A 40,748-nucleotide genomic window follows, 5' to 3' on the forward strand; every position below is an offset into this window, starting at 1 on the left:
AAGAAGCACTTGGGGATGTGGTTCGCTAGATATATACGTCCCGCCGCATTAAACGGCGGGACTTTTTATTACTTCAGCGATCCAGATAGGAACTGCTGCAAACGAGCGCTCTTAGGATTGCCAAACAGCTCTTCTGGCGTCCCTTCTTCTTCGATTAAGCCCTGATGCAGGAAAATCACATGATTTGACACGTGACGCGCAAAGTCCATCTCATGCGTGACCACCACCATGGTTTTCCCCTCTTCGGCAAGCTTTTGCATAATACGCAGCACTTCACCCACCAACTCCGGATCTAGCGCAGAAGTTGGTTCATCAAACAGCAGTACCTCCGGTTCCATAGCAAGCGCACGAGCGATTGATACACGCTGCTGCTGGCCACCGGAAAGATGCACTGGATATTTAACCTGCTGACGTTCATCAATTCCCACTTTCTCCAGGTATTTAATTGCACGTTCTTTTGCTTCCAGTTTGCTCAAACCAAGCACCTGAATCGGTGCTTCCATGACGTTTTCCAGAACCGTCATGTGGCTCCACAAGTTAAAGTGCTGGAACACCATCGTCAGGCGAGTACGCAGCAAACGAAGCTGATTTTTATCGGCAACTTTTAGTTGCCCGTCAGTATCGCGCACAAGGTTAATGTTCTGATTATTGACGACAATCGTCCCTTCACTCGGTTTTTCAAGGAAGTTAATGCAGCGCAAAAACGTACTTTTCCCGGAACCCGATGAACCAATAATGCTTATCACATCGCCAGCATTGGCCTGTAAAGAAACGCCTTTAAGCACTTCATGTTGCCCGTAGCGCTTATGCAGGTCGGTAACGCTTAATTTTTTATCAGTCATGATTGAACACTCAATGTGTTGAGCTTGGTTTAACATGCTGCAACCAGCGTTGCTCAGCCTTGCGGAACAATCTAATCAGCACATAAGAAATACACAGGTACAACACCGCAGCGATACCGAAGGCGGTAAATGGCTGGTAGGTTGCGGAGTTGATATCACGGGCGATCTTCAGCAGATCCGGCACCGTGGCGGTAAACGCCAGCGCTGTGGAGTGCAGCATCAAAATGACTTCATTGCTGTACGCAGGCAGTGCAATTCGCAACGCCGAAGGCAAAATAATGCAACGGTACATTTTGAATGACGAGAAACCATAGGCACGGCCCGCTTCAATCTCACCATGCGGCACCGAACGAATCGCCCCAGCAAAGATTTCAGTGGTATAGGCGCAGGTATTTAGTGTCAAAGCCAGAACAGTACAGTTCAAACCGCTGCGGAAAAACTCGTTCAGCAGAACGGTGCCTTTTACCACTTCCAGCGTGTACATGCCGGAATAGAACACCAGCAACTGCACATAGAGCGGAGTACCACGGAAAATGTAGGTGAAAAGCCAGATTGGGAAGGCGATAAACTTGTTGCTCGATACGCGACCAATGGCCAGAAACAGCGCCAGAATCCCGCCCATCACCACCGAGGAAATCAACAGCCACAGCGTGATGGCAACCCCGGTGAAGCGGTAACCGTCAGTCCACAGCAGCGCTTTCCAGTATTCCTGAATAATTTCGATCATAGGTCTGCCCTCTTCACGCCAACAGAGTAACGGCGTTCAAGCCAGAGCAATACGCCATTCGATACCGTAGTAAAGAACAGGTAAATGATCCCAGCCACAATCGCAAAGTAGAACGGCTGCCAGGTGCTTTTTCCCGCCAGCTGCGTGGCTTTAACCACATCTTCCAACCCTAACAAAGACACCAGTGCGGTGGCTTTTAAAATAACCTGCCAGTTGTTACCAATGCCTGGTAACGCGTAGCGCATCATTGCCGGGAAGATAATACGGCGGAAAGTTTGCGAACCGGTAAAACCAAAAGCGGTTGCCGCCTCAATATGCCCAGTTGGCACGGCCATAAAAGCACCGCGGAAAGTTTCGGTAAAATAGGCACCGTAGATAAAACCGAGCGTAATGATACCAGCCACCATTGGGTCGATATCAAACTGCGCTGCACCAATAGAATCGGTTAACACATTGAGCGCCATTTGCAGGCCGTAGAAAATCAGCAGCATCAGCACCAGATCCGGCACGCCACGAATCAGCGTGGTGTAACCTTCAAATAATATGGCTAGCGGACGGTTTTTGGATAACTTAGCACCGGCTCCAGCCAGGCCAATAATAACGGCGAGGATAACGGAGCTTAGCGCCAGTTCCAGCGTGACGATCGCCCCTTTAAATATGACTTCTGAAAAACCGTACAGCATGGTGCGTATCCTGTCGTCAGTGTTTGCACAAACTTAACCTGCCCGCTAAGGGCAGGTTTAACCACTGGTGACTTTTAACCACCGTATACATTGAAATCGAAGTATTTCTTCGCAAGTTTCTCGTAGGTTCCGTCTTTACGCATTTCGGTAAACGCTTTGTTCAGCGCTTCACGTAATTCGTTATCGTCTTTGCGCAGACCCATACCAGTGCCTACACCAAACAATTTGTCGTCTTTAACTGATGGGCCACCGAACTGGTAATCCTTACCCACTGGCTGTTTCAGGAAGCCTTCGCTGGCTGCCACTTCGTCCTGGAATGCGGCGTCAATACGGCCAGCAGTCAGGTCGGCGTAGATGGAGTCCTGGCCCTGGTAGGAAACAATTTCGATGCCTTTAGGCGCCCAGTGCTCATTACCATAGGTTTCTTGCGTAGTGCCTTGCAGCACACCGACACGTTTCCCTTTCAGAGACTGAAGGGTTGGCTGAATTGGGGAACCTTTCGCGACCACTAAACGGGAATCAGCCGCGTACAGTTTGTCGGTGAAGGCAATTTCTTGCTGGCGTTTTTCGGTGATGGAAAGTGACGACATAATTGCGTCGATTTTTTTCGCTTTCAACGAGGGGATCAGCGCATCCAGTGGGTTTTCCACGAAGGTACAGTTAGTTTCGATGCGTTTGCAGAGTTCTTTAGCTAAATCGATATCAAAACCGACTAATTCCCCTTGAGCATTCTTGGACTCAAACGGTGCATAAGTTGGATCAGTACCAATACGTAAATTCTTAGGGATAGCGGCGAAAGCTGTGGAAACACTGGAAAATGCCAGTACCAAAGAAAGAGCGATGACCTGCTTGTTCATAATTATCCTCGAATAGACTGTTTTTATACGCGATTGCTTTTTAACCGGATAAAACTGCAGTTTCCATGCCAGTTTATGCATACCTTTGGAACGTTTTTTCTGTACATTGACGCGCCAGGATTGCACGTCACGATTACCTAAAAAACACCATGCACCAAAGAGATGCAGCCAACACACCATTTTAGTGCATTAGCAACTTTCTGCACCAAATAGATGCAGAAGGCTTTGACTAGATTGCAATTCTATTCAGCCCGGTTGAACCGGAGCATAACCGGGCTACAGACTACGGGATAAACTTATTCACCGTAAACATTAAAATCGAAGTACTTCTTAGCAAATTTGTCGTAAGTACCGTCTTTACGCATATCTGCCAGCGCTTTATCAAACGCCTCTTTCAGCTCAACGTCATCTTTTCTCAAGCCAATACCGGTGCCATCACCAAAGTACTGCTTGTTTTTCACAGATGGGCCAGCAAACGCATAGCCTTTACCGGCAGGCAGTTTGAGGAACCCTTCGCTTGCAGCAGTTTCATCCTGGAATGCTGCATCCAAACGGCCAGCTGCAAGGTCTGAATAGATCAGATCCTGGTTGGCATAAGCCACCACATCAATGCCTTTGGTGCGCCATTCGGCATTGGCGAATGATTCCTGCGTAGAACCTTGCAACACACCGATGTGCTTACCTTTAAGGGATTCAATCGTTGGTTGAATCGCAGAACCTTTTACCGCGATTAAGCGGGAATCAGCAGCGTACAGTTTGTCTGAGAAAGCAATTTCTTGTTGGCGCTTTTCGGTAATTGAAAGTGAAGAGATAATGCCGTCGATTTTTTTCGCTTTCAAAGACGGGATCAACGCATCAAAGTCACTGCCGACCCACGTGCATTTAGTATGAATGCGTTTACACAGCTCATTGCCGAGATCAATATCGAAACCAACAAAATCCCCTTTTGCATCTTTAGAAGAAAACGGCGCATATGTCGTGTCCGTACCAAGACGAATACTCTGCGGAAGTGCTGCGAAGACGCTTGCTGTGGTACTCAAGCCGAGCAGTAATGACAGAGCGAGAACTTGCTTTTTCATACATAACCCTCAGGTTTACGGATCTTATTATGTGTAATGTCGTGTTGTGTTTGTTTTGTGTTGCAATGCAGAGTTGCAGTTCTCATGCCACTTTTCCTGCGTGAAAGAAAGTGTGTGGATTCATGTTAAAAAAAAGTTACAACTCTGTCGCAGAATTGAAAGATAGCAGGTCTGGCCTGAGGGAAAAGCATTAACGGTGGAAAATAGCGGATAAATGTTCTGGAAGTGATCGAGGTTACAAAATCGCCCCATAATGAGGCGAAAGGTTTTGTGATGCACCACACTAGCTCAGTGCTTATGCCCCATTCCAGCGGGTGAACAAGTCTTGCGGGAGCTCAATATCAAACTGATCGAGCACCCGGTTCACCGTCTGGTCGATGATATCCTGCACGCTTGTCGGGCGATGATAAAACGCAGGCATAGGTGGCATTATCACCGCACCCAGTTCAGCCGCCTGAGTCATCAAACGTAAATGACCAAGATGTAGCGGCGTCTCACGCACGCACAGAACCAAAGGGCGACGTTCTTTAAGCACCACATCTGCCGCACGGGTTAGCAACCCATCGGTATAGCTGTGAACAATGCCAGAAAGGGTTTTGATCGAGCAGGGTAATATCACCATGCCGTGCGTCTTAAAAGAGCCTGAGGAAAGAGTGGCGGCAATATCACGAGCATCATGAACCACATTAGCCAGTGCCTGTACTTCACGCAGGGAAAAATCGGTTTCTAACGCAAGGGTCTGTCGGGCAGCATTACTTAAGATGAGATGGGTTTCGATATCCGGTAATTGTTGCAGCACCTGAAGCAGTCGCACACCGTAAGTTGCGCCACTGGCACCTGAAATTCCAACAATTAACCGTTTCATATTTTACGCACGCCCAAAGAGTTTATCTGGGCTGACTTTGCCGCAAGATGGGCAGGGATGCAAGGAGAGATCCCTCATCCCAGCCCTTTCCCCATAGGGGCGTGACTAGCCCCCTCCTTCAAGGAGAGGGTTAGGATGAGTATGCTTTTACCCTTCGTTGTGCATCTCTAAGTTTTCCACTTCGTTTTGACGCTGTATGGCTTGCGAATCGTCATTACGCAGTGACTCAAGATACTCAAGGTATTCGTGATCTACATCTTTGGTGACGTATATTCCATTGAACACGGAGCACTCAAACTGAGTGATGTCTGGGTTCTCAATGCGAACGGCTTCAATCAGATCGTCCAGATTCTGGAAGATCAAAGCGTCGGCGCCGATTAACTGGCGGATCTCGTCAACTTCACGACCATGAGCAATCAGTTCGTTTGCGCTTGGCATATCTATGCCATACACGTTCGGGAATCGAATTTCTGGTGCCGCTGACGCGAGGTAAACTTTTTTCGCACCGGCTTCACGCGCCATTTCGATAATCTGCTCAGAAGTCGTACCGCGCACGATGGAGTCATCCACCAGCAGTACGTTCTTATCGCGGAACTCAGCGCGGTTAGCGTTAAGTTTGCGACGCACAGACTTACGACGCAGCTGTTGGCCTGGCATGATGAAGGTACGGCCAACGTAGCGGTTTTTCACAAACCCCTGACGGTACGGTTTGTCGAGAATACGGGCGATTTCCAACGCGATATCACAGGAAGTCTCAGGAATCGGGATAACCACGTCGATGTCCAAATCTTCCCATTCACGGGCAATTTTCTCACCGAGCTTTTTACCCATCTCAACGCGGGCGCTGTAGACGGAAATTTTGTCGATGAAAGAGTCCGGACGCGCAAAGTAGACGTATTCGAACAGACAAGGATTGCTGGTTGGGTTGTCAGCACACTGGCGCGTGAACAACTGGCCTTTTTCGGTGATGTACACCGCTTCGCCCGGTGCGATATCACGCAGGAATTCGAATCCCAGCGTATCAAGCGCCACGCTTTCAGATGCCACCATGTACTCGGTGCGATCGTCGCCTAAATCACGTTTGCCCATCACGAGCGGACGGATGCCGTTCGGGTCGCGGAAGGCGACCATACCATGGCCGATAATCATCGCAACACAGGCGTAAGCACCGCGGATCTGGCGGTTAGTCGCAGCAATGGCAGCAAAAATATTATCGGCTTCCAGCGGATAGTTACGAAAGTTATCTAGCTCACTGGCAAAGATATTGAGCAAGATTTCAGAATCGGAAGTGGTGTTAATGTGACGACGCTTTTCTTCGAACAGCTTTTGGCGCAGTTCATGCGCGTTAGTCAGGTTACCATTGTGTGCAAGGGTAATGCCGTACGGAGAGTTAACATAGAAAGGCTGAGCTTCAGAAGCGCTGGAGCTGCCAGCTGTAGGGTAACGTACATGGCCGATGCCCATGTTTCCCTGCAAGCGTTGCATGTGAATCGCACCAAATACATCGCTCACCAGACCATTGGCTTTACGCAGACGAAAACAATTTAAGGCATCAATGGTAACGATGCCAGCGGCATCCTGCCCACGATGCTGAAGCACCGTTAACGCGTCATAGATAGACTGGTTTACCGGCATAAAACCGGCGATCCCGACAATACCGCACATGTTGTCTTTTCCTCATTAAGCCATAACCCCCGCGCTATGGCCGGGGCAAGAAACTTGACGAGCTTTGCAGATAGTCAAAGAACCATCTGATGATGAAACTGAATTGCGGGATAAGCTGCGACTTTTGCCAGTCGTCACTCTTAGAAAAACCAGTAAACGTATCAAGAAAGAACAGAATGGCGGCGACGATCAGCGCTCCACGTAAAGCACCGAAACAAATCCCCAACACCCTGTCTGTACCCGACAGGCCGGTTTTCTCAACCAGCGCGCTAATCACATAATTGACTATCGCCCCGACAATGAGTGTCGCGATAAATAATATCGCGATAGCTATTCCATTACGTACCAGTTCGTCTTCAAAGCCTGTGAACCAGACTGACAGGTAAGTGTAGTAATGACTGGCGACAAAGAAAGCACAGCCCCAGGTTACCAGCGATAACGCTTCACGCACAAACCCACGAATAACACTAATCAGAGCCGAAAAGCCGATGACCGCAATAATGGCGTAATCTATCCAGACCATGAACAAATCTCACGACAAATCGCCCTGACGTCCAGTTCGGGGCGCATTCTAACAGAAAAAGAAAACGTTTGCGTAGGGATTTCCCTCCCTCGCGAAAATAAATAATGGCGTTGAAAAAATGCTCAACGCCATTAAAAATTTGCCCTTTGCTTGCCGATTTACACGACAAAACGCAGCGGTGTATACCCGCTATCGCGCCGTATAATTCATCACTACGCCGTTCAGCCCAGAAAGCGAATTCAGTTCGCTAAGCGAAGACTTAAGCTTGTCTTTAGATGCATCCGGCCCTACCAGAATACGGGTGATTTTCCCCTGCACTGGTGTTGACGGTGACGTGTAAACACGGAACCCTGCACCGCGCAGTTTACCAACTATTTCATTTACTTTGTCGGCATTTTTCAACGCACCGAGTTGCACAACATAAGCTTGCCCGGTCGGTGCTTTCTCTGCGGTTTCTTGCTTAGCGGGTTCAGGCGGTTCTTCGTTCATCATTGCCAGGCGTTCTGCAGTTTGAGCAACCTCAGCTTTACTCTGCGGTTTTTCGGCCGGCTTAGGCTTTGGTTTTTCAACCACTGGCTTCGCCTTCGGTTGTTCGCGCGCAACAGGAACTTCATCAATACCTGCACCGCTTTCTCCCGGTAGCGATGCTATATCCAGCCCAGGTGCTGCCGCAGTACCCGCCCTCACTTCTTCAGCAGCCCCTTCCGGTGGCTGCGAAGGCAAAGCTTGAGTCGCAGCAGGCAACATATCCGGCTCATCGGTATCACCCGGTTTTGGAACCAAAGGAATGGCTGCAAACTCATCCTGATAATGCTTTTTCTGACCATCAAGAAGCCCTGGCAGGATAATGACCCCCAGCGCGACCAGAATGATGGTTCCGACTAATCGATTTTGAAACTTACTCGCCACCTGCTTTCTCCGCGTCCAGCGCTTCCATTACGTGGGCTACTGTATGAAATGAACCACACACCAGCACGGTATCATTCACTGTTGCTGCTTTCATTGCAGCATACCAGGCTTGCGCCACATTGCCGTAGATTTCACCCTGGCCCAGATGTTCAATCAGTTGTTCAGCAGTTGCACCGCGCGACCCTTCAAGAGGAGCACAATACCAGCTATCAACCTGATGCGACAAACATGCCAGCGTACCAGCGATGTCTTTGTCATGCAGCATACCGATTACCGCCAGCACTCGCCCGCGTTTTGGTAGCTCAGAGAGTCGCCCGGCAAGATAAGCCGCAGCATGGGGATTATGCGCCACATCGAGTATAACCAACGGTTCCTGTGAGATAACCTGAAAACGCCCCGGTAAAGTCGCCTCTTTAATCCCTTGAAGAATAGCGTCACTGCTGACATCTAGCTTGCTTGCGCGTAAAGCGGCAAGTGCGGTTGCTGCGTTCGGCTGTGGCACCAACGGTAACGGTAACCCGTTCAGTTCGCCCTGAGCGTCTTTAAAGCGCCAGCTTGTCTCACCGACCTGATAAGACCAGTCGACATCACGACATAGCAGTTGGGCCCCTTTTTCAGCCGCAACCTCAGCGATAGTCAGCGGCATATCTGGCTCACCAACAACCGCTGGTTTACCACCACGGAACACACCTGCTTTTTCGCGCCCGATACTCTCACGGTCTGGACCTAACCAGTCAGTGTGATCAAGCGCGATGCTGGTAACGACAGCCACATCGGCATCGACAATATTCGTCGCGTCCAGTCGCCCACCCAGCCCCACTTCAAGGATGACTACATCCACCGCAAGTTGTTTAAACAACAGCAATGCCGACAACGTGCTGTATTCAAAATAGGTCAGCGATATCTCGCCACGCGCGGCTTCAATCTGAGCAAACGCAGCCGTATGGTACGCCTCGTCCAGCTCTTCGTTTTGCACGCGCACACGCTCGGTGTAACGCACCAGATGCGGTGAACTGTAAACACCCACGCTGTAACCCGCTGCCATCAACACCATTTCCAGTGTGCGACAAGTTGTGCCTTTGCCGTTTGTTCCCGCGACAGTAAACACTGTCGGTGCAGGTTTGAGCACATCAAGCGTGGCGGCAACTTTTTTCACCCGATCAAGGCCAAGCTCGATGGTTTTAGAGTGGAGGTTTTCCAGATAACAAAGCCACGTGGCCAGGGGCGACGTGGCTTGGGGAATTTGAGTTTTTTCCATGATGCCCGCTCTATCTACGGTTCAAGAAAAAGGGCAGAACCTGTTCGGCCTGCCCTTGTTAACTATCAGGCCTCTTGACCTTCTTCCGGTGCTGCCGGAACCACAATCGGTTCACGCGGCGCTTCCGGATTCGGTGCTGGCTGATTTGTCAGTTTTGCCAGAACGCTTGCCAGTTTCAGGCGCATTTCTGGGCGGCGAACGATCATGTCGATCGCCCCTTTTTCGATCAAGAACTCACTGCGCTGGAATCCCGGCGGCAGTTTTTCACGAACGGTTTGTTCGATAACACGTGGGCCTGCAAAACCGATCAGGGCTTTTGGCTCAGCAATGTTCAGATCGCCAAGCATTGCGAAGCTTGCTGAAACGCCACCCATAGTTGGGTCAGTCAGAACCGAAATATACGGTAGACCACGCTCCTGCATTTTTGCCAGCGCAGCACTGGTTTTCGCCATTTGCATCAGCGACATCAGCGCTTCTTGCATACGTGCGCCACCAGAAGCGGAGAAACAGATCATCGGACAGCTATCTTCCAAAGCCTGCTCTACGGCGCGAACAAAACGTGCGCCAACAACAGAACCCATAGAGCCGCCCATAAAAGCAAACTCAAATGCAACAGCCACAACTGGCATGTTATAGAGCGTACCTTTCATTACCACCAGCGCGTCTTTCTCACCGGTTTCTTTCTGGGCTGTTGCCAGACGATCTTTGTATTTTTTAGAGTCTTTAAACTTGAGAAGATCTTTTGGCTCAAGCTCACTACCCAACTCAAACATTGAGCCTTCATCTAACAGGCTATGCAAACGATCACGTGCGGACATGCGCATGTGGTGATCGCATTTTGGGCAGACTTCGAGATTGCGTTCCAGTTCGGCGCGGTACAAAACCTGGCCACAGCTGTCGCACTTCGTCCACACCCCTTCAGGGATACTCGCCTTACGGGTAGGGGTAATATTGCTCTTATTGAGAATTCGTTCAATCCAGCTCATTGATGACCTTTCTGCTTGAACCTGGTCGATGCCAGTTTTTCTGTGGCGGTGTGACCTGCCCCAGACCATAAATGGTGCTCATTAAAACATAACGGCCCGCGACTTTGGATAAAAAAGTGGTCGAACCGCGCGATGGAGTTACTTTTGCAGGCGTTTGGCTGCACGTTTGTGGCGGATAATCTCAACCACACCAGGCAATACCGACAGCACGATAATCGCCACAATCAGTAATTTCAGGTTTTCCTGCACGATAGGTAAATCGCCGAACAGGTAACCTGCGTAGGTAAACAACAACACCCACAGCAGCGCACCGGCAACGTTGTACATCGCAAAATGGCGATAAGACATGTGCCCCATCCCTGCGACAAACGGTGCGAAGGTTCGCACAATCGGTACGAAGCGCGCGAGGATAATCGTTTTTCCGCCATGACGCTCGTAAAAAGCGTGTGTTTTATCAAGATAACTGCGACGGAAGATTTTTGAATTCGGGTTACTGAACAGCTTTTCGCCGAATAACCGCCCAATAGTGTAGTTTACTGCATCACCAACAATGGCAGCAATGACCATCAAAATCACCATGGTGTGGACGTTCAGATCGTTGGTCGGCAGTGCCGCCAGCGCGCCTGCAACAAACAATAATGAATCACCCGGCAGGAACGGTGTAACCACCAGACCTGTTTCGCAAAACAAAATCAAAAACAGAATGGCATAAACCCAGACACCATACTGCGCGACCAACTCCGCCAAATGCACATCAATGTGCAAAATAAAATCAATAATAAAACGGATAAATTCCATAGTGTTCTACCTGTCTCGGCTGGCGTCAGTCTGCCAAAAAAAGTGGCCCCAATGGGGGTTTCGGTAACGCAAAATGTTCCGGGTAATCAACAGACACTAAGTACAAGCCTTCTGCTTTACCGGTCGCGGCGGCAAGCTTGCGGTTTTTCGCCGCCAACAATTCTGCCATCCAGTTTTCTGTCTGATTACCACAGCCTATCTCCATCAGACTGCCAACAATATTACGCACCATGTGATGCACAAATGCGTTAGCTTTGATATCCACCACCACATAGGCACCGTAGCGCGTGACGTTGATGTGCATCAGGTTACGCCATGGCGTGCGCGACTGGCATTGCACTGCGCGGAACGAGGTAAAATCATTCTCGCCCAGCAGGCATTGCGCAGCACGATGCATGCGATCGGCATCCAATGGGTGATAAAAATGTGTCACCCCTTGAGACATTACCGCAGGACGCAGGCGCTGGTTATAAATGACATAACGGTAGCGTCGCGCCGTCGCACTAAAGCGGGCGTGGAAATCATCTGGCACATTTTTAACCCAACGCACCGCAATGTCGCCAGGTAAATTCGCATTTACACCTAATGTCCACGCAGCATCTTTGCGCTGCACACGTGTTTCAAAATGCACAACCTGGCCTGTAGCATGAACGCCTGCGTCGGTACGTCCAGCGCAGAATACGATGATCGGCTCGTCGGCCACCTTAGAGAGCGCCTTTTCAAGCTTTTCCTGCACGCTGCGCACTTCATTCTGGCGTTGCCAGCCATAATATTTGCTGCCGTCGTATTCAATGCCGAGTGCAATCTTGTGGAGCGGGCTTGTATTGTGTATTGAGATATCAGGCAACTCGTCGGACATTAGTACATATACTCCTGCACTAATTTTTCAGCGGTTTTCACAGCCATCAGCGCGCCACCAAAACGGACATTATCTGCAACCGACCAGAATTGAATCTGCTCTGGCATACCGTAATCGTTACGGATACAACCAATGGAAAGATGTGCGCTGCCGGAAGCGTCGGAAACCTGAGTCGGGTATTCACCTTCTTCAGACAGCTCGATATCTTCAAATTGACCAAATGCATCACGTGCTTCTTCAGCAGCCAACGGGCGCATGGCTTCAAAGCTAACCATTTGTGCATGGCCGTAAAACACCGGAGCCTGAACCAGGCTTGCAGAAATCATTACACCTTCATCCTGCAACACTTTGCGCACTTCGTTCACCAGCCGACGTTCAGCCGGAATGCTGCCTTCAGCATCTGGTACTAACGGCAGCATGTTAAAGGCCAGTTGGCGACCGAACAGATCGGTTTCTTCGATTGGCAAACCATTAAGCAAGCGAGCACTCTGCCCAGCCAGTGCGTCTACCGCGCTTTTCCCACGGCCAGAAGCTGCCAATAAATTGGTGACCTGGATACGCGACAAACCGCCTTGTTCGATAAGAGGTTTCAGCGCAGTTAGCAACTGGCTGGTCAGGCTGTCGGCAACGGCAACCAGGTTGCGATTGCGGTATTCGCCCAGCACAAAAGGGTTCACGTCAGGCACGACCAACGGCACATCGTGTTCCATCGCAAACAGGCCACTGGAATCAATAACCAGACAACCTGCGTTGGTCGCTTCTTCCGCGAAGCGTGCAGACGCTTCCGGGCCCGCCACGAAGAACGCGAGCTGAACCTGAGTCCAGTCAAATGATTCAGCATCCTGAACCATCACGGTTTTGCCTTCATAACGGATATTTTCGCCGGCGCTGTCACTGCGAGCCAATGCATACAATTCACCAACCGGGAACTGGCGTTCGGCAAGCAGTTCAATCACAGCTGCGCCTACGGCACCCGTGGCACCTAAAACGGCAATATTCCAGCCTTCAGACATGTTGGTTTACTCCAGACTTAAAATAGCACTATCTCCCAGGCTGTATGCCGGGGAGACGAGAAGGATTGTTTGTTTTAACGCACTGCGTGATAGGTGGCGCCAAAGCCTAATTTTTGTAACATGGCTGCCGCAGCTCCATCATCACACTGGATATACAGCGATGACCATTCACGACGTTCCTGATAATTTTTGCGTAACTTGTCAAACTCACCAGGAATACCCGCCACTTTACGCAGCGGTGAATCATCGCGGCGCACATCATACACCAGATGAACCAGTCTTTTGAGTGTCGCCTGATCCAAGGGACCATGTAGCGTAATGCGGCCAAACTCTGGCGCAGGAAGCAATGTATCTAACGAAACTTGCTGGCGCTTGCCAATAAACTCGCTAAAAGCTTCAAAGACTTGCGTGGTACCGCGTGCTTTACCTTCCAGCGTATAGCCCGCGATATGAGCTGTGCCGATATCGACTTTATCCAGCAACGCGACATTAAGCTCTGGTTCTGGCTCCCAGACATCCAGCACGACACTAAGATCCTGGCCGTTTTCCAGGCATTTCAGCAATGCGGTATTATCGACGACCGGGCCACGGCAGGCGTTAATCAGAATCGTACCTGGCCTGAGGCTTGAAATGAGCTTTTCATCGGCAAGGTGCAAAGATTTATACGGGCCATCTTTAAAGAGCGGCGTATGGAAAGTCAGCACATCCGCTTCGCGAACAACTTGCTCCAGTGAAACGAAATCACCTCCGTCACCGCGATCGGCTCGAGGAGGGTCGCACAGTAATGTACGAACGCCGAAAGCTTCCAGACGCGCCTGTAAACGAGAACCGACGTTGCCCACACCGACGATACCTACGGTGCGGTCAGTGAGCTGGAAACCGTCACGTTCGGCTAACATTAATAGAGAGGAAAAGACGTACTCAACAACCGCAATGGCGTTACAACCAGGGGCTGCTGAAAAAGCGATGCCCGCTCGTTCAAGGTAGTGCTCGTCAACGTGGTCAGTACCCGCCGTTGCCGTGCCCACAAATTTGATGCCTTTGCCGTCAAGCAAATCAGCGTTCACTTTGGTGACCGAGCGCACCATTAATGCTTCAGCATCAGCCAGTTCGGATACCGGAATTGGGCGCCCAGGAACGGCGGTCACATCGCCAAGGCGACTAAACAATTCACGTGCATAGGGCATATTTTCGTCAACGAGGATTTTCACGTTAGCTACCTGTTCGGTTAATCGTCGAGAATAAGCCTGATAGTGTGCCATAATCTGGCGTCCTGGCATACTTGAGCCGGGGATCGACAAAGGATTTATGACTATGCAACCCATTCAGGGGACGGCTGCACGTCCTCCGGGGGAACCGCCCTCCACAACGTCCGCGGCAAGTGAATTTCCGCTTTCCACTCAGCAACGTACCGTACTGGAACGTTTGATAACGCGTATTGTTGCGCTTAGTCAGCAACAAAGTGCTGAAGTGTGGGCGGGGCTAAAACATGACCTCGGGCTAAAAGGTGAAACACCTTTATTGTCGCGTCACTTCCCTGCGGCTGAACAAAATCTTAATCAGCGTCTTAGCAATGCCCAAACGACGCATGCTACGCGCCAGGTTGTGCAGCAGCTTAGTGAGCTTTTGCCGCAGGGCAATAATCGCCAGGCCGTTAGCGATTATATTCGCCAGGAGTTTGGTCAGACAGCACTGAGCCAACTCACGCCGCAGCAATTAAAAAGCGTGCTCACGTTATTACAAAATAACCAGTTGGCGATTCCGCAGCCGCAGCAACGCCCGGCAACCGATCGCCCTCTGTTACCCGCTGAACATAATTCATTAAACAAACAGGTAGCAAAACTCACTGCCGCTACTGGCGAGTCCAGCAAGTTAATCTGGCAATCAATGCTTGAGCTTTCGGGCGTGAAAACAGGTGAGTTGATTCCGGCAAAACACTTCACGTTGCTGACCACCTGGCTACAAGCACGCCAAACGCTGAGCCAACAGAACACACCAACACTACATACCATTCAGGCTGCGCTAAAACAGCCACTGGAACCCGCTGAGTGGAAAGAGATGACAGATTATTCGCAGCAGCGTTTTCAGGCCACACCGCAGACACTACTCACCACCGCGCAGGTGCAGGATATTTTGAACCAGGTGTTTTTAAAGCGTGCAGAACGTCTGCCCTCAACACTTGAAGTACAAAATATTCAGCCAATCGCCAGCCCTATTTGGGCACCATTTATCGAACCGCTGAAGATAGTTAGCGCGCGTCCGGGAATGGCACTTATAGCGCTGATTGTGGTGATGATTTTGTTGTGGGTGGTGTTATAGCAAGTTGCCACCTCGAACAGGGTGGCAACTGAATACCTATGGCAATCCCAACCATGGTGTTGCTATAAAAAAAAACGGGGTGCACAAGGCACCCCGTTCATATCATCGCTGCTAGCAATTAAGCGGTAACTTTACGCATCACCAAAGTGGCGTTAGTCCCACCGAAACCGAAGCTGTTAGACATAACAGTATTCAGTTCGCGCTCGACAGTTTCAGTCACGATGTTCAGGCCTTCAGCCTGCTCATCCAGCTGTTCAATGTTAATGCTTGGCGCGATAAAACCATGCTCCAGCATCAGCAGAGAGTAGATAGCTTCCTGAACGCCTGCGGCACCCAGAGAGTGACCCGTCATTGCTTTGGTTGCTGACATTGCTGGTGAGTTATTGCCGAATACTTCCTTGATAGCGCCCAGTTCTTTCACATCGCCAACCGGCGTTGAAGTCCCGTGGGTATTCAAATAATCAATCGGAGTATCAACACCATGCATTGCCATCTTCATGCAACGCACGGCACCTTCACCTGATGGGGCAACCATGTCTGCGCCATCGGACGTCGCGCCGTAGCCAACGATTTCAGCGTAGATGTGTGCGCCACGAGCCAGAGCGTGCTCCAGTTCTTCAACCACAACCATACCGCCGCCGCCTGCGATAACGAAACCATCACGGTTTGCATCATAAGTACGGGACGCTTTAGAAGGGTCTTCGTTGTACTTGGTAGACAGTGCGCCCATTGCATCGAACTCACAGGCCATTTCCCAGCACAGCTCTTCGCCGCCACCTGCAAAAACGATATCCTGCTTGCCCAGTTGAATCTGCTCAACAGCGTTACCGATACAGTGCGCAGAAGTCGCACATGCGGAGCTGATGGAGTAGTTCACACCGTGAATTTTGAACGGAGTAGCGAGACAGGCGGAAACACCAGAGCCCATCGCTTTCGTTACTACGTAAGGACCAACCGCTTTCAGGCCACGTGGGCTACGCATTGCGTCAGCACCAAACACCTGGAAACGTGGGGAGCCGCCGCCGGAACCGGCAATCAGGCCAACACGCGGGTTGCTCTGATACTGTTCATTGCTAAGACCTGCGTCCTGAATAGCCTGTTCCATTGACAGGTAAGCATAGATGGATGCATCGCTCATGAAACGCACAATTTTGCGATCGATGAGACCGGTGGTGTCCAGCTTGACGTTACCCCATACGTGGCTACGCATGCCAGAGTCTTTCAACTCTTGAGAGAAGGTGATCCCTGAGCGTCCTTCACGCAGAGATGCCAGGACTTCCTGCTGGTTATTACCTATGCTGGAAACAATGCCCAGGCCAGTAATCACTGCACGTTTCATTCAATACCTCTTCCACTGCACTATTTGGTAGGATTTCGAATGGCACAATAGCGTACAGTTGTACGCTGAACAAGTCCGATCAGCCAAATTGGTCTGAAATTTGCGCCGCTTCGTACACATCGTTACTATCGTTTCACTGCCTGCCAGACGAGTAACTTACGTGAAACATACCCCAATACAATCTGCCAACTTAGGCTTTAACGAAGAGGGTACACCTGTATCCCGAGAGTTCGACGATGTGTACTTCTCTAATGATAATGGACTGGAGGAAACTCGTTATGTCTTTCTCGGAGGAAATCGTCTGTTAGAGCGCTTCGCCACCCACGATCGTTCGCTCTTTATCGTCGGTGAAAGCGGATTTGGCACCGGACTTAACTTCCTGACTTTATGGCAGGCTTTTGATAATTTTTGCACAAAACACCCACTTGCCACACTCCAGCGGCTGCATTTTATCAGTTTTGAAAAATTCCCACTGACTGCTTCAGATTTACACGCCGCACATGCTCACTGGCCAGAACTGGCAGCTTTTGCATTGCAATTACAGCAACAATGGCCGCTTCCTATTGCGGGTTGCCACCGCCTTTTGCTGGCAGATGGGCGCGTCACTCTCGATCTTTGGTTCGGGGATATTAACGAACTGATTCCGCAATTAGATGACACCTTAAATAATCATGTCGATGCCTGGTTCCTTGATGGTTTCGCACCCTCAAAAAATCCAGATATGTGGACGCAGCAACTGTTTAACGCGATGGCAAAACTGGCACGTGCAGGCGGCACTCTGTCGACGTTTACCTCCGCCGGGTTTGTGCGCCGTGGGCTAATTGATGCAGGTTTCACCATGACCAAAAGCAAAGGCTTTGGTCGCAAGCGGGAAATGCTGACAGGTGTGATGGAACGTGCGGTGGAAACCCCACATCGCACACCGTGGTACGCACGCCTTGCAGCGCAAGAACCGGAAGTCGCAATCATAGGTGGCGGTGTTGCTAGCGCCCTGCTCTCACTCGCTTTGCTGCGCCGTGGTTGGCAAGTAACGTTATATTGCGAGGACAAGGCCCCAGCACATGGCGCTTCCGGTAATCGCCAGGGTGCGCTTTATCCGTTGCTCAATACTCACGATGCAGCACTGACGAACTTTTTCAGCGCAGCATTTACCTTTGCTCGTCGCTTGTACGATTCATTATCCGTCGAGTTTGACCATGACTGGTGTGGCGTCACACAACTTGGTTGGGATGAAAAGAGCCAACATAAAATCGAGCAAATGCTGAGTCTGGAATTCCCCACGTTACTTGCTCATGCCGTTGATGCAAAAACTGCGGCAAGACTTTGCGGCGTAGAAACAGGGCATGGTGGTGCAACCTACCCGCTCGGTGGCTGGCTGTGTCCAGCACAACTGACCGCAGGCGCGTTAGCTTTGGCAGAAGATATGGGGCTAAAAACGCATTATGGTTATTGCGTTGAGTCGCTAACTCAAACCGAGGATATGTGGCAATTGTCATTTGCAGAACACGCCTCGCAACAACATGCGGTTGTAGTGTTAGCCAACGGCCACAAAATCAGTAAATTCTCGCAAACCCAAAAATTGCCGTTTTCTGCAGTTGGCGGCCAGGTCAGCCATATCCCTACAACTCCGACGCTTTCCGCATTACGCCAGGTGCTGTGTTACGACGGCTATCTGACGCCGCAGAATCCAAAAAATCAGCAGCATTGTATCGGTGCAAGTTACCATCGAGGCGTTGAGGATATGCGCTTTAACGATGAAGATCAGCAGTATAATCGCCAGCGCTTGCTTAACTGCCTACCGAAAGTGCAATGGCCGCACGAAGTCGATACAACTGCTGGTGACGCCCGATGTGGAGTGCGCTGTGCGACACGAGACCATATGCCAATTATTGGGAACGTCCCTCGTTACGATGCCACACTTGAAGCTTATGCGACGCTAGTAGAAAGCCACGATAACGCCGAAACTGCACCGGTTTATCCGAATCTGTTTATTCTGGCGGCGTTAGGCTCAAGAGGTTTGTGCAGCGCACCACTGGCAGCAGAGATTCTTGCAGCGCAGATGAGCGACGAGCCCATTCCAATGGATGCTGACACGCTCGCAGCACTGAATCCGAATCGATTCTGGGTGAGAAAATTGCTGAAAGGGAAAGAAGTTAAGTAATCATGTCGGATGTCGCTTACGCTAGTCCGACCTACGGCTTTTAGCTTTTGTCGGTGGATAAACATAAGCGATATCCACCACAACAGCAGGTTAGTTAAACTTCGCCTGCTGGTACAAGTTGTCCCACATTTCCAGCACTAAAGACTGGTCTCGCGGTGAAAGCTCACCGGCCTGAATCGCTTTTTCCAGGCTGCCTGATACAGCACCATGTAGTGCTTCTGGAGTGTGGTCTTCGCCGTGTTCCAGATCCGCCACTGCAAGTGTCAGGTGGCCGCGCAGATAACCGCTGGCAAACAGCTCGTCATCACTGGCAGTTTCAACCATCCCATCAATTAGCGCCAGAATGCGTGTTTCAAATTCCGCGATCATCGTACTTCCTCTTCTTTTTGCAGGTAATTAGTTTAAATCTTCCGGCCACGGAAAATGCTCCGCAGCCAGCGACGGGGTTTTGTAGTATTCCCGTAGCGCTTCAATCAGTTTTGCCGTACGCGGCGGAATACCTTCTTGCAGGTAAACCATCACCTGAGCATGCACGCGGCGTTGGAAGGCGATTCTGTCTGGGTCAACATTCCCGCTCAGGTTGTCGCAGCTGACATTGAACGGGAAGTTCGCAGCCACACACAGTAACCACTCCTGTGCCTGCGGCTTGACTTCCACATCTTCGAATTTACTTTGTGTTTCGGCATCGCGCCCGTCCGGGCAATACCAATAACCGAAATCTACCAGTTCACGGCGAGCTTTACCCGCAATAAGCCAGTGGGAAATCTCATGCATTCCGCTGGCGTAATATCCATGGGCAAACACCACGCGGTGGTAAAGAGTTTCCTCATCTGCTGGAAGATAGATCGGTTCGTCGTCGCCTTTAATCAGACGTGTATTAAAATCGTCTTTAAAGCAGTTATCGAAAATGTCGATAAGTTCCTGATAATGGTGGTCTGTCGTTGTTGTCATCATTGCTGTTGTCATCTTAAGCTACCCCCAACCAATGGAGGATCTCCGGTCCGTGGCTATCAAATAAGAGTTTGGCACTCATCACCGCCGAAACAATCACAATCATCGGGCGGATTAGTTTTTGCCCTTTACTCAGCACAAGGCGCGATCCCATGCGAGCGCCTAAAAATTGCCCGGCCATCATCACAAAACCTGTTCCCCATATCACTTTCCCGCCAATGATAAACAACAACAAGCCACCCAGGTTGGACGTCGCGTTTAATACTTTGGCATGAGCAGTCGATTTGGCGAGGTTAAAGCCGCATAGCGTAACAAACGCCAGCGCGTAGAAAGAGCCAGCACCCGGCCCAAAGAAACCATCATAGAAACCGACACAACCACCAGCAATCAAAGCAAATGGCAGCCCGTATAAACGGCGCTGTCTGTCTTCTTCACCAAGCTTAGGCATCAGTAAAAAATAGAGGCCGATACCAATTACCAACACTGGTAAGATTTGTCGTAGCACGTCTGATTTCACATGCTGAACCAGCAATGCACCAGTTGTTGAGCCGATAAAGGTCATCAGAATATTGAGTTTCTGATCTTTCAGGCTTACCACTTTGCGGCGAATAAAATAAATTGAGGCCGAAACTGAGCCGCCACACGCCTGAAGTTTGTTAGTCGCCAACGCTTGAGCGGGTGACATACCGGTTGATAACAAAACGGGAATGGTTAACAAACCACCGCCACCCGCCAACGCATCAATAAACCCCGCTAGCAAAGCGACAAAAAACAGCGCCACCAGCATCAGGGGAGAAACCATAAACCATTCCATTAACTTATCCGTTAGAGAACGTGCTCATCCAGCAAAGCCTGACAAGAGGCCGGTATTGGGGGGGGTGTTTTCTTTTTCGGTGCGCGCTCACCAGGTGCTGGCGGCGCAAACCAGCTTTGCAATTCTGCTCCACAACCATCGCCAGGCGGTGGTAATGGTTGATCTTCACACTCAAGGCTATCGGCCGGGCAACGCAGGCGAACGTGCATATGTGCGCGATGTTGGAACCACGGACGAACTTTGCGTAACCAGTCACGATCAGCACCCGCATCTAGACAAAGCTGCTGTTTGATGGCTGGGTTGACGAAAATGCGCGTCACGTCGTTATCTTTTGCAGCCAGCTTTATCAGGCTGCTGATTTCTGGCTGCCATAACTGCGCCACCACATGCTTATTATCACTGGCGACTAAATCCAGCGCCTGTGGCTTGAGCAGTTGTGCTGGCGTCCAGCGGGCTTTAGGAAGCTGCAAAAAGATATCAACATCCAGACCGCTTTGGTGGCTGGCATGTCCTGAGCTAAAGCGCCCACCCGCAGCCATTCCCATATCACCAATCAGCAACGTACCCAGGCCAAGTTGCGCCGACTGGTTGCTTAAGCGTTGGATAAAACTTACTAGATCTGGATGCCCGAAATAGCGACGTTGGTCCTGACGCATCACCTGATAGCGAGGATCATTGAGCGGCAACTCGTGGGCACCAACGATACAACCGTTAGCGAAAGCACCAATAGATTGCGAGCTTCCCGCAATCGGATGACTAATTTTCTGCCACGGCGTGGCCGCAAAAGTAGCAGTACTGGCAAGCAATGCCAGCAGCCCCACGAGTGTTTTTTTCATCGCATTACCAGCGCGGTAGTGTGGTGGTCACGTCAGCGTTTTGAGCACGCTGACGCAGCATGTGGTCCATCAGTACAATTGCCAGCATTGCTTCGGCAATGGGTACAGCCCGAATACCGACGCAAGGGTCATGGCGGCCACGCGTTACCATCTCAACTTCTTCGCCTTCGCGGTTGATGGTACGGCCAGGAACCATAATGCTGGAAGTTGGCTTCAGCGCCATATTTGCCACAATCTGCTGGCCACTGCTGATTCCACCAAGAATGCCGCCCGCATGGTTGCTCTGGAAACCTTCTTTGGTGATTTCATCACGGTTCTGGCTACCACGCAGGTTAACCACACCGAAACCATCACCGATTTCCACGCCTTTCACCGCGTTGATGCTCATCAGCGCGTGGGCAATATCCGCATCTAAACGATCAAATACGGGCTCACCAAGGCCCGGTGGCACGTTATCCGCCACAACGGTAACTTTCGCACCAATAGAATCGCCGTCTTTTTTCAGTGCACGCATCAACTCATCGAGCGTTTCGATTTTGTCCGGATCCGGGCAGAAGAATGGGTTTTGTTCAACTTGATCCCAGTCTTTGATTTCAAGAGGGACATCGCCCATCTGCGTCAGGCAACCACGAATAATAATGCCGTATTTATGCGCCAGATATTTTTTAGCAATCGCACCTGCGGCAACGCGCATGGCAGTTTCACGTGCGGAAGAACGGCCACCGCCACGGTAATCGCGCAGGCCGTATTTTTGTTCATAGGTATAATCAGCGTGCCCTGGGCGGAAAACGTCTTTGATGGCACTGTAGTCTTGCGAGCGCTGATCAGTATTTTCGATTAGCAAACCAATGCTGGTTCCAGTGGTGAGACCTTCGAAGACACCGGAAAGGATCTTCACTTGATCGGGCTCACGACGTTGCGTGGTATAGCGGGAAGTACCCGGGCGGCGGCGGTCGAGATCGTGTTGTAAATCAGCTTCTGTCAGCGGAATGCCTGGCGGCACACCATCGACGATACAACCCAACGCCACACCGTGGGATTCACCAAAAGTCGTTACGCGAAATACTTGTCCAATTGAGTTTCCTGCCATCTTCTGTCACGGCTCCTTACCGTTGTCATTTTTCGTTGTGTTGTGAACAAAAGAAGACGGGCCGTAAGGCCCGCCTGCACAAATTAATCTTTGTAAATGCTGAAATGTTCACGCGCGTCAATTAACTGCGATTTAGTCAGCATAAACACACCGTCACCGCCGTTGTCGAACTCAAGCCAGGTGAACGGCACATCAGGATATTGCTCCATCAGATGTACCATGCTGTTCCCGACTTCACAAATCAGGATGCCGCCATCGGCGAGGTAATCCGGGGCACATGCCAGAATGCGGCGCGCCAGTTTCAGACCATCGCTACCGGCAGCTAAACCTAATTCTGGTTCAAAGCGGAACTCACCAGGCAGGTCGGACATATCTTCCGCATCCACATACGGTGGATTAGTCACGATAATGTCGTACTGCACTTTTGGCAGTTCGCGGAACAAGTCAGAGCAAATTGGCGTGACCTGGTTTTCCAGACCATGCTCGGCGATGTTTTGCTCGGCAACTGCCAGAGCATCAAGAGAAATATCAACCGCATCCACTTCTGCATTATGGAATTCATAAGCACAGGCAATGGCAATACAACCGCTACCGGTACACATATCAAGAATATGCTGCGGTTCATGGTCAAAAAGACCCGCGAAACGGTTGGTGATCAGTTCACCAATCGGAGAACGCGGCACCAGCACACGTTCATCCACATAAAATTCGTGGCCGCAGAACCAGGCTTTGTTGGTCAGGTAAGCGACTGGGATGCGTTCATTAACGCGGCGAATCACACGTTCAACGATACGATGGCGTTCGCTTGGGGTCAGACGCGCAGTGCGCATGTCTTCAGGAATATCCAACGGCAGATAGAGGCTTGGAAGCACTAACTGAACGGCTTCGTCCCACGGGTTATCGGTGCCGTGGCCATACCAGATGTTGGCGGCGCTGAATCGACTGACTGCCCAGCGCAGCATATCCTGAATGGTGTGCAGTTCATTTACTGCCTCATCGACGAAAATTTTATCCACGTTGCCCTCCGCAGGCCGTTCACGCTATTTCAATAATCGATTAGTTTGCCATGAAGGCCGCGACAAATCAGCATTCAATCACCGCCACAGACGGGAAAATTGCGTTTTATTTAGTGATGGATGGCAAAGCAGGTAAACTGGCGGCAAAACAGATGAGACGAGAAATAGATGAAAAAGAAGACTCCGCTCAGCGCTGATGATCAGAACCTTTTCCGTGATTTGATGAGCGGCACAAAAAAATTGGCTCAGGACACCATTGTTCATCGCCCGATGCGTAAGAAAATTCAGGCAGTTCCGGTGAAGCGGCTATTGCAGGAACAAGCTGATGCCAGCCATTATTTTTCTGACGAATTCCAACCGCGACTCGCAACGGAAGGCCCTACGCGTTATGTGCGTGAAGACGTCAGCCATTTTGAACTCAAGAAAATTCGCCGCGGTGATTATTCACCTGAATTATTTCTCGATTTGCATGGCCTGACACAGCTGCAAGCGAAACAGGAATTAGGTGCGCTGATCGCAGCCTGCCGTCGTGAACATGTATTTTGTGCCTGCGTCATGCATGGGCACGGCAAACATGTGTTGAAGCAGCAAACACCGCTGTGGTTAGCACAACATCCTCACGTAATGGCATTTCATCAAGCACCAAAAGAATATGGCGGTGATGCAGCTTTACTGGTGTTGATTGAAATCGAAGAGTGGCTTCCGCCGGAATTACCGTAATATCTGAGTTGCCTGATGCCCTCACCCCCAACTCTCTCCCACAAGGAGAGAGAAAATGCTCGGCCCCCACAAACAGTAAGAGCCGCATTTCGCGGCTCTTTTGTTCATGCTTACGGCTTTCAGATAGCTTTAGCGACTTTCAGATTGCACGGACTCATCTGCCAGTTGAACACGCCTTTCCCGGTTTCGGGATCCAGTGTGACATTAGCAATTGCCGAAGTACTGAACATCGGCGGTGTCTCTTCAGGGCAAAGTTCAGACACCAGGTAACCGACTAACGGCAGGTGAGAAATCACCAGCGCCGATTCGACCCCTTCATTAGCCAGGGCTTGCAAATAGCAGCCCACCAGACCCACATCACCGCACGGGGTTAATTCCGGCAGAATGTCTTCTTTACCTGGAAGAGGCAGTGATTCCCGCACAACATCCAGGGTTTGCTCGGCTCGCAGGTAAGGGCTCACCAGAACTCGTTCGATATCCACCATTTGGCCTTTCAACCAAGTCGCCATTACTCGGGATTCATCACAACCACACTGAGTAAGTGGACGTACCGAGTCGCTGGCAGCATCGAGTGCTGCGTCGCCGTGACGCATGATAAAAACTTGCATATTGCACCGCTTTTGTTAACCAGGAATGCTTGAATTCCCCTAAGACTTGAAAGGGGTAATTCAGCAGCCGGGCATTGTGCCTTATCCGTACATCGAATGAAACGCTGTTTTTTACCTCAATGGTGCAAGTATAGTCAATCACTGTTTACTAAATGACCGACCAGCATCCATTCACCGAGTCATAAACTCATGTTTCTTTGACTACAGTTTCATCTCCGGGGTTCACTTCCCCCAGAAATTTCGTTGCTCTTCCACCATTTGTAAAAGTCTGTCGCAGGGAGCAAAACGCTCTCCGTACTGACTCGCCAGGCGTTGCAATTGCGCGACAACTTCACCCGCTCCCCGTGAATCCATATAACGGAACGGACCACCAAGGAACGGTGGAAAACCAATACCGAACACGCCACCGATGTCACCATCACGAGCACTGCGAACAACACCTTCATCAAGACAGCGAGCTGCCTCATTGAGCATCATCATCACGCAGCGTTGTGCGATTTCATTTTCTGCCAGTTGCCCTTTTGGCGCAACGCCCAGCAGGGTATAGATTGCCGGGTCAACCTGCTTTTTGCTTCTACTCCCTTTGTTCGAATAAAGATAGAAACCTCGCCCATTTTTTCTACCTTTGCGATCGTCATTCAATATTGCTGCAATACTCTGCGGTGAAGCAAAACGATCGCCATAAGCATGCTGAAGTATAGGACTAATTTTAGTCCCCACATCGATTCCCACCTCATCCAAAAGTTGGATTGGACCGACAGGAAAACCAAACGCCACCAGCGCATTATCAATTTTATCGACAGGTTCCCCTTCCACCAGGCAACGCATCGCTTCGTTAACGTAAGGAGCCAGAATACGGTTGACGTAGAACCCGGCACTGTCACCGACCACAATCGGTGTTTTGCCCTGTTTTTTAGCCAGGGCAACAGTTGTGGAAATAGTTTCCGCACTGGTACCCTCATGCGGGATAACTTCGACCAACGGCATTTTATCTACTGGGCTAAAGTAGTGCAGGCCAATAACCTGCTCTGGTCGTGCGGCGTTTGCTGCAATATCAGCAATCGGCAACGACGAGGTGTTAGAAGCAAAAATCGTATGCAGTGCTGCGTTTTGTTCAATTTCTGCAACCATTTTTTGCTTGAGTGCGAGATCTTCAAAAACTGCTTCCACAACGATGTCACGACTATGAAAACCATGGTAATCAGTGCCACCGGAAATACGTGCCATTTCGCGCTGGCGTTCGGCGGCTTTCATATGCCGACGACGCACTTTTTTATCCAGCAAATCCCAGCTGTATTTCAGCGCATGATTAATACCGTCGTTATTAATATCTTTGATTCGTACAGGCAATTTTCCTTTCGTGGCGGTAACAAACGCAATTCCTCCGCCCATTAATCCACCGCCCAGAATACCTACCGCGCTTATCGGGCGAGGTTGTGCATCTGCGCCATTTTCTTTTTTAAGCTCGGTACTGGCAAAAAATAACCCGCGCAAAGCCGCTGATTCCGGAGTCATCACCAACTCGCCAAACGCTTTCGCTTCTGCCTCGTAACCGCTAAAGCTCCCCTGCCCCACGCCAATCTTGATAACGTCAATAATGCGCTGTGTGGCGGGATAATTACCGTGAGTTTTTTGCTCGGTTTTCTTGCTAACAATACTGAACAATAATGTACGGCCCAGCGGCCCTGCCAGAACGCGTTCACGAACAGGTAAAGCACGGCCTCTCGGGCGACCTTTTGTTACCTGTTCAACGGCTGCGGCCAGCAAAATAGACTGCGGTACAACTTCGTCTACCAGACCCAGTTTTAGAGCCTGTCGTGGTCGTAACTGCTTACCTGTCAGAATCATATCAAGTGCATTGCTGACACCTATCAAACGTGGCAAACGTTGCGTTCCACCTGAACCTGGCAGCAATCCAAGCTGCACCTCAGGCAAACCTAGCTTTGTTTTTTCATCGTCTGTACAAATGCGCGAATGACAGGCAAGAGCCAGTTCCAGCCCACCGCCAAGACAAGCACCGTGGATAGCCGCAATAACTGGAATCGGTAATGCCGCAATTTCTGCCATAATTTGTTGGCCCTGATGCGCCAGTGCTTGCGCCTCTTGCGCCGTCTGGCAATGAGCAATCATATTAATGTCTGCGCCAGCAACAAAGTTGTCTGGTTTACCTGAGATAAATATCAACCCTTGCAGCGCCGTGTTATCACGTACCTGTTTGACGATGTTGTGCACTTCGGGGCCGAAAGAGGCTTTCAGCGTATTCATCTTTTCGCCCGGCACATCAATGGTCACCACCGCGATATTGTCGAGACGGATATGTAAGTTGAAAGCAGAAGTCTGTTCCATTATTCGGCCTCCAGAACCATTGCGGCACCCAATCCACCAGCAGCACAGGCGGTAACTAATCCAAATCCGCCGCCACGGCGGCGCAATTCATGCAACGTTTGCGTGATCATTCGCGCACCGGTTGCGGCAAACGGATGTCCATAGGCAATCGAGCCGCCTAATACGTTAAATTTCGCATCGTCCACTTCACCAGTGGCATGGGCGCGACCTAAAACATCGCGCGCAAAACGCTCACTGGCAAGCATTTTGAGGTTTGCCAGTGTTTGTGCAGCAAATGCTTCGTGCATATCGATGAGAGTAAGGTCATTTAATGTGATACCCGCTCTTTCGAGCGCCAACGGTGTTGCCCAGGCGGGCCCAAGCAGCATGTCTTTCCAGACATCCACCGCGGTAAAAGCATAACTGCGCAGATAGCCCAGAGGTTTCAAGCCCAACTCTTTGGCGCGAGATTCCGTCATCAGAATCACCGCGGCGGCACCATCGGTTAACGGAGTGCTGTTTGCAGCAGTTACCGTGCCGTGTTTACGATCAAACGCTGGACGCAGTTTGGCGTAATCCGCAATCGACGAATTTTGTCGAACGTTGTTATCTTCGCTGAAAGGTTGGCGATACGGAGGAATAAAGGCGGTCATCACCTCCTCGGCCAACTTACCTTCCTTCCAGGCAATTGCCGCTTTAGTGTGGGAACGATGAGCCAACGCATCTTGTTGCTCACGCGTAATACCATGGGTTTTCGCCATTTGTTCAGCAGTGTCACCCATACGTAAACCTGTGGAATATTCAGCTACCGCGGGTGGTACCGGCAATAAATCACGGGGACGCAAACGTGCAAACAGTTTTAGCCGCTGGCCGAGTGTACGAGCTTTGTTCACATCAACTAACGTGCGCCCCAGTTTCTTACTGACACCAATTGGCAAAACGGATGAAGAGTCTGCACCACCAGCGATACCGGCTCGAATGGTACCGGCCATTAGGCTTTCGGCAACGTTTGCCACCGCCTGAAAACTGGTCGCACAGGCTCGACTAACGCTATAGGCGTCGGTATGTACACTCATACCCGTACCGAGGACGATTTCACGGGCAATATTTGGGGCTTCAGGCATCTGGACAACCTGGCCAAAAACCAGTTGTTCGATAATTTCAGGGGGAATTTCGCTGCGGGCCAGCAGCTCGCTGACCACCATGTTGCCGAGATCAACAGCAGGTATGCCATGAAATGCCGTAGCCTGACGGGCAAACGGTGTGCGTAAACCACTGACAATGGCAATGCGGTCACCCTGACGGGTCACCAGCGGAAGTGCCTGACTCATAACGCTCCCCTGTTCCACCCAACGTCTGAAACTACAACGCTATAACTGTAACTTCATATTTTTGGGTATAAAAATTGTAAACGACCAATAGTGGTCTGACCTGATCACAGTTTTAACCAAAAAGTTACAATCAGCCAACTAGGGGACTAAAAAATTGGGAGGGGGAACACGCTTTGAGGAGAGATAAATGACGCTCTCAGAGTGAGAGCGTCGATAGAAATTAACGCAGGCCCAGCTGGAAGATCATAGTTTCAGCCTGGCAACTGAAGGTAAAGTCGATATCCAGACGCACACCGTCAGCTTCTTCGGTATAACGTGGGACAATTTGGCAAGGCTCGGACTCTGCAGCACGCGCTTTTTCGCTCAATGCAGCCAGGGTTTCGTCCGCTTCTGCTTTGGTAGCAAATACGCGGCTATAAGTCGCTGTGCAGTCGGTGTTATCAATAATGGAACCGACATCAATACAGCAGCAAACCGGGGTTTCATCAGCAGTGTTTTTACTCATTTTATGATTTCCTCTGTATTTCGCATTGAATAGGATTAAACAATTCCTGTCTATTTTACGCCCCATGTTGAAGCGACTCCAGCCGTTAATCTTGCCAAAAACCGCAAGTGACCCAAATCACACTTAAAAATGATCTAAAACAAGATTCACCCATTTTGGACTATGACCACAACAGCGATTTTGCCAGGCAGATCTCGTTTCTACGATCAATTTTGAAAAATATTAGATACAAACTTGCAACATCCCATCTGGTCAGACCTATACTCTCGCCACTGGTCTGCTTTCTCTGTAACAGATCAGCCCCTACTATTCGCGCTCCTGTTACGGTATGTAACATTGTTTGTATAAAAATAAATCTATTATGAGGTTTTGGTCATGAGCCAGAAAAACCTGTTTACAAAGTCAGCCCTAGCGGTTGCAGTGGCAATTGTCTCATCGCAGGCGTACTCGGCCGGCTTTCAATTAAACGAGTTCTCTTCCTCAGGCCTAGGCCGAGCTTATTCTGGGGAAGGTGCCGTCGCAGATAATGCGGGCTCCGCAAGCCGTAACCCTGCAACCATCATGATGTTTGATCGCCCAATGTTCTCTGGTGGTGCTGTCTTCGTTGATCCAGGTGTTAATATTTCTGGTACTTCTCCTTCAGGCCGTAGCACCGACGCTGATAACATCGCGCCGACTGCATGGGTTCCTAATCTGCACTTTGTTGCTCCTATTAACGAACAATTTGGCTGGGGTGCATCTGTTACCTCTAATTACGGTTTGGCAACAGAGTTCAATAACGATTACACCGCGGGTTCTATGGGCGGTAAAACCGACCTGACCACAATGAATCTGAACTTGAGCGGCGCATACCGTTTAAACAACAACTGGAGCTTCGGTCTTGGCTTTGATGCGGTTTACGCTAAAGCGAAAATCGAGCGTTATGCCGGCGATTTACCAGTATTGATCGCGGGTAACCCATCATCGCCACTGACCCCAGCACAACGCCGTGCTATTGGTTCTATACCTGGCGATACTCAAATCGCGCACCTGAAAGGTGACGAGTGGGGCTTTGGCTGGAACGCCGGTATTCTTTATGAAATCGATAAAGACAACCGTTATGGCTTCACCTATCGTTCTGAAGTAAAAGTCGACTTCGATGGCGACTATAAAAGCAGCCTGCCATCCGCCTATAACCCGCTGCTGTCTAACTTCGGTTTGCCGGCTGGCACCAACGGACAAACCGTTCCAGGCTCTCTGACTCTGAACCTGCCAGAAATGTGGGAATTGTCCGGCTATAACAAAATTGCGCCACAATGGGCAATTCACTACAGCATGACGTACACCAGCTGGAGCCAGTTCCAGGAGCTGAAAGCAACGGGCACCAACGGCCAGACGCTGTTCTATAAAGATGAGAGCTTCAAAGATGCGTACCGTATTGCTGTAGGTACCACTTACTTTATGGATAAGAACTGGACCTTCCGTACCGGTATCGCATTTGACGACAGCCCAGTTCCAGCAAACAACCGTTCTATCTCCATTCCGGATCAGGACCGTTTCTGGATCAGTGCTGGTACGACTTACGCGTTTAACGAAGATGCGTCTGTCGACCTGGGTATTTCCTACATGCACGGTCAGCACGTAGAGATCAAAGAAGGCCCGTATACCTTCCAGTCTGAAGGCAAAGCCTGGCTGTATGGCATGAACTTTAACTACGCATTCTGATAGTTAGCAGATACAAAAAAGGCGAAACCTAAGTTTCGCCTTTTTTTATGTCTTGCGCACAGCGCACTTACTGCGAGTCGATATCTTTCAGCTCGTCCTGAATAACCGCGGCGTTCGGATTAACCTGCGGAGAAAGTTTACCGCCGTTGGCAATAAAATCATGACGCTGGAAGTAGGCTTCACGCACCAGGATGTACGGATCGGATGATTGTTTCAGTAAACCATCAGAATCCAGCAATTGTGCACGCGTTTCGATACCTTCAACCGTCCATTTACCGAGAGACATCGGCCAGGTCAGCCAGGAGAGCAGAGGATAAAGTGTATCCGCGTAGTCGCCACCTTCATCACGCAATGTGAAGCTACCGTAGAACGGCAATTGCACATAAGGGCCATAACCTACGCCATAATGCCCCAGCGTAGAACCAAAGCGGTGCGGTTCTTCACGCTGTAGTTTCGTGTTCGCCATGCCAGCCACGTCGATAAAACCGCCCATACCCAGCAAGGTATTTAGGAAAAAGCGCGTAAAGTGCACCATTCCCTGGTAGGGGTCACCTTGTACAAAGAAGTTCACCATCGTGGCGGGTTCTTCAAGGTTGCTGGTGAAATTGCTGATCCCATTTCGTGCCGGTTGCGGCACATAATCACGCCAAGCCACTGCCACCGGGCGCACAATATACGGATCCAACACATTAAAGTTGAAGTTGTACATTGTCCGGTTGAACCCTTCAAGTGGGTCCGAACGCCCCTGCGGCTGTGTATCGGCCGAACTCGCACACCCGACTAAAACAGTAGTCGCCAGTGCCAGTCCGGTCAGGCGGAAATTCATACGTCTCTCCCTGTTATTGTTGCTCTACGCTCTCAGGTTTGGTGTTGTCCATACCGGCTTGGGCTTCTTTCGCCTGTTCAATGCTTCTTTGCACAACAGGCCGACGTTGGTCATTTGCCGGTAAGACTTGCAACATGATTTGCCAGGCACCAATCGCTTCGCGGTATTGTTGTTGTTCAAATGCATTAAATGCCAGCAGGCTTAATACGCGAACGTTTGTATGATCCGTTTTGAATAGCTCTCGCAGCAGATTCCCACCCAGTTGGTTATCTTGCGGATCGCCACTACGGGTCAATACTTCAGCATAGCCCAGCTTTACATTACTGTTAGTGGGCGACAGTTTATATGCATGAGCGAAGGCCTGTGTAGCGGTACTTGCGTTATTGAGCACCATACCAATTCGCCCGAGCATCATCCACCCCTCAATATTGTCAGGCTCATGCTGCAAACGGGTGCGTAAACCCAGGCCAAGATTTGCCATTTCAGCCATATTCAGGGGTTTTGCTTGTGGATCTAAGGCGCGTTGCAACAATTGCGGCGTCTCATTTGAGACTTCCTGCCAGGCTCGTACCTGTTTTATGTTCGACGTTTTCAGATAAACACCCACGCTTACCACAATCAAAATCACCGCACCTGGCGCAAAAAACCAGAAATTTGCTTTATTCGCCGCGAGTTGATGTTCTTCGTTTTCAGGTTCGTCACTAAAATGTACACGCCGCTTGCGACTGCGCATTACAATTACGCCCGCCCCTCCGAGAATAAACAGCACCGGCAGAACCCATAAGACGATAGTAGCAGGCGTCAACGGCGGCTCATAAGTCACGAAATTACCGTAACGCTCGACCATATAGTCGATAATCTGCTGCCTGGTTTTCCCCTGCTGCTGCAATTCATAAACTTTCAGGCGCATGTCAGAAGCAATCATCGCGTTGGAATCGGCAATACTGTTGTTCTGGCATTTTGGGCAACGCAATTGTTCAGTTAGTTGACGGAATTGCTGCTCCTGCGCTTCGTCTTTGAATTGAAAGGTATCTATTGCCGCCAGGACATTAAACGAAAACAGGAATGCGACGATCATTAGCCATCCGCGTTTCATGCGCCTGCCTCCTTATTGTATTTATCCCATAACGGTTTCAGCTCTTGCTGCCAGACGCGATCATTAAGATCTCCCGCATGGCGATAGCGAATGATCCCTTTACCATCGATAAGGAACGTTTCAGGTGCACCGTAAACGCCCAGATCCAGCCCCAACATGCCGTTACCGTCAAACAGGCTCAACGCGTAAGGATTGCCTAATTCATTCAACCAATTAATGGCTTTGCGGCGATCGTCTTTATAATTCATGCCAACCACACGAACGCCCTGCGCTTTCAACCCGTTCAGATACTGATGTTCTGCACGACAAGTCGGGCACCATGTTGCCCACACATTGAGCAGCAACGGTTTGCCATCTGTCAGAACAGCCTGGTCATAAATTTTGCCTGGGTTTTCCAGCGACTCAAGACGAAACACCGGCACCGACTTCCCGACTAATGCCGATTCAAGATTGGTTGGGTCATCGCCCTGTGCATTACGTGCCAGTTGCCACAACAGCATCGCGGCCAGTAATAAGAACAGAACTAGCGGGATAAATAATACTTTGCGATTCATGCAACCTCCGGCGTGTTTTTACGCAGGCGATAACGCGGGTCAAATAAACAAAACAGACCGCCGAGCGTCATTAATATCCCACCCGTCCAAATCCAGCGTACGAAAGGTTTGTAATAGAGGCGAACCGCCCAACTTCCGTCATCTAATTCTTCGCCTAGCGCCGCGTAAAGGTCGCGTGTCACGCCGCCATCAATGGCCGCTTCGGTCATCATGGCGCGATTGCTGTTGTAGAAGCGCTTCTCAGCATGCAGCGTGGCTTCGGGTTTGCCATTGCGCGTGACATCGATAATCCCTACTCCGCCACGGTAGTTAGGGCCAACCAGCTCATGAACATCGCGGAAGACAAAGTGATACTGATGAATGTCGATGCTATCGCCTGCTTTCATGCGCACATCGCGCTCGATGCTGTAGTTCTGACTAAACGCAATGCCCACAACTGTAACCGCAAGCCCCAGATGCCCGAACACCATACCCCAATGGCTGCGAGGCAGTTTCCATAACCCTTTAAGCACCCCATAGCGATGAGTGGAGCGTTCATACACTTCCATTAACGTCAGGACAAACACCCAGACCGCCATCAGCAAACCGACCACTGTCATCGCTTCGACGCGGTCTTGCATCAACCATGGCAAAATTAGGGAAAGTGCGACGGTTATCGTCACCGCAATCGCCAGTCTCTTAACTAACTTTTGCGGCTCATCACGACGCCAGCGCACCAGGGGGCCGATGCCAAGTAGCAGCGCAAATGGCGCCATTAGCGCAGTAAACATGGTATTAAAGAACGGTTCGCCGATAGAAATGCTGCCCAGCCCAAGCTGCTTATGCACCAGCGGAAGTAACGTTCCCAGCAATACCACCAACATGGCGGCAATCAACAGCACATTATTGCCGAGCAAAAATGATTCCCGGGACCACAAACTGTTCCCCACACGCGAACGGACTTTGCTGCCCTTCACCGCATACAACAGCAGCGAACCGCCAATCACAATCACCAGGAAAGCGAGGATAAACATGCCGCGAGCCGGATCGGATGCAAATGAATGCACCGAAACCAACACGCCGGATCGCACCAGGAAAGTCCCCAGCAAACACAGCGAGAATGCGGTAATCGCCAGCAGCACCGTCCAGGCTTTAAAGCTGCCGCGCTTTTCAGTCACCGAAAGCGAGTGAATGAGTGCGGTTCCCGCAAGCCACGGCATAAACGAGGCGTTTTCTACCGGATCCCAGAACCACCAACCGCCCCAGCCTAATTCGTAATAAGCCCAGGCCGAACCGAGCACGATACCAATGGTTAAAAATGACCATGCGGCTAATGTCCATGGACGCGTCCAACGCGCCCAGGCAGAGTCAAGTTTTCCGGCCATCAACGCAGCGATAGAAAAGGCAAATGCCACAGAGAACCCGACATAACCCATGTACAACAACGGCGGATGGAAAATCAGGCCGATGTCTTGCAACAGGGGATTCAGATCACGCCCTTCTATCGGGAAATCGGGCAGTGTGCGGGTAAAGGGATTTGAGGTGAAAATGATAAACAGCAGGAAGCCGAAGTTAATCATCCCCATAACGGCAAGGACGCGTGCCACCGCATCTTGCGGCATACTGCGGCTAAACAACGCCACGGCAAAAGTCCAGGCACTGAGCAGTAGCACCCATAACAGCAATGAGCCTTCGTGTGCGCCCCAGGTTGCTGCAACGCGATACCAAACAGGCAACTCGCTGTTTGAGTTATTGGCGACGTACAGCACCGTAAAATCATTAACCACAAACGCGTTAACCAGCACTAAGAAACAAGCGCACAGCGTGATAAACAAAGCCCATGCCAGAGGACGTGCAGAAGCCATCAATCGCGAATCGCTGCGCTTCACGCCCCATAACGGATAAACACTGAGTAACAATGACCAGCCGAGTGCCAGACAAAGCAAAAAACTGCCAATTTCTGGCATCATGAGGCGTTATCCTTGTAGGCCTGTGGTGCACGTTGGTGATTTTTATCCATCGCTTCTTTTATTTCCGGTGGCGTGTAATTTTCATCATGTTTCGCCAGCACTTCTTTCGCTTCGATTTTGTTTCCGGATTCGAATACGCCTTGTGCAACCACGCCTTGCCCTTCACGGAAAAGGTCCGGCAGAATACCAACGTAGCTGACGTCAATCACACCGCTGGCATCATAAAGCCTGAACGTCACTTTCAGAGTTTGGTTATCGCGCTTCACACTGCCCGGCTGAACCATGCCACCGACACGCAAACGCTGCCCTGGTTCCGGCAATTGGTGGCTTTCACCTTTGCCATACAGGATTTCGCTCGGTGTATAGAACAGGTCAATATTGCTGCGTAACGCGTACAACACCAGCGTGATAGTCAGCCCTAATCCCACCAGCACCGACAACGCAAGATACAGCCGGTTTTTACGACGAATATTCATTCAGTTCCCTCTGCTTGTTGCGCCGCCTGAATGCGTTTTTCCCGCGCCTGCTGGCGCATCACTGCATTTAAAATAGTGCGGCGTTGCATACGGGTATGCATCACCAACACCAGCAGTGGGACAAAAGTCAACGCGACCGCCAGCCAAACGTAAAAAGCGTAGCCACCCATGGCAAAAAAATCAGCCCAGTTTAAAAATGCACTGTTCATGCGTTTCTCCCTTTTTTCGCCAACTCCATCACCCAAGGGCGACGCTGCTCCTGAAGCAAAATGAGATTACGCAAACGCATTAATGTCAGCGTGGCAAACAGCATCAGAAAACCGAAGATAGTCAGCCGTAACGGAGTTCGCATCGTAGGGTCAATACTTTGCTGCATATTGGTGGAACCCTGGTGCAGCGTGTTCCACCATTCCACAGAGAAGTGGATAATCGGTAAGTTCACCACGCCCACCAGCACCAGAATACCTGCTGCACGTCCGGCCAGGCGGCGATCGTCAAAGGCGTTATAAAGGGCAATCACACCGATATAGAGGAACAACAACACCAGTTCGGAAGTGAGCCGTGCATCCCACACCCACCAGGTTCCCCACATCGGTTTACCCCAGGCAGAACCTGTGACCAGCGCGATAAAAGTAAACACTGCGCCCACAGGAGCCATCGCCGCCACTGCGAGGTCAGACATTTTCATTTGCCACACCAGGCCAATAAATGCCGCCACCGCCATCGAGCCATAAATCCCCATCGACCAGATAGCTGCCGGAACATGAAGATACATAATGCGATAGCTCTGGCCTTGCTGATAATCGGCAGGCGCAAAACCAAAACCCCAGACACAACCGACAACCAACAACGCGGTGCTGATGAGTGCAAACCACGGCACACATTGCCCGCATAACTGGTAAAGCCGCTCGGGTTTAGCAAGCTGATGTAATGCTTTCCACATAATTATTTGCTCACAAAAAAATAACTATGGTGGAGTTCGCCAACGCTAATCCACCCTACAAAAACATTATTAAGTCGGATTTGCGGTAAGCGACATCCGACATTCTTATTTATTGTTATTGCACGCTAACGCGCAGTGCCGCTGCCGTGGCAAACGGGCTTAATGTAGCGCTTGCCGCAAGCATCGCGCCAAGAATGGCCAGATAGCCATCAACCGGAAGATGCATAGATGCGGCGTCCATCGCTGCGGTAGCAAAGATTAGCAGCGGAATGGTTAACGGCAAGACAAGCAAACTCAATAGCACGCCATTTCGCCGTAATCCTACTGTTAGCCCCACACCCGGAGCGCCCAGGAAACTCAACGTTGGCGTTCCCAGCAATAGCGTTAGTGCCATCACCTGCCAGGCGTAAAAATCTAGCCCCAGCAACAAAGCGGCGAGCGGTGAGAGGATGAGTAGTGGCAATCCAGTTACCACCCAGTGAGCGGTCACTTTCGCTAAGACCACCATCGGAAGAGGGATCGGCAATAGCATAAGCTGTTCAAGTGACCCATCCTGAAAATCATCTCGAAACAGTCTGTCCATCGCCAGTAACGATGCCAACAGTGCTGCCACCCAAATTACCCCCGGCGCAATACGCGCCAGCAATTGAGGTTCCGGACCAATACCTAAAGGAAACAGCGTGATAACAATCAGAAAGAACCATAACGGATTGGCGATTTCCGCACCTTTGCGAAACACTACTCGCAATTCATGGAGGAAAATTCGGCGCATCATGTCCGTTTCTCCTGCAAATGAATCTGGCGCACATTCTCGACATTAAGCGGCTGATGTGTGGTCAGAATGACCATCCCACCGTTTTTAGTATGGCGCTGTAGCTGTTGAGTGAGTTTATCCACGCCTGCCACATCAATGGCCGTAAAAGGTTCATCCAGGATCCAGAGTTTATGTGAACTTAACCACAAACGGGCGAGTGCCACACGGCGTTGCTGACCAGCTGAAAGTTGGTTGACCGGAACATCTTCAAAGCCGAGTAAACCGACCTCAGTAAGTGCTTGCCAACGTAGGGATTGCGCACCATTCGCGTGATAAAAACTGAGATTTTCAAATGCAGTAAGAACGGTTTTGATACCAGGTTGATGCCCCAGCCACAGCAAATCCTGATTGTATTGATAACGTATGCGGCTTAATCCTTCGTTTTGCCACTTAACTTCGCCTTCATCTGGTTGTGCCAGGCCCGCCAAAATACGTAATAACGATGTTTTCCCTGCTCCATTTTTCCCGGCGATTTGCACCATTTCACCTGAGCTCACGCTAAACGACAACTCGCTAAATAACATGCGGTCATCACGCACGCAGGTCAGGTTAATCGCATCAAGCATTTGAGGAGTCACTCCTTGTCTCGGGAAGCAAAATCATAACACATCAACGGGCTTGCTCCAGACGGACAGCCGTATCTGCGGTACTCCAAAAGAGGTAATCCACGCACATAAGATCAAAATTAAGGTGAATTGGCCTGCCGACCAGGGACGAGAGCTAAAAACCGCTACGCTTAAAGGTACAGCTAACTCGCGAGCGACCTGAAGAATGGATGAATTAAAAGAAGATAAAATCGACAAATCCACCGATGAAATAGAAGTCGAAAGCGATGAGAAAGACCACGGTGAAAAAATAGAAGTCGACGAAGAGCATCTACCGTCACGAGCAATGGCTATCCACGAACATATCCGTCAGGACGGTGAAAAGGAGCTGGAACGTGACGCAATGGCATTGCTGTGGTCAGCCATTGCCGCGGGTTTATCAATGGGCGCATCTCTGCTGGCCAAAGGCGTATTTCACGTCAATCTGGAGGGGGTGCCCGGCAGTTTTTTACTGGAAAACCTCGGCTACACCTTCGGCTTTATCATCGTCATTATGGCTCGTCAGCAACTATTTACCGAGAACACCGTTACCGCAGTTTTGCCTGTCATGCATAAACCTTCCGGGGTAAATTTCCTGCTCTTGATGCGCTTATGGGGTGTGGTTCTGCTCGGTAACATTATCGGTACGGGTCTTGCGGCATGGGCTTTTGAATATATGCCGATATTTGATGAAAAGACGCGAGACGCATTCGTTTCCATCGGTATGGATGTCATGCACAACACGCCGGGTGAGATGTTCGCCAACGCCATTATTTCCGGTTGGATAATCGCCACCATGGTGTGGATGTTCCCGGCAGCGGGAGCTGCAAAAATTGTGGTGATCATCATCATGACTTGGCTAGTCGCATTAGGTGATTTAACTCATATCGTGGTCGGCTCCGTTGAAATCCTCTACCTGGTATTTAACGGCACCATCCACTGGAGCGAATTCTTCTGGCCATTCGCCCTGCCGACATTGGCAGGCAACATTTGCGGAGGCACTTTTATCTTCGCGCTGATAAGCCACGCGCAAATCCGTAATGATATGAGCAACAAGAAAAAAGCCGAGGAAAGAGCCAAAGCGAAACACAAACAGGAAGTTGAGGACGGCAAAGACAAAAAGTAGACACAACACACATAAAGCTGGTTACGTTTCAAGCGATCAACCCGCTTGCCCCTTAACGTCGCCCCAAAAGCGGGTATACTACTGCGCGAATTACCCTAAATAATTTGAGTTTTGGCCAGGCGGCCAGGGAGTAAAGCTTCAGGAGCTTACTAAAGTAAGTAACTGGAGTTTGTGAATGCAGCCAACACCACCACAACTTGAAGTATGACGGGTAATAAGGTCCTCTTAGTTAAATGGATATAACAAGCCCCTCCTAAGGGCTAGTTGCAGGTTCGATTCCTGCAGGGGACACCATTGAACTCATATTCCAGCCGCTTTCACCCCCCACAAAACCCTCAGTGCTCCGAGGTAATAGCACAGAATACAATCATGAAATGCAATAACCTCCTGTGCACTAATCCACTTCATCGTTCAGTCATTACCTTGATGGTTCTGTCATGCCGCTGCATGATGAAATCAAACTCATCAGGGATGCTTTATGACCTTCATTTGAAGTGCGAGCTGTATCCAGCAATCAGACATTCGAAGCATGATTGAAGGGCATGCGAGTCGGAGCCGTCGGCTTACAGACGGTGTTTGATTACCGAAGAAACCGACTTCATTTACCGATTCTTGTTCGCTGCGAGTAAGCGACTCTTCTTCCATTTCGGTGTTGAAACGATGTTTAAACGCGTCACCCAGATTGCCGCCCCTGGAGAATTTTTCATACTTCTGCGACAGACGATCGGCGGTTAAATCATCCACCCACGAAGCGTAATCCAGCACCTGTGCCACCACTTCACGCGGCGTGCGGTCGCGTTTAAACTCAATCAAAATCAGCGAGGCATCAGACGCGAATGCCAGCAGGTCGATACGCCCTTTATCAAGCGTATTTTCCTGATGCCCGATGATCATCCACTGGTCCGAGAGGATGATGGGATCGTTTAAGATCATCTTCTCCAGCAACTGTTCGCTGGCGATTTTGCTGATAGTTTGCGGCTGCGGATTTTCCCCAACCCGCCAGATAGCATGATGAACCGGCAGCCTCTACGGTTTTTTAATCGCCTGTAGCTGGTAGTAACGAGGGGATTTACCAGAACTGTCGTCGTGATAATCCTGGCTAATTATTGGCAATTGCTCGGCGCTAAAACCTTTCCAGGTGCAGTATTTATCCCACCGCTGTTTCGGTGTCGGAAAATCGTTGAGTGCTATTTCTGATTCAAGCTGTGCGGAATTCGTTTTGTCGTGGAAGATAAAACCATCGCCATTAGAGGCAAAGACAAGGGGACAAAAGTACCTCAATGAAGACCACCGTGGCCTTATCGAGTAAATCCTTCAGCTGGATATAAAACGAATTGTTCAGCTCTCAGATTTAGAGGAAATACCAGCAGTATTCCCCCTAAAAAACCTAACCATAAGGATCTTCCAGGGACCCCGTCAGTCTGGCATGACGAACACACTGCCCTTGTCATCACGTTTCAACAGTGACCAGTAAGCACGGTGTTTCTTACCGAATTTATCCTCAAAGGCGGGCATCTTCTGGCCTTCTCGGGTCTGGATATAGTCCGTTGTACCGTTAACAATGGCAGCCCATTGCCCGGCGTGGGGAGCGATTTCA

At 50.3% G+C, this 40,748-nt stretch carries 43 protein-coding genes, 1 tRNA gene and 2 pseudogenes (1 of these 46 only partly in view); 8 read left to right on the forward strand and 38 right to left on the reverse strand.

The window, feature by feature from the left end; translation table 11 throughout:
- On the forward strand, positions 1-29 hold the 3' end of the coding sequence (locus FH968_RS17320) for a TIGR01777 family oxidoreductase (RefSeq protein ID WP_139881841.1). The gene continues 865 nt to the left of window position 1, outside the view; 29 of the gene's 894 nt are visible here — the last part of the coding sequence; its start codon lies beyond the left edge, outside the window; it ends in the stop codon at positions 27-29.
- A gap of 39 nt (positions 30-68) precedes the next feature.
- Here the strand turns inward: FH968_RS17320 and hisP are convergent, their stop codons facing one another.
- The 15 genes from hisP to pdxB form a co-directional block, all read right to left on the reverse strand.
- Positions 69-842 (reverse strand): histidine ABC transporter ATP-binding protein HisP, encoded by a 774-nt coding sequence (hisP, locus tag FH968_RS17325; protein ID WP_139881843.1) that lies wholly within the window; start codon positions 840-842, stop codon positions 69-71.
- Positions 843-852: 10 nt separating this feature from the next.
- A complete protein-coding gene (locus FH968_RS17330) occupies positions 853-1,569 on the reverse strand; it encodes an ABC transporter permease (RefSeq protein WP_139881845.1) in 717 nt (238 codons plus the stop codon).
- Entirely contained in the window at positions 1,566-2,252 is a 687-nt protein-coding gene (locus FH968_RS17335; RefSeq protein ID WP_139881847.1) for a histidine ABC transporter permease HisQ, read from the reverse strand. Before FH968_RS17335 ends, FH968_RS17330 begins: the two co-directional genes overlap by 4 nt.
- A 74-nt stretch (positions 2,253-2,326) precedes the next feature.
- Positions 2,327-3,109 carry a histidine ABC transporter substrate-binding protein HisJ gene (gene hisJ, locus FH968_RS17340; protein WP_139881849.1) on the reverse strand — a complete coding sequence of 261 codons (783 nt, stop codon included), beginning with the start codon at positions 3,107-3,109 and terminating at the stop codon, positions 2,327-2,329.
- Between the two features lie 296 nt (positions 3,110-3,405).
- Positions 3,406-4,188 (reverse strand): lysine/arginine/ornithine ABC transporter substrate-binding protein ArgT, encoded by a 783-nt coding sequence (argT, locus tag FH968_RS17345; RefSeq protein ID WP_139881852.1) that lies wholly within the window; start codon positions 4,186-4,188, stop codon positions 3,406-3,408.
- A 295-nt stretch (positions 4,189-4,483) separates the two neighbouring features.
- Positions 4,484-5,053, reverse strand: a complete 570-nt coding sequence (locus tag FH968_RS17350) for a UbiX family flavin prenyltransferase (protein WP_139881854.1) — start codon at positions 5,051-5,053, stop codon at positions 4,484-4,486.
- Between the two features lie 147 nt (positions 5,054-5,200).
- The gene (purF, locus tag FH968_RS17355; RefSeq protein WP_139881856.1) at positions 5,201-6,718 is read right to left on the reverse strand and encodes an amidophosphoribosyltransferase; all 1,518 of its coding nucleotides are present in this window, start codon (positions 6,716-6,718) and stop codon (positions 5,201-5,203) included.
- 34 nt (positions 6,719-6,752) lie between these two features.
- Positions 6,753-7,241 (reverse strand): colicin V production protein, encoded by a 489-nt coding sequence (cvpA, locus tag FH968_RS17360; protein WP_034458856.1) that lies wholly within the window; start codon positions 7,239-7,241, stop codon positions 6,753-6,755.
- 189 nt (positions 7,242-7,430) lie between these two features.
- Positions 7,431-8,150 carry a cell division protein DedD gene (dedD, locus tag FH968_RS17365; protein WP_139881858.1) on the reverse strand — a complete coding sequence of 240 codons (720 nt, stop codon included), beginning with the start codon at positions 8,148-8,150 and terminating at the stop codon, positions 7,431-7,433.
- On the reverse strand, positions 8,140-9,408 hold the full coding sequence (folC, locus tag FH968_RS17370) for a bifunctional tetrahydrofolate synthase/dihydrofolate synthase (RefSeq protein ID WP_139881860.1): 1,269 nt from the start codon (positions 9,406-9,408) through the stop codon (positions 8,140-8,142). Before folC ends, dedD begins: the two co-directional genes overlap by 11 nt.
- Before the next feature lie 65 nt (positions 9,409-9,473).
- Positions 9,474-10,394 (reverse strand): acetyl-CoA carboxylase, carboxyltransferase subunit beta, encoded by a 921-nt coding sequence (accD, locus tag FH968_RS17375; protein ID WP_189389181.1) that lies wholly within the window; start codon positions 10,392-10,394, stop codon positions 9,474-9,476.
- Between the two features lie 138 nt (positions 10,395-10,532).
- The gene (locus FH968_RS17380; protein ID WP_139881865.1) at positions 10,533-11,192 is read right to left on the reverse strand and encodes a DedA family protein; all 660 of its coding nucleotides are present in this window, start codon (positions 11,190-11,192) and stop codon (positions 10,533-10,535) included.
- 25 nt (positions 11,193-11,217) lie between these two features.
- Entirely contained in the window at positions 11,218-12,051 is an 834-nt protein-coding gene (gene truA / locus FH968_RS17385) for a tRNA pseudouridine(38-40) synthase TruA (RefSeq protein ID WP_139881867.1), read from the reverse strand.
- Positions 12,051-13,064 carry an aspartate-semialdehyde dehydrogenase gene (locus FH968_RS17390; protein ID WP_139881869.1) on the reverse strand — a complete coding sequence of 338 codons (1,014 nt, stop codon included), beginning with the start codon at positions 13,062-13,064 and terminating at the stop codon, positions 12,051-12,053. The genes truA and FH968_RS17390 overlap by 1 nt, the downstream gene beginning before the upstream one ends.
- A 74-nt stretch (positions 13,065-13,138) precedes the next feature.
- Positions 13,139-14,275, reverse strand: a complete 1,137-nt coding sequence (pdxB, locus tag FH968_RS17395; protein ID WP_139881920.1) for a 4-phosphoerythronate dehydrogenase PdxB — start codon at positions 14,273-14,275, stop codon at positions 13,139-13,141.
- A gap of 103 nt (positions 14,276-14,378) precedes the next feature.
- Here pdxB and flk point away from each other — a divergent pair, with 103 nt between their 5' ends.
- Positions 14,379-15,383, forward strand: a complete 1,005-nt coding sequence (flk, locus tag FH968_RS17400; RefSeq protein WP_139881922.1) for a flagella biosynthesis regulator Flk — start codon at positions 14,379-14,381, stop codon at positions 15,381-15,383.
- Between the two features lie 118 nt (positions 15,384-15,501).
- Here the strand turns inward: flk and fabB are convergent, their stop codons facing one another.
- On the reverse strand, positions 15,502-16,722 hold the full coding sequence (gene fabB / locus FH968_RS17405; protein ID WP_139881871.1) for a beta-ketoacyl-ACP synthase I: 1,221 nt from the start codon (positions 16,720-16,722) through the stop codon (positions 15,502-15,504).
- A 160-nt stretch (positions 16,723-16,882) separates the two neighbouring features.
- Between fabB and mnmC the strand changes: the two genes are divergently transcribed.
- Complete coding sequence (mnmC, locus tag FH968_RS17410; RefSeq protein WP_189389184.1) at positions 16,883-18,883, forward strand: bifunctional tRNA (5-methylaminomethyl-2-thiouridine)(34)-methyltransferase MnmD/FAD-dependent 5-carboxymethylaminomethyl-2-thiouridine(34) oxidoreductase MnmC; 2,001 nt, start codon at positions 16,883-16,885, stop codon at positions 18,881-18,883.
- A gap of 90 nt (positions 18,884-18,973) precedes the next feature.
- Here the strand turns inward: mnmC and FH968_RS17415 are convergent, their stop codons facing one another.
- The 6 genes from FH968_RS17415 to prmB form a co-directional block, all read right to left on the reverse strand.
- Complete coding sequence (locus FH968_RS17415) at positions 18,974-19,252, reverse strand: YfcL family protein (protein WP_139881875.1); 279 nt, start codon at positions 19,250-19,252, stop codon at positions 18,974-18,976.
- Positions 19,253-19,279: 27 nt separating this feature from the next.
- Complete coding sequence (locus FH968_RS17420) at positions 19,280-19,834, reverse strand: elongation factor P hydroxylase (protein ID WP_139881924.1); 555 nt, start codon at positions 19,832-19,834, stop codon at positions 19,280-19,282.
- A 16-nt stretch (positions 19,835-19,850) separates the two neighbouring features.
- A complete protein-coding gene (locus FH968_RS17425; RefSeq protein ID WP_139881877.1) occupies positions 19,851-20,648 on the reverse strand; it encodes a sulfite exporter TauE/SafE family protein in 798 nt (265 codons plus the stop codon).
- An 11-nt stretch (positions 20,649-20,659) separates the two neighbouring features.
- A complete protein-coding gene (gene mepA / locus FH968_RS17430; RefSeq protein WP_139881879.1) occupies positions 20,660-21,484 on the reverse strand; it encodes a penicillin-insensitive murein endopeptidase in 825 nt (274 codons plus the stop codon).
- Positions 21,485-21,488: 4 nt separating this feature from the next.
- A complete protein-coding gene (gene aroC / locus FH968_RS17435) occupies positions 21,489-22,574 on the reverse strand; it encodes a chorismate synthase (protein WP_139881881.1) in 1,086 nt (361 codons plus the stop codon).
- Positions 22,575-22,657: 83 nt separating this feature from the next.
- Positions 22,658-23,590: a 50S ribosomal protein L3 N(5)-glutamine methyltransferase gene (gene prmB / locus FH968_RS17440; RefSeq protein ID WP_139881883.1), complete on the reverse strand. Its 933-nt coding sequence runs from the start codon at positions 23,588-23,590 to the stop codon at positions 22,658-22,660.
- Between the two features lie 50 nt (positions 23,591-23,640).
- Here prmB and FH968_RS23680 point away from each other — a divergent pair, with 50 nt between their 5' ends.
- Together FH968_RS23680 and smrB are read left to right on the forward strand one after the other, a co-directional pair.
- Positions 23,641-23,787, forward strand: a complete 147-nt coding sequence (locus FH968_RS23680) for a hypothetical protein (RefSeq protein WP_189389187.1) — start codon at positions 23,641-23,643, stop codon at positions 23,785-23,787.
- Entirely contained in the window at positions 23,759-24,310 is a 552-nt protein-coding gene (gene smrB / locus FH968_RS17445; protein WP_139881885.1) for an endonuclease SmrB, read from the forward strand. Before FH968_RS23680 ends, smrB begins: the two co-directional genes overlap by 29 nt.
- A 119-nt stretch (positions 24,311-24,429) precedes the next feature.
- Here the strand turns inward: smrB and sixA are convergent, their stop codons facing one another.
- From sixA to FH968_RS17465, 4 genes are all read right to left on the reverse strand, one after another.
- Positions 24,430-24,918: a phosphohistidine phosphatase SixA gene (sixA, locus tag FH968_RS17450; protein ID WP_139881887.1), complete on the reverse strand. Its 489-nt coding sequence runs from the start codon at positions 24,916-24,918 to the stop codon at positions 24,430-24,432.
- Between the two features lie 222 nt (positions 24,919-25,140).
- Positions 25,141-27,264: a fatty acid oxidation complex subunit alpha FadJ gene (fadJ, locus tag FH968_RS17455; protein ID WP_139881889.1), complete on the reverse strand. Its 2,124-nt coding sequence runs from the start codon at positions 27,262-27,264 to the stop codon at positions 25,141-25,143.
- Positions 27,264-28,574 (reverse strand): acetyl-CoA C-acyltransferase FadI, encoded by a 1,311-nt coding sequence (gene fadI, locus FH968_RS17460; protein ID WP_139881891.1) that lies wholly within the window; start codon positions 28,572-28,574, stop codon positions 27,264-27,266. The genes fadJ and fadI overlap by 1 nt, the downstream gene beginning before the upstream one ends.
- Before the next feature lie 220 nt (positions 28,575-28,794).
- Complete coding sequence (locus FH968_RS17465) at positions 28,795-29,079, reverse strand: YfcZ/YiiS family protein (protein WP_120064032.1); 285 nt, start codon at positions 29,077-29,079, stop codon at positions 28,795-28,797.
- A 375-nt stretch (positions 29,080-29,454) separates the two neighbouring features.
- Between FH968_RS17465 and fadL the strand changes: the two genes are divergently transcribed.
- On the forward strand, positions 29,455-30,783 hold the full coding sequence (gene fadL / locus FH968_RS17470; protein WP_189389190.1) for a long-chain fatty acid transporter FadL: 1,329 nt from the start codon (positions 29,455-29,457) through the stop codon (positions 30,781-30,783).
- Between the two features lie 67 nt (positions 30,784-30,850).
- Here the strand turns inward: fadL and mlaA are convergent, their stop codons facing one another.
- The 9 genes from mlaA to ccmA form a co-directional block, all read right to left on the reverse strand.
- Positions 30,851-31,609 (reverse strand): phospholipid-binding lipoprotein MlaA, encoded by a 759-nt coding sequence (gene mlaA, locus FH968_RS17475; protein WP_139881896.1) that lies wholly within the window; start codon positions 31,607-31,609, stop codon positions 30,851-30,853.
- 13 nt (positions 31,610-31,622) lie between these two features.
- Positions 31,623-32,705 (reverse strand): cytochrome c-type biogenesis protein CcmH, encoded by a 1,083-nt coding sequence (locus FH968_RS17480; RefSeq protein ID WP_139881898.1) that lies wholly within the window; start codon positions 32,703-32,705, stop codon positions 31,623-31,625.
- Complete coding sequence (gene dsbE / locus FH968_RS17485; protein ID WP_139881900.1) at positions 32,702-33,259, reverse strand: thiol:disulfide interchange protein DsbE; 558 nt, start codon at positions 33,257-33,259, stop codon at positions 32,702-32,704. The genes FH968_RS17480 and dsbE overlap by 4 nt, the downstream gene beginning before the upstream one ends.
- A complete protein-coding gene (locus FH968_RS17490) occupies positions 33,256-35,208 on the reverse strand; it encodes a heme lyase CcmF/NrfE family subunit (RefSeq protein WP_139881902.1) in 1,953 nt (650 codons plus the stop codon). Before FH968_RS17490 ends, dsbE begins: the two co-directional genes overlap by 4 nt.
- The gene (gene ccmE / locus FH968_RS17495; RefSeq protein ID WP_139881905.1) at positions 35,205-35,684 is read right to left on the reverse strand and encodes a cytochrome c maturation protein CcmE; all 480 of its coding nucleotides are present in this window, start codon (positions 35,682-35,684) and stop codon (positions 35,205-35,207) included. Before ccmE ends, FH968_RS17490 begins: the two co-directional genes overlap by 4 nt.
- Positions 35,681-35,893, reverse strand: a complete 213-nt coding sequence (ccmD, locus tag FH968_RS17500) for a heme exporter protein CcmD (RefSeq protein WP_139881907.1) — start codon at positions 35,891-35,893, stop codon at positions 35,681-35,683. The genes ccmE and ccmD overlap by 4 nt, the downstream gene beginning before the upstream one ends.
- Positions 35,890-36,627 (reverse strand): heme ABC transporter permease, encoded by a 738-nt coding sequence (locus tag FH968_RS17505; protein WP_139881909.1) that lies wholly within the window; start codon positions 36,625-36,627, stop codon positions 35,890-35,892. The genes ccmD and FH968_RS17505 overlap by 4 nt, the downstream gene beginning before the upstream one ends.
- A gap of 115 nt (positions 36,628-36,742) precedes the next feature.
- Positions 36,743-37,402 carry a heme exporter protein CcmB gene (ccmB, locus tag FH968_RS17510; RefSeq protein ID WP_139881911.1) on the reverse strand — a complete coding sequence of 220 codons (660 nt, stop codon included), beginning with the start codon at positions 37,400-37,402 and terminating at the stop codon, positions 36,743-36,745.
- Positions 37,399-38,007, reverse strand: a complete 609-nt coding sequence (gene ccmA, locus FH968_RS17515) for a cytochrome c biogenesis heme-transporting ATPase CcmA (protein ID WP_139881913.1) — start codon at positions 38,005-38,007, stop codon at positions 37,399-37,401. The genes ccmB and ccmA overlap by 4 nt, the downstream gene beginning before the upstream one ends.
- A gap of 205 nt (positions 38,008-38,212) precedes the next feature.
- On the opposite strand from ccmA, the gene FH968_RS17520 reads away from it, so the two are divergent.
- Together FH968_RS17520 and FH968_RS17525 are read left to right on the forward strand one after the other, a co-directional pair.
- Positions 38,213-39,151 carry a formate/nitrite transporter family protein gene (locus tag FH968_RS17520; RefSeq protein WP_139881916.1) on the forward strand — a complete coding sequence of 313 codons (939 nt, stop codon included), beginning with the start codon at positions 38,213-38,215 and terminating at the stop codon, positions 39,149-39,151.
- A gap of 219 nt (positions 39,152-39,370) precedes the next feature.
- Positions 39,371-39,445 (forward strand) — tRNA-Arg (locus FH968_RS17525).
- Positions 39,446-39,763: 318 nt separating this feature from the next.
- Here FH968_RS17525 and FH968_RS17530 read toward each other — a convergent pair.
- The 3 genes and pseudogenes from FH968_RS17530 to FH968_RS17540 all read right to left on the reverse strand — a co-directional run.
- Positions 39,764-40,174 (reverse strand): annotated as a pseudogene (locus tag FH968_RS17530) (nuclease); the annotation flags it as partial.
- 9 nt (positions 40,175-40,183) lie between these two features.
- Positions 40,184-40,417, reverse strand: a pseudogene (locus tag FH968_RS17535) (hypothetical protein); the annotation flags it as partial.
- 150 nt (positions 40,418-40,567) lie between these two features.
- A partial coding sequence (locus FH968_RS17540; protein ID WP_139881918.1) for a hypothetical protein occupies positions 40,568-40,748 on the reverse strand: 181 nt, incomplete at its 5' end.

The sequence above is a fragment of the Buttiauxella sp. B2 genome, assembly GCF_006376615.1.
Lineage (GTDB): Bacteria > Pseudomonadota > Gammaproteobacteria > Enterobacterales > Enterobacteriaceae > Buttiauxella.

Bases quoted from the DNA above. Each gene is read 5' to 3' on its own strand.
- hisP (WP_139881843.1), bottom strand. From the start codon at position 842: ATGACTGATAAAAAATTAAGCGTTACCGACCTGCATAAGCGCTACGGG.
- FH968_RS17330 (WP_139881845.1), bottom strand. From the start codon at position 1,569: ATGATCGAAATTATTCAGGAATACTGGAAAGCGCTGCTGTGGACTGAC.
- FH968_RS17335 (WP_139881847.1), bottom strand. From the start codon at position 2,252: ATGCTGTACGGTTTTTCAGAAGTCATATTTAAAGGGGCGATCGTCACG.
- hisJ (WP_139881849.1), bottom strand. From the start codon at position 3,109: ATGAACAAGCAGGTCATCGCTCTTTCTTTGGTACTGGCATTTTCCAGT.
- argT (WP_139881852.1), bottom strand. From the start codon at position 4,188: ATGAAAAAGCAAGTTCTCGCTCTGTCATTACTGCTCGGCTTGAGTACC.
- FH968_RS17350 (WP_139881854.1), bottom strand. From the start codon at position 5,053: ATGAAACGGTTAATTGTTGGAATTTCAGGTGCCAGTGGCGCAACTTAC.
- purF (WP_139881856.1), bottom strand. From the start codon at position 6,718: ATGTGCGGTATTGTCGGGATCGCCGGTTTTATGCCGGTAAACCAGTCT.
- cvpA (WP_034458856.1), bottom strand. From the start codon at position 7,241: ATGGTCTGGATAGATTACGCCATTATTGCGGTCATCGGCTTTTCGGCT.
- folC (WP_139881860.1), bottom strand. From the start codon at position 9,408: ATGGAAAAAACTCAAATTCCCCAAGCCACGTCGCCCCTGGCCACGTGG.
- accD (WP_189389181.1), bottom strand. From the start codon at position 10,394: ATGAGCTGGATTGAACGAATTCTCAATAAGAGCAATATTACCCCTACC.
- FH968_RS17380 (WP_139881865.1), bottom strand. From the start codon at position 11,192: ATGGAATTTATCCGTTTTATTATTGATTTTATTTTGCACATTGATGTG.
- truA (WP_139881867.1), bottom strand. From the start codon at position 12,051: ATGTCCGACGAGTTGCCTGATATCTCAATACACAATACAAGCCCGCTC.
- FH968_RS17390 (WP_139881869.1), bottom strand. From the start codon at position 13,064: ATGTCTGAAGGCTGGAATATTGCCGTTTTAGGTGCCACGGGTGCCGTA.
- flk (WP_139881922.1), top strand. From the start codon at position 14,379: ATGCAACCCATTCAGGGGACGGCTGCACGTCCTCCGGGGGAACCGCCC.
- fabB (WP_139881871.1), bottom strand. From the start codon at position 16,722: ATGAAACGTGCAGTGATTACTGGCCTGGGCATTGTTTCCAGCATAGGT.
- FH968_RS17415 (WP_139881875.1), bottom strand. From the start codon at position 19,252: ATGATCGCGGAATTTGAAACACGCATTCTGGCGCTAATTGATGGGATG.
- FH968_RS17420 (WP_139881924.1), bottom strand. From the start codon at position 19,834: ATGACAACAACGACAGACCACCATTATCAGGAACTTATCGACATTTTC.
- FH968_RS17425 (WP_139881877.1), bottom strand. From the start codon at position 20,648: ATGGAATGGTTTATGGTTTCTCCCCTGATGCTGGTGGCGCTGTTTTTT.
- mepA (WP_139881879.1), bottom strand. From the start codon at position 21,484: ATGAAAAAAACACTCGTGGGGCTGCTGGCATTGCTTGCCAGTACTGCT.
- aroC (WP_139881881.1), bottom strand. From the start codon at position 22,574: ATGGCAGGAAACTCAATTGGACAAGTATTTCGCGTAACGACTTTTGGT.
- FH968_RS23680 (WP_189389187.1), top strand. From the start codon at position 23,641: ATGAAGGCCGCGACAAATCAGCATTCAATCACCGCCACAGACGGGAAA.
- smrB (WP_139881885.1), top strand. From the start codon at position 23,759: ATGAAAAAGAAGACTCCGCTCAGCGCTGATGATCAGAACCTTTTCCGT.
- sixA (WP_139881887.1), bottom strand. From the start codon at position 24,918: ATGCAAGTTTTTATCATGCGTCACGGCGACGCAGCACTCGATGCTGCC.
- fadJ (WP_139881889.1), bottom strand. From the start codon at position 27,264: ATGGAACAGACTTCTGCTTTCAACTTACATATCCGTCTCGACAATATC.
- fadI (WP_139881891.1), bottom strand. From the start codon at position 28,574: ATGAGTCAGGCACTTCCGCTGGTGACCCGTCAGGGTGACCGCATTGCC.
- FH968_RS17465 (WP_120064032.1), bottom strand. From the start codon at position 29,079: ATGAGTAAAAACACTGCTGATGAAACCCCGGTTTGCTGCTGTATTGAT.
- fadL (WP_189389190.1), top strand. From the start codon at position 29,455: ATGAGCCAGAAAAACCTGTTTACAAAGTCAGCCCTAGCGGTTGCAGTG.
- mlaA (WP_139881896.1), bottom strand. From the start codon at position 31,609: ATGAATTTCCGCCTGACCGGACTGGCACTGGCGACTACTGTTTTAGTC.
- FH968_RS17480 (WP_139881898.1), bottom strand. From the start codon at position 32,705: ATGAAACGCGGATGGCTAATGATCGTCGCATTCCTGTTTTCGTTTAAT.
- dsbE (WP_139881900.1), bottom strand. From the start codon at position 33,259: ATGAATCGCAAAGTATTATTTATCCCGCTAGTTCTGTTCTTATTACTG.
- FH968_RS17490 (WP_139881902.1), bottom strand. From the start codon at position 35,208: ATGATGCCAGAAATTGGCAGTTTTTTGCTTTGTCTGGCACTCGGCTGG.
- ccmE (WP_139881905.1), bottom strand. From the start codon at position 35,684: ATGAATATTCGTCGTAAAAACCGGCTGTATCTTGCGTTGTCGGTGCTG.
- ccmD (WP_139881907.1), bottom strand. From the start codon at position 35,893: ATGAACAGTGCATTTTTAAACTGGGCTGATTTTTTTGCCATGGGTGGC.
- FH968_RS17505 (WP_139881909.1), bottom strand. From the start codon at position 36,627: ATGTGGAAAGCATTACATCAGCTTGCTAAACCCGAGCGGCTTTACCAG.
- ccmB (WP_139881911.1), bottom strand. From the start codon at position 37,402: ATGATGCGCCGAATTTTCCTCCATGAATTGCGAGTAGTGTTTCGCAAA.
- ccmA (WP_139881913.1), bottom strand. From the start codon at position 38,007: ATGCTTGATGCGATTAACCTGACCTGCGTGCGTGATGACCGCATGTTA.
- FH968_RS17520 (WP_139881916.1), top strand. From the start codon at position 38,213: ATGGATGAATTAAAAGAAGATAAAATCGACAAATCCACCGATGAAATA.